The organism is Streptomyces sp. NPDC079167 (genome assembly GCF_040686735.1).
Classification (GTDB): Bacteria; Actinomycetota; Actinomycetes; order Streptomycetales; family Streptomycetaceae; genus Streptomyces.
Window position 1 is genome coordinate 285,989 of record NZ_JBFBLO010000002.1, and the last position, 56,782, is coordinate 342,770.

Sequence of the window (56,782 nt, forward strand, 5' to 3'; positions counted from 1 at the left end):
AGGGTCTCGACCCGCACGCCCGGTACGGCGCGCCGCAGCCCGGCCGTCACCCGCTCCGCGACCTCCACGGCCGTCAGCGAGCCCTTGAACTTGTCCGCCGCCACGAGCACGTGGGGGGTCTCCATCACTGCTCCGTCCGTCACCTTGTATCCCTTTGCTTTCGAACAGGCAGTCGCGCCGCCCCGACCTTATCCGGAGCACCCCTGATCTGCCCATGGCTGTCCGAAACCGTGTGACCGGCCCTGCGGCGCCGTCAGTCCAGGCAGAACTCGTTGCCCTCCGGGTCGGCCATCACGATGAAGCCGGCGCTCATCGGAGGAGCGGGCTCGTCGCGGCGTACCCGTGTCGCTCCCAGTGCGACGAGCCGTTCGCACTCGGCCTCCAGCGCCGCCATCCGCTCCTCTCCCTGGAGTCCGGGGGCCGCTCGGACGTCGAGGTGGACACGGTTCTTGGCGGTCTTGCCCTCCGGGACCTGCTGGAAGAACACGCGCGGGCCGTGTCCCTCGGGGTCCTCGATCGCCGATCTCGAATTGCGCTGCTCCTCCGGCACGCCGATCCCCGCGAGGAAGTCGTCCCACGCTGCCAGCGGGTCGGCGCCCTCCGGCAGGTCGACACCGGGCGGGCCGGGGTGGACGTAGCGCAGTGCGTCGCGCCAGAAGGACGACAGCGCTCGCGGGTCGTGGGCGTCGAAGGTGACCTGGAAGTGGCGGCTCATCGGCTTGCTCCGTTCGTGGCGTGATGCGTGGGGAGGCAGAGGTCGCACGGCCGGCAGAGCTCGGACAGGTGGTGGATCAGCTCGCGGTGGATGTGCGGCACCGGCGACCGGTCGAGGGCCTCTGCGTCCATGGGACCACCCTGGCACCCGTTCAGGACAGGACCGGTCCGCCTTCCCCGGCAGGGTGGGCCGTACGTGGCGGACGGTGACGAGCGGAGCACGACGGAGCGGGTGTGGAGCCCCGAGCCGTGCCCCGCGGAAATACCGTCGCAGGTGCCGGGAGCCGTCCGTAGGCTCGGGCCATGACTCTCGTCGCGATCCTCAGCGGCGCCGGCGTCTCCACGGACTCCGGCATCCCCGACTACCGCGGGCCGCAGGGCCTCTGGCGGAAGGACCCGGAGGCGGAGAAGCTCGTCACGTACGACTTCTACATGTCCGATCCGGACATCCGGCGCCGCTCCTGGCAGATGCGCCGCACGAGCGCGGCCCGGGGCGCCGAGCCGAACGACGCCCATCGTGCGGTGGCCGCGCTCGAACGGTCGGGCACCCCGGTCCGGGTGATCACCCAGAACATCGACGGACTGCACCAGCGGGCGGGGCTGTCCGCCCGCAAGGTCGTCGAACTCCACGGCACGGCGCACGAGGTGGTCTGCACCCGGTGCCACGCCCGGTCGGCCATGGCGGACGCGCTGGCCCGGGTCGAGGCCGGCGAGGCGGACCCGCCGTGCACGGTCTGCGGCGGGATCCTGAAGCCGGCGACGGTGATGTTCGGCGAGCGCCTGGATCCGCAGGTGCTGGCCGACGCCATGGCGATCACCAAGGCCAGCCAGGTGTTCATCGCCGTGGGTACGACGCTCCAGGTACAGCCCGCGGCGTCGCTGGCGGGGATCGCGGTGGAGCACGGGGCCCGGCTCGTCGTGGTGAACGCCGAGCCGACCCCGTACGACGACTTGGCCGACGAGACCGTACGCGAACCGATCGGGACGGCCCTGCCGGCGCTGCTGGAGCGTCTCTCCTCGGGGAGCGACGCCCTCTGACCACGGACGGCGGGCGCCCGGCAGGCGCTCAGTCGTCCAGGCCGGCCCGGATCCGGCGGGAAGGGCTGAAGGCGTACAGCTCCAGGATCTCCGGGGCGTCCGCGAGGCCGGGCCCGCCCTCCGCCGCCCAGGCGGCGATGTCGGCGACGGCGTGCGGATCGTTGACCAGCCCCAGCCAGACGGGGCGGCCGCCCGCTCGGCGGCCCTCGGCCGAAGGCTGTACGACGATGACGTTGCCGTGCTCGCAGGCGTCCAGGCACTCCACCGCTCGCACGGTCGCGGCCCCGCCCGCGGACTGCCGCAGTTGCGCGAGCTGCCCGGCGTGGTCCACTCCCGGGATCTTCCCGGTGCCGCAGCAGCAGCCCCGGCAGACGCTCACCGTGGGCCGGGACGGGCCGGGTGCGGCGGCCTTGTGCGGTCGGCGGCTCATGCGGGTGCGCTCCCGGGGGCTGTACGGCTGATGACCGTAGGACTCTACCGAGCCGCTCCCCCGCAGGTCCGGTGAGGTAGTGTTGACGGCTGCGAAGGGGAGTAGCCCTGCAAACCGGTCGTCGACACACTGGAGCCTCCGGGTTCCCGGTGGCCGGGTTCGTGGATTCCCACGGACGGGCGAGACCTTCGGTCAGGTATGACACGTCCGCGCCCTGCGGGCGTTGCCGTCATGCCGGGCCGAGTGGTCCTCCGAAAAGCCCCTGCGGCGCTTCGCGGAAGTCCCGGAGCCCGGCTCTCACAGAAGGCCACCCGGAATGCATCTCGACCCCCTGGCGATCCTCACCGCCTTCGGGCTGATCTTCCTCGCGGAGCTCCCCGACAAGACGATGTTCGCCTCGCTGGCCATGGGCACGCGTATGCGCCCGCTCTACGTCTGGTTCGGTACGTCGTCCGCGTTCATCGTGCACGTCGCCATCGCGGTCGGGGCGGGCGGGCTGATCGGCCTGCTGCCCGACTGGATCGTCAAGGTGGTCTCGGCCGCCCTCTTCGCCTTCGGCGCCTTCATGCTGCTGCGCAGCGGTGGCGGGGACGACGACGAGGACGGGGAGATCAAGACCGTCACCGGATTCTGGCCGGTCTACTCGACCGCCTTCATGGCGGTCTTCATCAGCGAGTGGGGCGATCTGACCCAGATCACCACCGCGAACCTGGCCGCGAGCAACGGCGCCTGGTCCACGGCCGTCGGGGCGGCCGTCGCCCTGATGTCGGTGTCGGCGCTGGCGCTGCTGGCCGGGCGGTTCATCGCCAAGCGGGTGCCGCTGAAGACGGTGCAGCGCATCGGCGGGGTGTGCATGCTCGGTCTGGCGATCTGGTCGGTCGTCGAAATCTTCACGGGCTGAGCGCGCACCGTGACGGGCTGAGCGGAGTGGCCGGGCCCCCGGCCGCCCCGCTCAGAACAGGGCAGGCACCTCGCACGCGCTCCCCCGCTCGAAGGCGAGCAGCCGCTGCTTGCGGTCCAGCCCGCCGCCGTACCCCGTCAGGCTCCCGGAGGCTCCGATGACGCGGTGGCAGGGCACGATGATCCCGACCGGGTTCCTGCCGTTGGCGAGGCCCACCGCGCGGGATGCTCCGGGCTTGCCGAGCCGGTCGGCCAGTTCTCCGTAGGAGCGGGTCTCGCCGTACGGGATGCGTACGAGCTCGGACCACACTCCGCGCTGGAAGTCGGTGCCGTGCAGGTGCAGCGGGAGGTCGAACTCCTTCAGCTCGCCCGCGAAGTAGGCGTGCAGCTGGCGGACCGTCTCACCGAAGGGCCGGGCGTCGGGTGCGCCGAAGGTCTCCTCCGGCGGCCGGTGCCGCTGTCCGGTCATGTAGAGACCGGACAGCACGCCGTCGGTCGCGACCAGGGTGAGCGCCCCGTACGGGCTGTCGACGACCGTGTGCTGCCTGGTCGCCGTGGGTGTGGTGGTCATGGTCGTCCTCAGCTGGGCAGGTGGTTGACGGGGTGGTCGTCGACGGTCCACAGATACTGCACCGCGTACGCCCGCCAGGGGCGCCACCGCGTGGCGGACGCGGTGAGGGCGGCGGGGGTGGCCGGGAGTCCGAGCTGTCCTGCGGCCCTGCGGATCCCGAGGTCGGTGGGGAGGAAGGCGTCCGGGTCCCCGAGGGCCCGCATGGCGATGACCTCGACCGTCCAGGGGCCGAAACCCGGCAGTGCGCCCAGTTCCGCGCGGGCCCTCTCCCAGTCGGTCCCCTCGCCCAGCTTCAGGGACCCGTCGGCGAGGGAGGCCACGAGGGTGGTGAGTGTGGCGCGGCGGCTGCGCGGCAGGGCGAGCGTCTCGGGGTCGAGCCCGGACAGCGCCTCGGCCGTCGGGAAGAGGTGGGTCAGGCCGCCTTCGGGATCCTCCACCGGGGTCCCGTGGGCGCGGACCAGACGGGCGGCGTGGGTGCGGGCGGCGGCGGTGGAGACCTGCTGGCCGAGCACCGCGCGTACGGCGAACTCCGCCGCGTCGACGGTGCGCGGCACCCGGCGCCCCGGGGCCGCGTCGACCAGCGGGGCGAGCAGCGGATCCGAGCGGAGCCGGTCGTCCACGGCGACCGGGTCGGCGTCCAGGTCGAGGAGTCTGCGGCAGCGGCTGATGGCCTGGGTGAGGTCGCGGGGGTCGGTGAGGGAGAGCCGGCAGTCGATGTGGCCGGGCCGCGGGGACAGCGCCACGATGCCGTGCCCGTGCGGCAGGGTGAGCGTGCGGCGGTAGGCGCCGTCGCGCCATTCCTCGACGCCGGGGACTGCGGTGGCGGCGAGATGCCCGAAGAGGTTGCTGGGGTTGAGCGGGGCGCGGTACGGGAGCCGGAGCGCTATCGACCCCGGAACGACGGGCTTACGGGCCCCGCGTTCCGCCCGGGAGCGCAGCTCGCCCGGGGCGAGCGCGAAGACCTCCCGCACGGTGTCGTTGAACGTACGGATCGATGAGAACCCCGCCGCGAACGCGACCTCGGCCATGGGGAGCCCGGTCGTCTCGATGAGGACCCGGGCGGTCTGGGCGCGCTGGGACCTGGCCAGCGCGAGCGGGCCCGCGCCGACCTCGGCGAGGAGCTGGCGCTCGACCTGCCGGGCGGAGTAACCGAGCCGGGCGGCCAGTCCCTGGACGCCCTCCCGGTCGACGACGCCGTCCTGGATGAGCCGCATGGCCCGGGCGACGGAGTCGGCGCGGGCGTTCCACTCCGGGGAGCCGGGGCTGGTGTCGGGCCGGCACCGCTTGCAGGCGCGGAACCCGGCCTGCTGGCACGCGGCGGCGCTGGGGTAGAAGGTCATGTTCCGGGCCTTCGGTGCCACGACCGGACAGCTGGGCCGGCAGTAGATCCGGGTGGTCAGGACCGCTGTGAAGAACCAGCCGTCGAAGCGGGCGTCCTTCGACTGTACGGCCCTCACGCAGCGCTCGGTGTCGGTGTGCATGGTCCAAGCATCGGGCACGGGAGGGCCGGCCGGCTGGCGGAAATCCGACATCGATGTCGCGCGGCGATCCGACACGGCTGCACGGCCGCCGACGGCTCGCCTATCCGGTTCTTGTTCAGATTCATGAATTCTGATCACGTACACATCTATTGACGTGACCACGACACGCACTTACGGTCCAGGAAAGCGCTTGCCCCCCACCCAGTGTGGCCCCGGCAGCCCGCCCTGTTCAGCGGAACGAACAGATGGGCTGCCGAACCAACCCGACCTGGAGACGATCGATGCAGAAGAAGAAGCCCGTCATCGCGTGTATCAGCCTGCTGGCCGGATCGGCCCTCGCGCTGTCCGGCACCATGGCGCAGGCCGCTCCCGCCCCCCGCACGGCCGCCGCGACCGGAACGGCCGGTGCCTCCGCCGCGCCGGCAGCCGACGCCCTGTACGTGGCGCCCGAGGGCAACGACGACGCGGCGGGCACGGAGTCGGACCCGACGACGCTCTCGTCGGCGATCAGCCGCGTCAGCCCCGGCGGGACGATCTACCTGCGCGGCGGGACGTACGAGTACTCGGAGACGGTCACCATCCCGCCGGGCAACGACGGCACGTCCGGTGCCCGCACGACGCTCGCCGCCTACCCGGACGAGACCCCTGTCCTCAACTTCGCGGCCATGAGCGAGGACCCGGCCAACCGCGGGCTCGCCGTGAACGGCGCGTACTGGCACATCGACGGCATCATCGTCGAGCACGCCGGAGACAACGGGATCTTCGTGGGCGGCAGCGACAACGTCATCGAGCATGTGGTGACGCGCTTCAATCACGACTCGGGACTGCAGATCTCCCGGATCGCCTCCGACACCCCCGACGACGAGTGGCCCGCCGACAACCTCATCCTGAGCTCGGAGTCGCACGACAACGCGGACTCCGACGGTGAGGACGCCGACGGCTTCGCGTCGAAGCTCACCTCGGGCCCCGGGAACGTCTTCCGCCACACCGTGTCCCACAACAACATCGACGACGGCTGGGACCTCTACACCAAGTCCGAGACGGGCCCCATCGGCCCGGTGACCATCGAGGACTCCCTCTCCTACGACAACGGGACGCTGTCCGACGGGACCGTCAACTCCGACGGCGACCGCAACGGCTACAAGCTCGGCGGTGACGGCATCGAGGTGGACCACATCGTCCGGCGCAACATCGCCTACAACAACGGCCACCACGGATTCACCTACAACAGCAACCCAGGCTCCATGACGGTGTCGGGCAACGTCAGTATCGACAACGCCGAGCGCAACTTCTCGTTCGACAAGGGCACTTCGGTGTTCCGCGACAACGTCTCCTGCCGCGGTGACGACGGCTCCAACGACAAGACGGTGGGCGACGCGGACAGCTCCAACCAGTTCTGGACCGGCTCGAACGGCTCGTCCTGCTCGGCTTACTCCGGTGCGATGGACTGGTCGTTCGCCTCGGACGGCTCCCTTGTCGTGACCTTCGGCGGCAAGAAGGTGACGCCGTAGCCGCGGTTACCGACTCCTCCGCCGGTCCGTCCGATCCGGACGGGCCGGCGGAGACCGCCGCGGCCGAACGGACGGTGCGCGAGGACAGGTGGGGCACGTCCGGGCCTCAGGTCATGCTGCCGCGGCACACCGTTCCTGGGGCCGGGGTGCGGCCCGTGCGGAGGTATCGGTCGACCGTCTCCATGACGCAGCGGTTCTGCGGGTACGTACCGTGTCCCTCCTCCTCGGCCGTCAGGAGCACGCCGACACCATCACCCAGGGCGCGGGCCATGTGGCGGGCGCCGGGGTACGGGGTGGTCGGGTCGCCGGTGCCGCCGACCACCAGGACGGGGGCCGCGCCGTCGGCGTTCACCTGGGGCGTGGCCCGCTCACCGTCGAACGGCCAGTCGTAACAGAGGTAGACACCGGTGGACCAGGCCGCGCCGAAGACGGGTGAGGCGGCCCTGACGCGGGCCTCGTCCCTGTCGAGGCGTTCGAAGCCGGGGCGCAGGTTGGAGTCCGCGCAGGTGACAGCGATCTGGGCGGCGCGGCTGCTGTCGCTCGGGGGCGCCGCGCGGCCGGCGGAGCCGAGGTCGTCCGCGCCCTTGCTCAGCGGCCGGCCGTCATTGTGGTCGATCAGCGCGGTGAGGGCCTTGGCGAGCGGCGGCCAGCCGTCCGTGCCGAGGTCGAGATGGTCGCTGACGGTGTGCGCGAGGTCGTCGGCGTCGAGGTTCCTTCCGCCGCCGGCCGGGGCGGGCTTCCTCTCCAGGCGGTCGGCCAGACGCGCCATGCGTCGCGCGGCCTCCTCGGGCCCGTCCCCGGTCGGGCAGTGGCGGATACGGGCCGCGCAGTGCTCGGCGAACCGGTCGAACGCCGCCTGGACCGCCTTGACCTGCGACACCTGCTCCTCGCTGAGGTCCTCGGTCGGATCGACGGACGCTTCGAGGACGAGCCGTCCGACGTGTGACGGGTACAGGTGGGCGTAGACCGCACCGAGCGCCGTTCCGTACGAGACGCCGAAGTAGTGCAGCCGCTCGTCGCCGAGGAGGTAGCGCATCAGGTCGAGGTCGCGCGCGGTGTGCGAGGTGCCGACGTACGGGAGGAGCGCCCCGGAGTGCTCCGCGCATGCCTCGGTTCCGTCGAAAGCGGTGTCGTCCGCGGTCTTCCCGCAGCGCACGGGGATGGTCGCGCCAACTCCGCGCGGGTCGAAGGAGACCAGGTCGTAGCGGTCGAGGAGCGGCTCGTACTGGTTGAGGCGGGCGGGCAGTCCGCTCACGCCGGACACGCCGGGGCCGCCGAAGTTGAGGACGAGCGAGCCGATGCGCCGGGCGTTCGGTCCCGTGGCCTTGCGACGGATCAGGGCGACGTCGATCGTGCTGCTTTCCGGTTTCCGGTAGTCGAGGGGGGCCTTCATGACGGCACAGTCGTAGCCGGTGCGCGCGGTGGGCGGCGAGGTGCAGCGGGACCAGTGGAGCTGCTGGCCGGTGGTGAGCGCGTCGGGCAGACCGGTGGGCGGGTTGTTCGCGGTGAACTCCGTACGCGGTTCCGCGCTCCGGCCGGGAGCGTCGCGCTGGAGCCAGGCGCCGACGGCCCCGATCGCGGCGAGGACGACCACTACAAGGACGCGCGCACCGACCGACAGGCCCGGTCCGCGGCTTCGTATCGCGTGTGCGTCACTCATCGAGAACCCGCGCTCCCACCCCTGGACGCCCACCCCGTGCCCGCGTGCCCGTACCCGTGATCGCCCGATCGTCGAATGAGTGCAGGGTACAAGCCGCCTCCGACAGCCGTGCCGGGCTACCCGGCCGAGCGGCTGCCGGTCGTTCCGGGCCGGGCGCCGCGGCCGGCTCCCGGTGGTGGTCCCGCAGGCGGCCGAAGGGCTGATGGACTCACCCCATGACGACTCTGCTGCCCCGTATCCTTCGAGCACTTGAGCAGTTCCACGCGGCTCGTCCCTGGGACCACAACGCCCATTACCACCGGTGGATCCTGCGCCGGCTCCCCGGACGGTTCGACAGAGCGCTGGACGTCGGATCGGGCAGCGGTGACCTCTCGCGGCTCCTGGCCTCACGGGCCGGAGCGGTGCACGGTATCGACGTCGATCCCACGATCGTCGACCGCGCGCGCGAGCTCACCGACCCCGCCCAGGTGACCTTCACTGTCAAAGACGCCTCGAAGGAGGTGCCGCCGGGTCCCTACGACGTCATCACATGTGTCGCCGCCATCCACCACATGCCGTTCGGCGACGCCCTCACCTGCTTCCGTCAGGAGCTGGCGCCCGGCGGAACGCTGGTCGTCGTCGGCGTGTACCGCCCGCAGTCCCGGAGCGATTACCTGATCGACGCCGTGGCCGTTCCGGCGAACGTCCTCATGGCCTGGATCAAGAACAAGGGCCGCAAGGTGCCGCGGCCGGCCTCGATGACCGCCCCGGCCCGGCCGGCGACCATGACCTTTGCGGACATCGTCCGCGACGCTCACCGGGCGCTCCCCGGTGCACGGCTTCACCGACGGCTGTTCTGGCGCTACACGCTGGTCTGGCACCACCACCAGTAGGCCGGTCCCGTCCTGGCCCGGGCCGAAGGCACCACGCCGGGAGAAATATCCGCCCCCACAGCCTTCCGCCACCACGTTTAGTACCGTCCTTGCCATGACGACTGCCATGACCAGGACGGTCGATGACGTGAACGCCGGAAGCCTGCTGCGGGGCTGGCGCAAGCTGCGAGGCATCAGCCAACTCGAACTGGCCCTCAGAGCCGACAGCTCCGCACGCCATATCAGCTTCATCGAGACCGGCCGGTCCACGCCGAGCCGGCCCATGGTGTTGCGTCTCGCCGAGCACCTCGACGTTCCCGTACGGGACCGCAACGCGCTGCTCGTGGCGGCGGGTTACGCCCCCTCGTACCCGGAGACAGCGCTCACCGAGCCTGCGATGACGACGCTGCGCGCCGGGCTCGACCAGCTGCTGACCGCCTACGAGCCCTTTCCCGCCCTGGTGATGGACGGGATGTACGACGTGGTGGCCGCGAACACGGGCGTACGGCTGCTCCTCGACGGAGTGGCCGGTCACCTCTTGCGGCCGCCCATGAACGCCATGCGGCTGACGCTGCACCCGCAGGGTCTCGCCCCACGGATCCTCAACCTGGGCGAATGGCGTGGCCATCTCCTGGAGCGGATGGAGCGGCAGGCCGCGCTGCGTTCCTCCGAAGCGCTGCGCGACCTGTACGAGGAGGTGGCCGCCTATCCGGCCCCGGCGGGCGACGCGCCTGCCGGGCCGGACGAACGGGGTCCGGCGGCCCACCCGTACGCCCTGCCCCTCCGGATCGAGTCGGGCGGCCGGGTGCTGTCCTTCATCTCGACTGCGACGACCTTCAACACACCGATGGACGTGACCGTCGCCGAGTTGGCGGTCGAGACGTTCCTGCCCGCGGACACGGAGACCGCCGCTGCCCTCCAGGCGGCCGGCTGAGGGAGAGGTCAGGCACCCGGCAGTCGGTCCAGGAAGCCCGCGACGCTGCTGATGCGGCCGTCGTCGGCGAGCGTGATCACGTCGAAGCCGGCGGCGGGAGCCGACCCGTCGGCGGTGGAGACCAGGTCCCATGTGAAGCGCACCAGGTTGTGGTGGGCATCGGGGGTGCCGGTGAGCTGGAACTCGAAGCCGGGGAACTGCTGGTGGGCGCCCGTGATCGCCGCAGCGATCCCCTCACGCCCCTTCGCCTCACCCAACGGGTCGGTGTAGGTGCCGTCCTCGGTGAACGCGGCGGCGACCGCCTCGGCCAGGTCCTCGGGGTCGGCAGCGTTCCAGGCGGTGAAGTAGCGCGCGACGGCGTCCTCGTGGATGGTCACAGCGGTGTCCTCTCGTCTCTGCGGGTGCGCCGGACGGCGGCTCTCCGGTCGGTGTGCCGCCCTTCCTTGTGCTCAGCAGCCTGTCGCACTCGTCGCAGGGGGTCGATTACCGCCGAGGTAATCCCGGGCGGCTTCGAGCCGCCGGGCTTCCCGTACCCGGCTGTACCCGCCCGTCACCATGCGCCGACGGTGGTGGCGTCACGGCGTGATCACCCGGCGGCGGCGGGGGCACCCTGACTCACGCCGCCCGCAGCCGACGCCACACCACCTTCGCCGCGTGGTGACCCGACATGCCGTGCACACCGGGGCCGGGCGGGGTGGCCGAAGAGCAGAGGAAGACCGCGGGGTGCGCGGTGGCGTACGGCACGCGGGCGAGCTTGGGGCGGATCACCGTCTGCAGCCCGGCGAACGCTCCGGTGGCGATGTCGCCGCCGACGTAGTTGGCGTTGCGCGCGGCGAGGCGGGGCGGTCCGGCGACGGCGCGGGCCAGGACCAGATCACGGAACCCCGGGGCGAACCGCTCCAGTTGACGCTCGATGACCTCGGTGGCATCACCCTCCCAGCCGGACGGGACATGCCCGTACACCCAGAAGACGTGGCGGCCTTCGGGGGCGCGGGACGGGTCGACGATGCTGGGCTGTGCGGTGATCAGGAAGGGGACGTCCGGGTCGCGGCCGGCGACGGCGGCGCGCAGGGCGGCGTCGATCTCGGCGGCGGAGGGGCCGACATGGACCGTGCCGGCGCGCCGGGCCTCCTCCGCCGTCCACGGCACCGGACCCGACAGCGCGTAGTCGATCTTGAAGCAGGAGGGCCCGTAGCGGTAGTGGTCGTAGGCGCCGCCGAGTCCGGCGATCCGGGCGAGCGCGATCGGTGAGGTGTCGAAGACATAGGCGCGGGCGGGCGGGAGTTCGTCGAGGCGTCTGACCTCGATGCCCGTACGGATGGTGCCGCCCTGTTCGCGCAGATAGGCGGCGAGGGCGTCCGAGATGGCTTGCGAGCCGCCGCGCGGCACCGGCCAGCCGTTCTCGTGCGCCGCGAGCGCGAAGAGCAGTGCGATCGCGCCGGTCGCGAAGCCGCTGAGCGGCGCGATGGCATGCCCCGCGAGGCCCGCGATCAGACCGCGCGCCTTCTCCCCCTTGAAGCGCCGGGAGAGCAGCGTGGCCGGCTGGACGGCGTCCAGCCCGAAGCGTGCCCAGCGGTACGGGTCCCGGGGCAGGCCGTCCCACGGGGTGCGCAGGAAGTCCGCGGCGAGAGCGTCCCAGTGGCCGGTGAAGGGCGCGACCAGCCTGCGGTAGGCGCCCGCGTCCTCCGGCCCCAGCGACATGGCCGTCTCCCCGACGGACCCGGTGAGCACGGCGGCGGAACCGTCCGGGAACGGGTGGGCGAGCGAGAGCGGCGCCTGCAGCCATTCGAGGCCGTGCCGGGCGAGCGGCATCGACGTGAAGGCGGGGGAGCCGATGCCCAGCGGGTGCACGGCGGAACAGGGGTCGTGACGGAAACCGGGAAGGGTCAGCTCCTCGGTACGGGCACCGCCCCCGACGGTCTCCCCGGCCTCGAACACCTCCACGGCGAAGCCTCGGCGGGCCAGCTCGACAGCGGCTGTCAGTCCGTTCGGACCCGCCCCCACGACGACGGCATCCAGCATCGATGGCACCTTCGGACTCCTTCGTCAGCCGACGGCCGGAGAACCCAGGATATTCATGTACGCCGACAGCCGGGTTCCGGGTAGCCTCCCGTCCGATGAGCAACGCTGACCTGTCCTTTCCGGCCGTCGCCGCGATGGCGTCCCGACTCGTCCAGGTGTCCGGTGTCGAGGCCGTCGCCCTGGGCGGAAGCCGCGCCCGTGGCACCCATCGTCCCGACTCCGACTGGGATCTGGGCGTCTACTACCGGGGCGCCCCGGATCTGGGCGCCCTCACCGCGCTGGCGTCCGAGGTCCAGGGGGCGCCGGCCGAGGTGGCGGGCCCCGGCGGGTGGGGCCCCTGGGTGAACGGCGGGGCGTGGCTGACGGTGGACGGTGTCGCCGTCGACTGGATCCTGCGCGACCTGGACCGGGTGGAGTCGGTGTGGTCGGAGTGCGGGGCGGGCCGCTTCGAGGTGGGGATCCAGCCGGGCCATCCACTGGGCTTCTGGTCCCCGTGTTACGTGGGTGAGGTCGCCCTCGGCCGGGTGCTGACCGACCCGGGCGGCGGGCTGACTTGCCTTCAGGAGGCGACTCGCTCCTACCCCGAGCCGCTGCGCCGTGCGTTGACCGGTGCGGCGTGGGAGGCGGAGTTCTCCGTGGCCTCCGCCCGCAAGTCGGCCCCGTCCGGGGACACCCTGCATGTCGCCCTCTGCCTGTCGAAGGCCTTCGGGATCCTCGCCCAGGCTCTGCACGCCCACCACCGCAGCTGGTGCCTCAACGAGAAGGGGGCGCTCGCCTCCGCCGCCGCGCTGCCGGACACCCCCGCGGACTTCACGGACCGGGTGTCGGCCGCTCTGCGCGGTCTGGACGCGCCGGCGGTGGAGACCGCGGCCGGCGTCGTACGGGATGTTCGCGCTGTCCTGGACGGCAACTCCCCGGCCGGTGGTGGTGTCCAGGCGGTCGCGGGCGGGTGAACTATCGGTGGCGCGCCCATGCAACCGTTCGAGGGTCGTGAGCGTCTTCGGTTGCGGTAAGTGATTGTGCCGGAGACGGCATTTTCCCATCGCACGCCCATGACGAGGGAACCTCCATGACCTATCCCCCCACCGGCCGCCGTCCTTCGCGCGCCGTGGTCGGTGTACTCGCCGCCGCCGCGCTGACCGGACTCGCCTCCCTGCCCTCCGTCGCCGTCGCCGTCGCCGCGGAGCCGGACCTCGGGATCGGGCCACTGGCGCCGATCACGGGTGCGCAGCCCGGCAGCGGCGTCGACGTGCCGTTCTCGGTCCTGAACAAGGGCACCGAGGAGGTCGCGAAGACCTGGGTGACCTACTCCGTCACGTCGGGTCTCGGCACGGCCGACTCCTACGGCAACTGCCTCTACTCGACACAGTCGTCGGTCGACGAGGAGCCTGAGAAGACCCTCGCGGTGTGCGCGATCGAGCAGCCGCTGAAGCCGGGCGTCGTCTACGTGCCTGAGCAGCCTGTCGGGCTGAAGGCGCTGGACAACGCGCTGTACGACAACGTCCGCATGACCGTCGAGGCCACGGAACCCGGGGCGGGCGACGGCGGCGGGACGGACCCCGTGCCGGGCACGGGCGCTCCGCTGAAGCTGGTCGAGAAGGCGCCGGCGACCGACGCAGACCGGGCGAGCCACAGCGAGGACTCCGCGACCGCCGAGGTCACCGCGGTCAACACCGCCGACTTCGCGCTGACCGGCGCCCGGCTCGAGGGCAAGGTCGGCGACGAGGTCACCGCGTCGGTGAAGTTCCTCAACAAGGGCCCGGCCTGGGTCTACCGCGAGCCGGGCCAGGGCGCCGCGACCGTCGACGTCCGGATCCCCTCGGGGACCTCGGTCGTGAAGGCGCACGACTACTGCAGCCCGGTCACCGAGACCCACTACACCTGCGGCACCTCGCAGTCGTGGGTGGACGAGGAGGGTGGCGAGACCTACCCGTTCGTCCTCCGGATCGACAAGGCCGTCGAGGGCGCGGCCGGGAAGGTCTCCCTCACCGGGGCGGACAGGCCCTTCGACACGAACGCGGCCAACGACACCGCGGAGATCGTGATCGATGCCGCCGCCACCACGGCCGGCGGTGCGGCAACGGGCGGGGCCACGACGGGCGGTTCCTCGGCCGAAGGCTCTTCGTCCGCCGGCTCCTCGTCCGCCGGCTCCTCGTCCTCCGGCGGCACGGACACCTCCGGCGGTACGGACACCTCCGGCGGTTCCACGGCCGGTGGCTCCACCGCCGGGGGCTCCGCCCCGAAGACGATGTCGGCCGGCAACCTGGCGGCGACCGGCTCGGACTCCACCGGGCCCATGGTGGCCGCGGCGGCCACGGCGCTGATCGCGGGCGGCGGCATCTTCTACGCCGTCCGGCGGCGTGCGGCTGCCGGCAACTAGCGCGACGACGAGTACTGCGGCTGTGGCCGGTGCGGGACTCCCGTACCGGCCACAGCCTTCAGACCTGTCCGCCGGACCGGAGCGCCTGGAGGACCTTCTCCGCGGTCCCCCGGTCCCTGGCCGCGGTGAACGGCAGGTCGTTCCCGCCGGTGATCCGGTAAGGGGCGCCGGAGAGCGTCGACTGCACGCCGCCGGCCTCGGTGACCAGGAGCAGCCCTGCCGCGTGGTCCCACGGGAACTCCCAGTTGAACGCCACCGCGTCCTGCGCGCCACAGGCGACCGCGAGGTACTCCAGCCCGGCCGATCCGCACGCGCGGGCGTCGATGCCGTCGGTCCGCAGGCCGAGCAGAGCGCGCTTCTGGGCGTCGGAGGTGTAGTCGGGGTGGGACATGGCCACCTTGAGCACCGCGCCCGGGGCCGGTGAACCACTCCGCAGAGCGGTGCCGTTGAGCGTGGCGCCGTGGCCGCGTACGGCGACGGCCATCTCGTCGAGGACGGGGGCGTACGTCCATGAGGCGTACACCTCACCGTGCCGGGCGAGCGCCACCAAGGTGCAGAAGCCGGGTTCGCCGTGGACGAACTGGCGGGTGCCGTCGACCGGGTCGACGATCCACACGGGTGCGTCGCCGCCGAGGGCGTCCAGGACCGCGGGGTCGGCGTGGACGGCCTCCTCGCCGACGACGAGCGAGCCGGGCAGCAGCCGGGTCAGGGACGCGGCGAGGTGCTCCTCGGCGAGCCGGTCGGCGGCGGTGACCAGGTCGTGGGGACCGCTCTTCTCGACGATCTCGTGTGCGGCCAGCTGCCGGTAGCGCGGCATGATCTCGGCGGCGGCCGCTGCGCGGACCGCCGCCTCCACCTCGGCCGTCGGCCCGGCGTGCCCGGCGTTCCCGTACAGAAAGTCATCGATCATGACTCCAGCTAAGCACGGTCCGCCGGGGGCACCCCGGGCAGGTGGTCAGCGGCCGACCGCGTAGCCCTGCATCCCGCGGGGGTTGGCGGCGGCGGACAGGATGCCGGTCTCGGGGTCCCTGGCGACCGCGCACATCCGGCCCTCGGACCACGCGTCGCCCACCGTGACGTCGTGACCGCGCCGGCGCAGCTCGCCGACGACCTCCGGGTCCATGCCCTCCTCGACGGTGACGCTGCCCGGTCGCATGCCGCGCGGGAAGAAGGAGCCGGGGAAGCTGTCGTTGTGCCAGTTGGGAGCGTCGATGGCGCCCTGGAGGTCGAGGCCGCCACGGACCCGGTCCCGCAGCGCCACGGCGAGGAAGAAGTGCAGCTGCCACTGGTCCTGCTGGTCACCGCCGGGGGTGCCGAACGCCATGACGGGGACTCCGTCGCGCAGGGCGAGGGACGGGGTCAGGGTGGTGCGGGGGCGGCGGCCGGGGGTCAGCGTGTTCGGCAGGCCCTCGTCGAGCCAGGCCATCTGCAGCCGGGTGCCGAGCGGAAAGCCGAGCTCGGGCACGACCGGGTTGGACTGGAGCCAGCCACCGCTGGGTGTGGCGGCGACCATGTTCCCCCAGCGGTCGACGATGTCGAGGTGGCAGGTGTCGCCGCGGGTCGCGCCGTCCTTGGTCACCGTAGGCTCGCCCACGCGGTCCGCGGTGGCCGTCGGCTCCCCCGCGCCCTCCTTGGCGACCGTCGGCTCGCCCGCCCCTGCCGCCGGGATGCCCATGGCGTCGAAGCCGGACTCGCCGGAGGCGACGGCGAGGGCGTGCCCGCTGAGGACCGGGGTGCGGCCCTCGGGGCTGCCGGGGCGCAGCTCCAGGGAGGCGGTGTCCTCGACCAGCGCCCGGCGCTCGTCGTTGTACGCCTTCGAGAGCAGCGCGTCGAGCGGTACGCCGGTGGCGTCGCCGTACCAGGCCTCGCGGTCGGCCATCGCGAGCTTGCAGCCCTCGATCAGCAGATGGACGTAGTCGGCCGAGCCGTAGGCGGGGAGCTCTGCCGGGAGGAGGGCGAGTTGCTGGAGGAAGGCGGGGCCCTGGCTCCAGCCCGCCGCCTTGGCCAGCGTCCAGCCGTTCCAGTCGTACGTGACGGGCGCCTCGTACGTCGCGGACCAGTCCGCCAGGTCGGCGGCGGTCAGGGTGCCGGTGTGGCGGGTCCCGCTGGTGTCCATGGTGGGTACGGCGGCCTGGCGGACCAGCGCCTCGGCGATGAAGCCGGTGCGCCAGATGTCACGGGCGGCGTCGATCTGCGCGACGCGGTCCGCGCCGCCCTTCTCCTCGGCCTCCGCTGTCAGGCGGCGCCAGGTGGCGGCGAGGGCGGGGTTGCGGAACAGCTTGCCGGGCTCGGGCGCCTTCCCGCCGGGGAGGTAGACCTCGGCCGAGGTCGGCCACTCGGTCTCGAAGAGCTCGCGGACGGTCTCCACCGTCTGGCCGACGCGCTCCACGGGGGCGTGGCCGTCGTCGGCGTATCCGATCGCGTAGCGCAGGACCTCGGCGAGGGTCTTCGTACCGTGGTCGCGCAGCAGCAGCATCCAGGCGTCGAAGGCACCCGGTACGGCGGCGGCGAGCGGGCCGGTGCCGGGGACCAGGTCGAGGCCGAGCGAACGGTAGTGCGCGGCCGACGCGCCGGCCGGGGCGGGGCCCTGTCCGCAGAGCACCCGCACCTCGCCGTCCTCCGGCGCGATGATCATCGGGACTTCGCCGGCCGGTCCGTTGAGGTGCGGCTCTACGACGTGCAGGACGAATCCGGCGGCGACGGCGGCGTCGTAGGCGTTGCCGCCGTCCTCCAGGACGGCCATCGCGGACTGCGAGGCGAGCCAGTGGGTGGAGGACACCATGCCGAAGGTGCCCTGGAGGGTGGGGCGGGTGGTGAACACGGGTGGGGCTCCTTGCTGCGGCGTGCGGAGTTCGGTGGTGCTTCGCGGATCGTACGTACGGGAGGCGGTGCCCCGGCAGGGGAGGTCAGGCAGCCGCGTCCGGAGCGGTGCCGTCGTCGGTCACCAGATGGCAGGAGACCTGCCGGCCGCCGGGGATCTCGCGCAGGGCGGGCACCTCGGTGCGGCACCGGTCGACGGCGAGAGGACAGCGGGTGTGGAAACGGCAGCCCGGCGGAGGATCGAGGGGGCTGGGCAGCTCGCCGTGCAGCACGATGCGTTCGCGGGACCGCTGCTCGACCGGGTCGGGCACCGGCGCCGCGGAGAGCAGTGCCTGGGTATAGGGGTGCTTCGGTGCGGCGAACAGCTCGGTGGTGGGCGCCTGTTCCACGATCTGCCCGAGGTACATCACGGCGATCCGGTCGGCGAGGAACTCGACGGCGGCCAGGTCGTGGGTGATGAACAGACAGCCGAAGCCGCGGTCCCGCTGGAGGTCGGCGAGAAGATTGAGCACCGACGCCTGCACCGAGACGTCGAGGGCGGACGTCGGCTCGTCGGCGACGACCAGGTCGGGGTCGCAGGACAGGGCGCGCGCGATGGAGATGCGCTGGCGCTGGCCGCCGGACAGTTCGTGGGGGTGCCGGTCGGCGTGCTCGGGGCGCAGCCCGACCTGGCCGAGCAGCTGCTCGACCCGTTCCCGTACGGCCGCTCCACGGGCGCGGCGGTGCAGTCGGACGGGCTCGGCGATGATCTGGCCGACGGTCATCCGGGGGTCCAGGGAGGACGAGGGGTCCTGGAAGACCAGGTGGAAGTCCTTGCGCAGGGGGCGCAGGGCGCGGCGGGAGAGGTGGCTGATGTCGGTGCCGTTGATGTGGACGGTGCCGGCGGTGGGTTCGTCGAGGCGTACGGCGCACCTTCCGACAGTCGACTTGCCGCTGCCCGACTCGCCGACAAGGCCGACGACCTCGCCGCGGCCGATGGTGATCGAGACACCGTCGACGGCCCGGACGGTGCCGCCGCCCGAGGCGCCGAAGTGGCGTTCCATGCCGCTGATCTCCAGCACCGGGGGGTGCGGTGCGTCCGTTTCGCCCTCGCGCGGGGCGGGAACGGTCTGCGCGGTGGTCACTTTCCGGCCTCCTTGGGTTCGGTGCCGGTCGCGGGCACGGCCTCGGCATCGGTCTTCGCGTACGGGTGCCAGCAGGCGGCCCGGTGCGGCGCGTCCGCTCCGGCCTCGGGGTCGATGGCACGGAAGCCGGGGCGGCTGCCCGTGCAGGTGTCGTCGGCGCGGGAGCAGCGCGGCGCGAAGGTGCAGGCGTCGGGCTGGCTGTCCAGGCTCGGGACCAGGCCGGGAATCTCGGGCAGCCGCCGTTTGCCCTCGCCGCCCGGCCGGAGCACGGCGCCGAGCAGACCACGGGTGTACGGGTGCCGGCCCGAGGCGAACAGGTCGTGGACCGGGGCCTGTTCGACGGCTCGTCCGGCGTACATCACGAGCACCCGGTCGGCGGCGTCGGCGACGACCCCGAGGTCGTGGGTGACCAGGACGATGGCAGTGCCGAGGCGCTCGCGCAGCGACTGGAGGACTTCGAGGATGCCGGCCTGCACGGTGACGTCCAGGGCGGTCGTCGGTTCGTCGGCTATGAGGACGGCCGGGTCGCAGGCCACGGCGATGGCGATCATGACGCGCTGGCGCATGCCGCCGGAGAGCTGGTGCGGGTACTCGTCGATCCGGCGTACCGGCGCGGGTATGCCGACGAGTTCGAGGAGTTCGACGGCGCGGGCCTTGGCCTCCTTGCGGCTCATCCCCTGGTGCCGGCGGAGCACCTCGCCGATCTGCCGGCCGATGGTGAGGACCGGGTTCAGCGAGGTCATCGGCTCCTGGAAGATCATCGCGATGTCCTTGCCGCGGACCGCCTGGAGCTCCTTCTCCGACGCGCCGACCAGTTCGCGGCCGCCGAGCCTGATCGAGCCGCCGATACGGGCGGTCGGCGGCAGCAGCCCCATGGCCGCCATCGAGGTGACGGACTTGCCGCAGCCCGACTCCCCCACCACGGCGAGGACCTCGCCGGGTGCCAGGTCGTAGGAGACCCCGTCGACGGCGTGCACGGTGCGGGTGTCGGAGTGGAAGGAGACCGACAGGTCGCGCACGCTCAGTGCGGGTTCGGCCGCCGTTTTCGGCGCGGGGTCGAGAACGGTCTCGGTCATCGGGTCGCTCCTCGGGGGTCCAGGACGTCACGCAGCCCGTCGCCGAGCAGGTTGAAGGCCAGCGTCGCCGCGACGATCGCGAGGCCGGGGAAGACGGCCAGCCAGGGGGCGGGCGCCAGGAAGGACTGGGCGCCCGAGAGCATCACTCCCAGCGAGGGGTCCGGGGGCTGGACGCCGAGGCCGAGGAAGCTCAGCAGCGCCTCACCGATGATCGCGGCGGGGATGCCCACGGTCGCCTGGACGATCAGGGCGGAGGTGGCGTTGGGGAGGATGTGCCGGAAGAGGACGGTGCCGTCGCCGCCCCCGTTGGCGACGGCCGCGGCGACGTAGTCGACGTGCTTGAGCCGCAGGGTCTCCGCCCGGGTGATCCGGATGACGGCGGGAATCTGCGAGATGCCGATGGCGATGGTCGCGTTGGTGAGGGACGGGCCGAGGATCGCGGCGAGTCCGACGGCGAGCACCAGGAAGGGGAACGCCAGCATGGTGTCGGTGAGACGGGACACCGCGGTGTCCGCGAACCGGCCGTAGTACCCGGCGAGCAGTCCCAGCGGTACGCCGACGAGGAAGGCCAGCACGACGGCGACGAGGCCCACCTGCATGGACGCACGCGCGCCGTGGACGATGCGGGAGAGCTGGTCGCGGCCGAGGTCGTCCGTGCCGAGCCAGTGCGAGGCGCTGGGCTGGGCCAGGACGTTCCCGAAGTCGGGCTGCGAGGGGTCGTACGGGGCGATGAGCGGGGCGAACAGGGCGGCCAGGACGAAGACGGCGGCGATGACCGCTCCGGTGAGCGCGAGCCGGTTCCGGCGCAGGGCGCGCAGCTTGCCGCCGCCGGACTTCCGCCGGCCCGCCTCGGGCGGGGTGGGGAGCACTGTGGTCGCGGTGGTCACCGGGCACCTCCGAGCCGGATGCGCGGGTCGATGACCGAATAGACCACGTCGACCAGCAGGTTGATGAGGATGTACGCGGCGGAGGTGCAGAGCACCACGGCCTGGAGAGTCGCGTAGTCGCGGGTGAAGACCGCGTCGATGGTGAGCTTGCCGAAGCCGGGGAGGACGAAGATCTGCTCGGTGACGACGGCGCCGGAGATCAGGTGGCCGAGCTGGAGGCCGAGCACGGTCACGACGGTGACGAGCGAGTTGCGCAGCGCGTGACCGCCGATGACGGAGCCCCGGGACAGGCCCTTGGCCCGGGCGGTCCTGACGTAGTCGGCGGAGAGCGAGTCGAGCATCGCGGCCCGGGTCTGGCGCATCACGACGGCGGCGAGGCCGGAGCCGAGGACGATCGCGGGGAGCACCATGCGGCGCAGGTTGTCGACGGGGTCGGTGCCGAAGGGTACGTAACCGGAGGCGGCGAACACCGGGACGGCGATGGCGAATCCGAGGACGAGCACGATGCCCAGCCAGAAGGTCGGGATGGAGAGGCCGATCAGCGCGATGGCGTTGGCGATCCACTCCTCCGGCTTCCCGCGCCGGACGGCGGCGACCACTCCGGCCCCGATGCCGACCACGATCGCCAGCAGCAGGGAGAGCGCGGCCAGTTCCAGTGTGACGGGCAGGGCCTGCCCGATCGCGTCGGCGACGGGGAGGCCGGTGCGCGAGGAGGTGCCGAGGTCGCCGGTCAGGGCGTGGCCGATGAACCGTCCGTACTGGATGACGACGTTGTCGTTCAGGCCGTAGCTCTCGCGGATGGCGGCGAGTGCCTCGGGGCTGCGTTCCTCACCGGCGAGCGCGAGCGCCGGGTCGCCGGGCAGGGCCCGGATGCCGGCGAAGACGACGACGCTGACGAGGAAGAGCGTGATGAGGGACTGACGCAGGCGCGTCAGCAGGTACTTCGTCATCGGGTGTACCCCGCATTCTTGACCCGGACCAGTCCGTCGCCGTAGACGTGGATGCCCGCGATGTCCTTGCCGGCGACGACGTAGTTCTTCTGCCGGTAGAGGTAGATCAGGGCGTGGGCATCCTGCACGCGCCGGGTGAGCTCGTCGTAGATCTCGGTGCGCCGTGCGGGGTCCGCGACACTGCGGCCCTCGGCGATCAGCTTGTCGATCTCGGGGTCGCCGAGACCGTAGGCGTTCATGGCGCCCGCCGTCTTGAGGAAGTTGGAGACGTTGCCGTCCGGGTCGAGCCGGCCGGACCAGCCGCTGGTGAAGACGTCGTAGTCGCCGGCATCGGTCTCCGCGAGCATGGTGGCGTACTCGGTGGGACGCAGCGACAGTTCGAAGCCCGCCTCCTTGACCATGGCCTGGAGCACCTGTCCGACGCGCCCCTGCTCAGGGGTGGTGGACGTCTTCAGCTCGATCTTCACCGGGGTCTTCACCCCGGCCTCCTTCAGCAGCTTCTTCGCCCGGTCGACGTCACGCCGGGGGCAGTCCTCCGGGGCGACGCCCGGGGCGATGGCCGACTGCGGGGAGATGGGGCCGCAGGCCGGTTCGTACATGCCCTGGAAGACGACCTTGTTGAGCAGGTCGCGGTCGATGGCCAGCTCGAAGGCCTCGCGGACCCGGACGTCACGGGCGATCGGGGTGTCGATCTTCCCGGGCTTCTGCCCGAGGCCCTTCACGTTGCCGACGTTGAGGCCGATGCCCTGGTAACCGAGCGAGGGCGAGTTGAACAGCTGGAGCTTCGGCTCGGTCAGGGCGCTCTGTACGTCGACGGGGGCCATCTGGTCCCCGACCTGGAGATCGCCGGAGCGCAGGTTGGCGAGCCTGACGTTGCCGTCCGGTATCGGCTTGTAGACCACGCCGTCGAGGTGCACCCGGTCGGCGTCGTAGTAGTTCGGGTCCTTCCTCAGCACGATCCGGTCGCCGCCGACACGCTCGACGAAACGGAAGGGTCCGACGCAGGAGGGGTGGTTGGTGAAGTTCTTGCCGTACTTCTCGAGTGCGGTGGGTGACATCACCATCCCGGCCCGGTCGGCGAGCACGCCGGTGAGCGGGACGTAGGGGTGGTCGAGCGTCAGGCGGACCGTGAGCCGCCCGGTGGCCTCCACCTTGCTGACCGGTGCGAGTTCGGTGGCGCGCGCGGATCCGGGGAGATCGCGGTGGCGCCGCAGCGAGGTGACGACCGCGTCGGCGTCCAGCCGGGTGCCGTCGCTGAATTCCACCCCGGGGCGCACCTGGATGGTGACCGTACGGCCGTCCGCCGAGGTGGTGGGGAGCGACGAGGCCAGCTGCGGCACGACGGTGCCGTCCTCGTCGATGTCGTAGAGCTTCTCGCACATGCTCGCGAAGACCGTGCGGCCTACGAGGGTCTGCGCGAGGGTGGGGTCCAGCTTGTCCGGGTCGGAGTTGAGAGCGACGGTGAGTGTCCCGCCGTCGCGTACGGACCGGTCATCGGTCATGCGCACACCACCGACTTCGGTCGCCGAGGACTGCAACGACGCGCAGCCCGAGGTGAGGGACACCAACGCAACCGCCACCAGGGCAACCGCTTTTCGGCGCACGGGGGCCTACCTCCCGCCAGGGGTTGATCAAGGAATATCGCCGACCGTATTTCGCATACAGTCCGCAAGGCAAGACCTCGGCTCACATGGCGGACGGGTTTTACCTGACGATCGGATAACGGAGCACCGGCGGCGTCGCCGGCACGAGCGTTCACCTGCGGGTCCCGGGGCCGAGGCGACGCGGATGTGACCTCCGGTTCGTATACGGATGCCCGGAACCTGCCGCTCCGCACCCGACGGCCTCGGCGGTGGCGCGCGGAGGCGTCCGTCATGACTGCTAGACCGGGCGCCACCGCGCGTTGCGGCACCTCCTGGCCCTCGTTGCCGCAGCCTCATTACCGATGGTCACTCGCGGGGAAGACAACGAGCCTCGCGAACGCTGACGTCAGAGGCGGTTCAACACATCGGAGGCCCGGCAATGCACGGCGAATACAAGGTTCCCGGCGGCAAACTCGTGGTGGTCGACCTGAGGAATCAGGACGGCGTCCTGCGGGACGTACGAGTCGCGGGCGATTTCTTCCTGGAGCCCGACGAGGCGATCACCGCGATCGACGAGGCGCTGGAAGGCGCCCCCGCCGACACCGACGCCGCGGGCCTGGCCGCCCGCGTCGAAGCGATGCTGCCCGAGGGCACCGTCATGTACGGGATCACCGCCGAAGGCGTCGCGGTGGCGGTGCGGCGCGCACTGGCCCAGGCCACCGACTGGACCGACTACGACTGGCAGCTCATCCACGAGGGGCCGCAGTCCCCCGCGCTGCACATGGCCCTCGACGAGGTACTCACCGCCGAGGTCGCCGCCGGGCGCCGCCCCCCGACGCTGCGCGTCTGGGAGTGGGGCGCCCCGGCCGTCATCATCGGCAGCTTCCAGTCCCTCCGCAACGAGGTCGACGCCGAGGGTGCGGCGCGCCACGGGGTGACGGTCGTGCGCCGCGTCTCGGGTGGCGGAGCCATGTTCGTGGAGGCCGGGAACACCATCACGTACTCCCTCTCGGTCCCTTCGTCCCTGGTCTCCGGTCTCTCGTTCGCCGACTCCTACGCCTATCTCGACGAATGGGTTCTCGACGCGCTCGGCGACATGGGGATCAAGGCGTGGTACCAGCCCCTCAACGACATCGCGACGGACGTCGGCAAGATCGCCGGAGCCGCACAGAAGCGCATGGTCGGACCCGACGGCGGGCCGGGTGCGGTCCTCCACCACGTCACCATGTCGTACGACATCGACGCCGACAAGATGCTCGACGTCCTGCGTATCGGCAAGGAGAAGATGTCCGACAAGGGCACCAAGTCGGCCAAGAAGCGGGTCGACCCGCTGCGCCGGCAGACCGGCCTGCCCCGGGAGGCGGTCATCGACCGTATGGTGCGGTCCTTCCGAGACCGCTACGGACTCGCGGCCGGCGGTGTCACCCGTGAGGAGCTGGCGCGGGCGGAGGAGCTGGCCGCCACGAAGTTCAGCAGCGCGGAGTGGACGGCGCGGGTGCCGTAGGCGCCGGCCGCGGCCCCCAGAGCCACCAGCGGCAGGGCTGTCAGGGGAGACGTCGTACCGGCCTCGGTCGACGCCGCGTACAGCACGGTCAGCACGAGGACGGTGTCGAAGGCCCAGGCGGCGTGGCCACCGCGCGCGCCGCGCGCACGAACGCCCCGGCGGGCGGAGTGCCTGCCGGGGCGGTCGTACGGGCGGTTGCGCGCCCGGAGAGGGGCGCGCGGGGGGACTCAGCCCAGGGTCGCGATGGCCTTGTTGAAGGTGGCCGACGGACGCATGACGGCCTCCGCCTTCGCGGGGTCGGGCTGGTAGTAGCCGCCGATGTCGGCCGGCTTGCCCTGGACGGCGGCCAGCTCGCCGATGATGGTCTGCTCCTGCTCGGCCAGCGTCTTGGCGAGCGGCCCGAACGCCTCGGCGAGCGCGGCGTCGTCGGTCTGCTTCGCCAGCTCCTGGGCCCAGTAGAGCGCCAGGTAGAAGTGGCTGCCGCGGTTGTCGATGCCACCGATCTTGCGGCTCGGGGACTTGTCCTCGTTGAGGAAGGTGCCCGTGGCCCGGTCCAGGGTCTCGGCGAGCACCTTGGCGCGCGCGTTGTCCGTGGTGGTGGCGAGGTGCTCGAAGCTGACCGCGAGCGCGAGGAACTCACCCAGGCTGTCCCAGCGCAGGTAGTCCTCCTTGACCAGCTGCTGGACGTGCTTGGGCGCGGAGCCGCCGGCGCCCGTCTCGAACAGTCCGCCGCCGTTCATGAGCGGGACGACGGAGAGCATCTTCGCGCTGGTGCCCAGCTCGAGGATGGGGAACAGGTCGGTGAGGTAGTCACGCAGCACGTTGCCGGTGACCGAGATGGTGTCCTCGCCGCGGCGGATGCGCTCCAGGGAGAAGGCCGTGGCCTCCTCCGGCGTCCTGATGGAGATGTCCAGGCCGTCGGTGTCGTGGTCGGCGAGGTAGGTGTTGACCTTGGCGATGAGGTTGGCGTCGTGCGCACGGCCCTCGTCGAGCCAGAACACGGCCGGGTTGCCGGTCGCGCGGGCGCGTGTGACAGCGAGCTTGACCCAGTCCTGGATCGGCAGGTCCTTGGTCTGGCACATCCGGAAGATGTCACCGGCCCCGACCGCCTGCTCCAGCACGACGTCGCCCTTGCCGTCGACGACCCGCACCGTGCCGGTGGTGGGGACCTCGAAGGTCTTGTCGTGGCTGCCGTACTCCTCGGCCTTCTGCGCCATCAGACCGACGTTGGGTACGGAACCCATGGTCGACGGGTCGAAGGCGCCGTTGGCGCGGCAGTCGTCGATGACGACCTGGTAGACGCCCGCGTAGCTGCTGTCGGGCAGGACCGCGATGGTGTCGGCCTCGTTGCCGTCCGGGCCCCACATGTGGCCGGACGTACGGATCATGGCGGGCATGGACGCGTCGACGATGACGTCGCTCGGCACGTGGAGGTTGGTGATGCCCTTGTCGGAGTCGACCATCGCCAGGGCCGGGCCCTCGGCGAGCTCGGCCTCGAAGGACGCCTTGATCTCGGCGCCGATGTGCGGCACGGAGTCGAGGCCCTTGAGGATGCCGCCGAGGCCGTCGTTCGGGGTCAGGCCGGCCGCCGCGAGCGCGTCGCCGTACTTGGCGAAGGTGTTCGGGAAGAAGGCGCGGACCACGTGACCGAAGATGATCGGGTCGGAGACCTTCATCATCGTGGCCTTGAGGTGCACGGAGAAGAGGACGTTCTCGGCCTTGGCGCGCGCGACCTGTGCGGTGAAGAACTCACGCAGCGCGGCGACGCGCATGACGGCCGCGTCCACGACCTCGCCCGCGAGGACCGGGACGGACTCGCGCAGCACCGTGGTGGTGCCGTCGTCGCCCGCGAGCTCGATGCGCAGCGAGCCGGCCTCGGAGATGACGACGGACTTCTCCGTCGAGCGGAAATCGTCGACGCCCATGGTGGCGACGTTGGTCTTCGAGTCGGCGGTCCAGGCGCCCATGCGGTGCGGGTGCGCCTTGGCGTAGTTCTTGACCGACGCGGGGGCACGGCGGTCGGAGTTGCCCTCGCGCAGGACGGGGTTCACCGCACTGCCCTTGACCTTGTCGTACCGGGCGCGGACGTCCTTGTCCTCGTCGGTCTGCGGGTCGTCCGGGTAGTCCGGAAGCGCGTAGCCCTGCTCCTGGAGCTCTGCGATCGCGGCCTTCAGCTGCGGGATCGAGGCCGAGATGTTGGGCAGCTTGATGATGTTCGCGCCGGGAGTCCTGGCCAGCTCACCGAGCTCGGCGAGCGCGTCATCGATACGCTGATCGGCCTTGAGACGCTCCGGGAAGCCGGCGATGATCCGCCCCGCCAGGGAGATGTCGCGGCGCTCCACCGTGACACCCGCGGTCGAGGCGTACGCCTCGATGACCGGCAGGAACGAGTACGTCGCCAGGGCAGGGGCCTCGTCGGTGTGCGTATAGATGATGGTCGAGTCAGTCACCGGGTGCTCCGCTCCACGTCTGCAACATTGCTTGACATCAAGATATCTCGTGACCGGCCCCCTCTCCACAGTGGCCCGCGCCCATTCCGGCGGAACCGGTCACTCCTGTCCGTGCGTGCGGTTCCGGTGGCCGCCGTCCCGGCCCTGCCGGACTCCGGAGGGCGTCCCGCTGCGGGCGCGCGCGGGTGGTCAGCGCCCGCCGGCCGCTCCGGGTGCCTCCGGGGCCGGCGGCCGGTGCTCGTACCAGCGCCGGTCGGCCTCCAGCTGCGCGGCGAGCGAGATGAGCCGGGGTTCGCTGCGGGAGGGGCCGAGGAGCTGGGCACCGAGGGGCAGGCCGTCGCGGGTGAAGCCGGCCGGGACGTTGACCCCGGGCCAGCCGAGGACGTTCCAGGGCCAGGCGTAGGGGCAGGCCGAGGTCATCGCGAGGTCGGTGCGCCAGGCGCTGAGCCGGTCGAACGCACCGACCCGTGGCGGCGGGGCGGCGGTGGTCGGGGTGAGCAGCACGTCGTAACCGTGACCGCCCCTGGCCGTGTCGAAGAAGGCGCCGATCCTGGCGTGCTGGCGTACCTCACGGGCGCGGGCCGCCCGCACGATCCGGCCGCCGAGACGGGTCCCGGTGCGCAGGGCGCTGAGGGTGCGCGGGTCCAGGAGGGTGGGCTCGGGGTGCAGCGCGGCGAGCTCGGCGATGCCGGCGGTGGCCCTGGGAACGAAGGAGAGGCCGATGAGCCCGTAGCGGGGATGGGCCTCCTCGACGTGGTGGCCGAGCCGGGCGAGGGTCTCGGCGAGGGCGGTGACGGCGCGCAGGACCTCCGGGTGGGGCGCGTTGCGGGTGAGCGTGAGCGGAGGCCGCAGCGAGAGGCCGATGCGCAGCCTGCCCGGGTCGCGGCGGGCGGCCGCGGAGGCGTCGACGGCGGGCGGGCGGTGCGGGTCCCGGGGGTGCGGTCCCGCCGCGGCGTCCAGGAGGAGGGCGGCGTCCGCGACGGTACGGGCGAGGGGACCGTTGACCGTGAGGCCCTGGAAGGCGTCGCTCCGGGGGTGGACGGAGACCCGGCCGCGCTGGGGCTTGATGCCGACGAGGTGGGTCCAGGCGGCGGGGATACGGATGGAGCCCGCGCCGTCCGAGCCCAGTGCGGCGGGGACGAGCCCGGCGGCCACGGCCGCCGCGGAGCCGCCCGAGGAGCCTCCGGGCGTGTGCGCGGTGCTCCAGGGGTTACGGGTGACGCCGAAGGCGGCCCCTTCGGTGAACGCCCACTGGCCCAGTTCGCAGGAGTTGGTCTTGCCGACGACGACGGCCCCGGCGGCCCTGAGCCTGCGGACCGCCTCGCTGTCGGCGGTGGCGGGCGGCAGCGCGCCGTCGCAGCCGAAGTAGGTGGGCATCCCGGCGACGTCGGTGTCGTCCTTGACGGCGACGGGCACCCCTAGCAGCGGAAGCCGCTCCCCCGCCTCGAGCCGCCGGTCCGCCTCGGCGGCCTCGGCGAGCGCGGCCTCCGTGCGTACCTGCCGGAAGGCGTTCAGGGTGTGACGGCTCGCCTCGATGCGGGCGAGCGCCGCGGCGACCAGCCCGGCCGAGGTCGTCCGGCCCTCGGCCAGCTCCCGGGCGCTGTCGACGAGTCCGGGCCCCAAGGGCGGCTCCGCCGGCCTGCTCGGTCCGGTCCGCTCCGTGGGGTCTGCTGAGGACATCGCCGTCGCCTCCTCGCGTCCGCCGGAGCACCGGCCCCGGTGTCTGCCCGGAGTCCGCCCGAGCGGTCTACCGGAGAGTAACGAGGCGGCGAACTCCTCTCAAGCACGCCGCACACGGGTCGGGATCCAGGACCCCGTCTCCCGGGCGTACGAAAGACGGGGCCCGGTGTCCGGGTGCTACGGGCGCACGTGGATCTCGCCGATGCCCGAGCCGAGGCCCGCGCAGTGTGCGGTCGACTGCCCGGACTCGCCAGGCCGCAGCGTGACGCGCTCACCGTCCACGTCGGGCGACCAGCCGCAGACCAGGTGCACCCAGAAGACCTGCGTGGCCGAACCGTTGTTCCGGCAGAGCGCGAAACCGGTGTAGTCGTCGATCGCGTGCTTGCCGGTGTCGCACGACAGACCCGGCGGGATGGCGGCAGCGGGTGCGACAGCCACCGCGGCGGTGGCCGGCACGGCGAGCGCGACGGTCAGACCGGTGACGGCAGCACCCCGCGCCAGCGTGCGGACGACGTTCCCCTTGAACAGCTTCTTCATGTCTCCCCTTGATTCCGGTCGAGTTCCGGTGATCTTCGGGGCAGTGCTCCCCCACGGTCCGTAGCCGAAAACAGCGCCGAACCTCACCCTCCGTACACCGGGCCGCCCGCGCACGCAGCCGTGCGCGGGCGTGCGCTCACCGGTTGAGGTGAAACGCCGTCATATGTGCCCTGACCAGGCGGATTCCGGAGGGCGCGAGCGTGACAGGACGGCGCATCGGCCTGCCGTCCGGAGCCTGCGCAACAGGTCGCGGATGGCCGCCGCCTCGGGTGGCCGGCTCGGGCTGTTCAGGCTGGGTGTACGGGTGACCCCGACCCGGCGGGTCCGGTCCGTCACCGACGCCGATCTGCGGGCCGTCGCGGAGCAGGTCGTCGCCCGCGTCGTCCGTGCCAGGAGCGGCAGGCGACGACGGCCCGCGAGCTGCTGTGCGCCGCCCGGCCCGCCATGCACCCGACCGTGCGCGGGCGTACGCTCGCGAGGTGGGGTGAATCCCGCTCGTAAGGGCCCTGGACAGGGAGTTTCCGAGGAGGCGCCGTGACAGGACAGCGCATCGCCACCCGCGCTGCGGCCTGTGCGGCCGTGGCCGTGTTCGCCGTCGCCGGCACCACTGCGGCCCAGGCGGACGACGACATCGAAGCTCTCCCCGCCGAGCAGATCGCCGACCGCTCGCGTGAGGCCTTGCTGGACGTCAGCTCCGTGCATCTGCGTGCGCGGGGCGACCTCGGGGAGGGGCGCCCACCGATGACGGTGAACCTCAGTGTGGACCGGAACGGCAACTGCGCGGGCGGTGTGGATCTCGGTGAGGGCAAGGGCTCCGTCGAGATCGTCAAACGGGCCGACTCGGTCTGGCTGAAGCCGGACGCGGACTTCTGGGAGAACCAGGTCCCCGTGGGCGGCTCGGCCTTCGAGGCCGTTCTCGCCGGAAGGTACATGAAGGGCTCGGCCTCGGACTCCAGGCTGCGGCCCGTCGTGGAGGCGTGCGATCTGGACACCTTCCGCGAGCTGGTCTCCGACAACGCGGGCAACGACGTCGGGACGTTCGCCAAGGGGGAGGTGACGACGGTCGACGGCGTACGGACCGTGCCGGTCACCAGGACACTGCACGGACAGAAGCTGACGGCGTACGTCGACACCGGTGGCGAGCACTACCCCGTGCGGATCACCGTGCTGGGCGACGGGGCGGACGCGGCCGTGGACTTCTCCGGCTTCGACGAGCCGGTGCCCACGGCCACTCCGTCCGCGGAGGACACCGTGGATGTCAGCGCCGTGCTGGGCAGGGCCCCGGCGCAGTCCTGACTCCCCCGGCCCGGCCGGTCACCCGGCCTTCCCCTTGCGCAGCAGTTCGTCCAGGACCCGCTGAGCCCGGTGCCCGTCGTCGAAACCCGCCAGGGCCTGCGCACGCCCGAGGCCGGCGACGGCCGCCGTCCAGTGGTGGAGCTGGGTCACGAAGGAATCGGCCCAGCCGTGGATCTCGCCGGGCGGGTCCTCCAGGCCGGGGGTGCCGAGGATCTTCACCGGCTCCCACTCGACACCTGTGCGCACGTCGAGGACAGGACCGTCCTGCGAGTTGTACCGGAGTTCGCCCCGGGTGCCGGTGGCGGAGACGCGGAAGCCGACGTCCTCCGGCAGGGAGGACTTCGACGCGGTCAGGGTGAAGTGCGGCCCGCCGGTCAGCCGGCCGCTCACGAAGGCGTGGTCGTCCACGCACACCTTGCGCCCCTCCTTCGCGGCCACCTTCGTCCGCAGCCCGGCCTCGCAGGATCCGGTGTCGACCTCGCTGCCGAAGAGGTGGTGCAGCAGGTCGATGAGATGCACGCCCAGGTCACCGAGCGCACCGCTGGTGAAGCGCTCGGCGGCATTGTCCCGCCAGGTGAACGTCTTGCGCGTCAGCGCACTGCCACGTCTGAACGCCAGATCGACGTGGAGCACACGGCCCAGTACGCCCTCGTCGATCTGCCGGCGGATCTCCCGCACCACGCCCAGGCAGCGGTAGTTGAAACCCACGCAGCAGACCACGGGTGCGCCGGCCGCGCGTTCCCGCATGGCGAGGGTCTCCTCGACGGAGACGGCCATCGGCTTCTCACACAGCACGTGACACCCACGGTCGACGGCCTCGCAGGCGTACGAGGCGTGTGTGCGGTTGGGGGATGCCACGACGACCGCGTCGACGGCTTCGTAGAACGCGTCCGGGGAGGTGAAGGCGGGTACGCCCAGACCGTCGGCGACCACCGCCGCCCTGGGGCCGTCCACGTCGTAGAAGCCGGCCAGCGTGGCGCCCTCGACGGCCAGGACCGCCTGTGCGTGCGTCCGGCCGATCCCTCCGGCCCCCATGATTCCCACCCGCATCGGTCCACGTACTCCTTCGGTCGCTGTGGCAGTGGTCGTCACCGTCCGGCTCGCAGTCCTGTGCGCAGCGTGGTGAGGACGGCGTCCGCATGACACCGGTCGGACACGCGTGGATGGCGGCCTCGGGCCTCTTCCGTGCAGTTGCCGACCAGGACTCCGTGGCCCACGGCGGCCAGCATCTCCAGGTCGTTGCCGCTGTCGCCGAAGGCGAACGCGTCCGCCGGGTCGAGGGCGTACTTGCGGCAGACGTACCGGACGACCTGTCTCTTGCCGCACATGAGGGGCAGGAGATCGATGTCGTAGCTGTCCGCCGGGTCCCCGGCCGCCGGATTGCACCGGCTCACGCCGGCCCCGAGTGCGGCACGCGCCGCCGCCTCCCGGACGGCGGCCAGGTTGCGGGCGTCGGTCCCGGGGTCACGGGAGCGGTAGTAGTAGCTCTTCACCAGACTGTCCGGGGCACGGCCGGGCTGCGGTTCCAGGCCGACCCCGGCTTCCGCCAGTTCCCGTACGACGTTCCCGGCGCCGCGTCCGAGGCTCTCGGCGTCCGGCAGCAGCCGCGTCCAGCCGGGGTCCGGGCGGAGCTCTCCCGCGTCCGACATCAGCAGCTCGGTGCCCAGCGAGCAGGCGACGAAGTGCGGCAGCGTACGCAGCCCGTACGCGCGTGCCTTGCTCAGCACGGAGGACAGTGAACTGCCCGTCACCCAGCCGAACAGCAGCCCGTGCCGTACGCCCGCCTCCAGGAGGTAGTCCTCCAGGGCTTCCCGGTGAAGCCTCTCCCGCTCGGTCGGGAAGTGCGCCAGATAGGTCTCGTCGAAGTCGGAGAAGGCCACGGCCCGCACCGGACGGGGCAGCGGCAGCGGCAGCGGCAGCGGCAGCGGCAGCACAGCCGTCTCAGACTCCGGTGGCATGGACAGCCGCATGCAGTTCCTCGATCACTCTGTCCTGTTCGGTGACGGACAGTCCGTTGTGGAGCGGAAGGTGGAACACGGTCGCGTTCAGCTTCTCGGTGCGGGGCAGGACGACGCCTCCGAAGAGTTTCTCGTGCAGCGGCGTCCGGTGCCGGTGGGCGAGCACGGGGTAGTAGACGTCCGTCTCGATGCCGCTCTCCCGCAGGCGGACGCGGAGTGCGTCCCGGGCCGCTTCCCCCGCCGGCACCCGCACCGGGAAGAGATGCCAGGAGTGGTCGTCGGTGAAGGCGGGCAGCTCCAGCTGTCCGGCCGTGCCGAGTTCCGCCAGGGCCTCGACGTAGCGGTGGGCGAGGAAGGCCCGGCGGTAGTTGTTCAGGGTGAGCCCGGGCACCAGCCCGGTCGCCACGGTCGCGGTCGAGTTGTCGATCTTGGCGTTGAGGCCCCAGAGATCGGTCTTGACGTTCTTCTCGCCGGGGGCGAATCCGTGGTAGGCGAGGCTCTCCATGCGTGCGTGGAGTTCGCTGTCGCCGGTGAGGACGGCGCCGGCCTTTCCGGTCAGCCCGAAGTTCTTGTACGGGTTGAAGCTCAGAACGGTCGCGTCCGCGTACCGGCCGACGCCTGAGACCCCGATGGCCTGACAGGCGTCCTCCACCACACGCAGCCCGTGTTCCCGGGCGACCCGCCGCACACCGGGGGCGTCGGCGAGCCGGCCGTACAGGTGCACGGGCAGGACCGCCCGGGTCCTGGGGGTGATGGCTGCCTCGATCAGCGTGGGATCCAGGCAGTGGCGTCCGGGGTCCACATCGACGAGGACCGGGACGGCACCGCACGCGAACACCGCGTTCTCGGTGGCGGCGAAACTGTTGGCAGGCATGATCACCTCGTCGTCCGGCCCCACTCCGACCGCGCGCAGGGCGATGACGAGGGCGTCGGTGCCGCTGCTCGTGGCGACGGCGTGGGGCAGCCCGACGAACTCGGCGAGGGCGTGCTCGAAGCGGGCCACGGCGGGCCCGCTCGTCAGTTCACCCGATGCCACCGCCCGGGCGAAGCACTCGACGGCGATCCGTTGCTCCGCCGGTGTCAGCAGACGCTCCCGGGGCAGGAACGGCACCGCAGGCCGGCCCGGTCCGCCGGCCGGTGGTTCCGGTGCGAAGACGGAGTCCGCCGTGGAGGGAAGCAGGCGCGGGCTCCGCGTCCTGAGGAGCTCGGCCAGGTCGCGGTTGGCCACGGCCGAGTCCGGGTCGCGGGCCGGGATCCCGCCGCTCCGCAGATCCAGCACCAGACGGTGGATGCCGGCACTGTCTCCGGTGAACCTCTTCGCCGTGGGGGCCGGGGGACGAACCGTCATGGCGCTCACGCCTCTCCCGCGAGGTGGGCGAGCGCGGGGCACCCGAAGGTCTTCGCCGCTCGCTCCAGCACGCGCGCGCCGGGCCTCTTGAAGTACAGCAGTTCCCGCCCGGTGCGCAGCGTCTGCACGGCGAGCGGCAGATCCCTGTCCTCCGTCAGGTCGACCACGATCAGGTCGGCGTCCGCACCGGCGTCCGCGATCCTCTTCCCGGCTCCCGGGAGGCCGCTGTCGTCGACCACCAGCACCTCGTACGGCTCCCCGAGGGGAAGCCGGCCGGCGAGTGCCCGGCAGGCGAACTCGAGGCGGAGATACGCGTCGAACCAGCTCGGTCCGTCGTCGCGCGCGGGGTCGAAGTACGCGTCGAGGATCCACTGGAGCCGGACCTCGGGCTCCGGGTGCTTCGCCGTGAAGTAGGCGAAGTTCTCCCGCCAGTCGGCGTGGCGCTCGCGCTGGGACTCCGGGTGGTGCTGGTGGTGGACGCGGGCGAACGGTGTGTGGACGAAGGTGAGGCCGTGGCGGTGGAGGCGGTAGCCCAGCTCGACGTCCTCGAAGCTCCATTTCCTGATGTTCACGTCGAACGCGCCGACGGCCAGCAGGTGTTCCTTGCGTACCGAGACGTTGCAGCCGTAGAGGAAGTGCCAGGCGGTCGCCAGGTTGCCGAGGTTCTCCGAGAGCAGGTCCGTGACCTCCGCCCGCTCGTCCGGCGCGGCGGGCTCCGGGAGGGCCTCCGGGTCGACGGCGGACCGCAGCCGTTCGAGGTCCACCGCGCCGGGGGCCAGGTAGTCACGGAACCCGATGGCCACGATCCCGGGGCGGTCACGGTGGCACCGTATGTGCTCCTGGAGGAAGAGCGGGTCGATGATCTGGTCGCCGTCCGCGAAGACGATCAGATCCCCGTCCGCCGCCTGGATCCCGGCGTTCCGGGCCGCCGAACGGCAGGATTCCGCGGTGCGCGGAAGATGGAGACGGCGCACCGGGTAGGTGAGGGGAAGCGCGTCGACCATGTCCCCTGTGCCATCGGTCGACCCGTCGTCGACCAGTACCACCTCGAATGCGTCGGACGGGTCGAGGCGCTGGTGGTTCAGCGAGATCAGACAGGGGGCGAGAAGTTCCTTGGAGTTGTAGGTCGGAACGACCAGGCTTGCTTTCACACTGAGCTCCCGAGAATTCGTTGTTCAGCCCTGCTCACGACGTGTCGCCGCGTCAGGACCCGGACACAGGCACCTGTTCCGGCTGGTCGAGAACGCGATGGGCCCGCTCCGGTGCGGACAGATAGCGCCAACGGGCGCTGAGCAGCAGGGCGCGGAGGTTCTCGTCCACGGCCATGGCGATCATCACGCCGAGGATCGCCAGCCCGAGCGGCAGGGAGAGCAGGTAGGCCAGGGGGACGAAGACACCCCACAGGACGACGATCCCGACCACCGCCGGATAGGTGACATGACCGACGGCGCGCAGAGTGCTCGCCGTGGTCATGATCAGAGCGGAGCCGGGCAGATAGAGCAGACCGCACCACAGCAGCAGTTTCCCGGTGTCGGTCACCTGCGGATCACTGGTGAACAGGCCCATGATCCAGCCGCTGCTGAGCGCCGTGACCAGTGCCAGGGCGAGAGCGATCCCGGAACCTGCCAGCCGGGCTCCGCGGGCGCGTCGTCGGATCGCGTCGAGGTCGCCCGCGCCGGCGAGATACCCGAGGGAGATCTGCAGTCCCTGGGAGAGCGCGGACGGGAACATCCCGATCATGTTGGTGATGCTCAGGGTGTACGTCCGGGCGACGAGTTCGTCGGTACCCACGACCGCGATGATCCTGGTGGTGGCTATCTGCGCCGCTTGCCAGAAGGCCGGCTCCAGCATGGTGGGCAGCGTGAAGGCCGCCAGCAGCGCACAGTGCGCGCGCAGGTCCCGCCGGTCCGCCGGGCGCCTGAATCTGATCCCGATCCGGAAGAACACCAGCCGGACGCTGTAGAGCAGGCCGGCGGCGGTGGCCAGCACGGTGGAGAGGGCTACGCCCCGAACGCCCAGACGCGGCCCGGAGTCCGACAGCACCAGGACGTAGATCAGCGCGATGTTGACGATGTTGGCGAGGGCGCTGGCGAACATGGCCTGAAGCGTGAACCCGTTCGCCGCCATGACCCCGCCGAACATCGCCATGACCGAATGCAGGAGGGCCCCCGCGGCGACGACTTCCAGGAAGACCGTCCCGTACGGGAGCAGTCGCCCGTCGAGCCCCATCAGACGAGCGGCGTCCCCGGCGAAGACGTAGACCACGACTCCGGCGACGAGGCCCAGGACGATGTGCAGCAGCAGGGCGACGAAGTAGTACTCCTGGACCTTCGTGCCCCCGCCCCGGCCGAGCGAGCGTGCGTACACGAGGCTGCCGCCCTGCCCCATGAAGGAGAACATCATCAGGACGAACGTCACCAAGGTGGTGACGGATCCCACCGCGCCCGCGGCGTCGTCGGATATACGGCCCAGAGCCCATACGTCGACGATCCCCATGAAGTACGTACAGGTCAGCTGAAGAAAGATCGGCCAGCTGAGGGAGAACACCCCCATGCCACCCTTCTGCGGCGCGGACATTTCCTCCCCGTTCCCCTTGCGGCCTGCCGGGCCGTACGGCCCGTTCGCGATACCGGACACTGCCGAGACGTGGGGCATGAGAATCCATGAGATGCCGATCCCCCGTTCGAGCAGCGTGATGCTAACCGCACCGTCACCCCCCGGAAATGCGGAACGACCGGATCCGGAGATCGGTTCGAGCCACGGGGAGCAGCCTGCCGAGCCGTCGGCGAGAGGGGAATCGGCGACAGCACGTGACGCCGCGGCAGGGATCACCGGTCGCCGTCGCCATGGCTGAGGCAAATGCGCCCGCCCGTCCATGACGGAAGGTGACACGCGCCCCTCGGTCAGGCGTGGCCGGACCCGTGCGGCTGCCGTGGTCCGGTACGGCCGCGCACGGCATCCGTGAGCGGCGACAGCCAAGAACTCGCCAAGAACCGCTCCCCTACGGTCCCTCCCATGATCCAGCCGAACGACGCGGGACGGTGAGACATGGCGGACACCCAGGATCCCCAGGTCCGCGGCTCCCGCCCGGCCAGACTCCTCCAACGGGCGTTCACGGCCGTGCTGCTCGTGGGCATGGCCGTAGCGGTGACACTGTTCGTGCGTGGCCAGGACTGGTCCGTCCTCGCCACCGAGATGCGCGACCGGCCGCCGGGGTCCTTCGTGGTGCTGGTCGGGCTGGCGATGCTCGCCAACGCCGTCGCCGTACTCGCTGCCCTGCTCGCCTGGTGGTCGATGCTGTCAGCGGTCAGCGCCGACATCACGCCCCCGGCCGAGGGCGGTGGAGTCACCAAAGTGGGTGCGGCCCGGATCTTCTTCGTCGGCCAGTTCGCCAAATACGTGCCGGGCAAGGTCTTCGGGCTGGTCCTGAGCGTGAAGATGGGCCGGGCGATGGGTGTGCCGACCGCCCGGATGACCACGGCGTGGCTGCTGACGCTGGTGATCGGGCTCCTCACCGCGGCCTCGGCCGGGCTGGTGGCGGGGCCCCAGGTGCTCGGTGGCTCGGAGGCATGGCTGGCGGCCGCGTCGGCGGTGCCTCTGGCCGTGCTCCTGCTGCGCCCCCGGCTGGTGAACGATGCCGCCGTCCTGGCGGCACGGCTGCGTCGGCGCCCGCCGCCCGCGGTGACGGTGCCGGGGCGGGTCATTCGCCGCAACGTGGTGATCCAGCTCCTCTCCTGGCTGTTCGGCGGGATGCAGCTGTGGTTCCTGGCGATCATGCTGGGTGCCCCGCCGCTCCGTTCGCTGCCGGTGTGCGTCGGCGCGTTCGCGCTCGGAGCGGCCGCCGGTGTCTTCGCGGTCTTCACGCCCGACGGGCTCGGCGTGCGCGAGGTGATCCTGCTGAGCGCGCTCGGCGCGGTCCTTCCGCTGCCGGCGGCGGGTGTGGTCGCCGTCCTCAGCCGGCTCGTCGTCGCCCTGAGCGAACTCGTCACCGGTGCGCTGGGGCTGGCCGTGACCGAGATACTCCGGCGGCGAGCGGCCTCCCCCTCCGCGCATACGTCCGGGCGGCCCGAAGGCGGCGACAAGCTTCGGCCAAGCGCCGCGCGCCTAGGGTCACCACCGTTGCATCCCCAGTTGTTGACGACCGACAAGATGAATTCGGAGGAATGATGGCTGAGGCGCCGCTGGTTTCGGTGATAATCCCGAATTACAACTACGCCCGGACGCTCGGGGCGTGCATTGAAGCCGCACAGGGCCAGACGTACCCCGCGATCGAGATCATCGTGGCGGACGACTGCAGCACCGACGACTCCGTCGCCATTGCGCGTCGGCTGGGCGTGACGGTTCTGGAGAGCCCGGTGAACCGTGGTGTCTCCACCGTCCGCAACCTCGGGGCGGAAGCCGCTCGTGGTGAGGTGCTCTTCTTCGTCGACTCCGATGTCGCCCTGGCACCCGACGCGGTGGCGAAAGCAGTTGATTTCCTTCTCGCGGACAATTCCCTCGGCGCCGTCTGCGGCATGTATCAGGCCGAATCGATGTTCCCGGACAGCATCGTCAAGAAATACCGGGCGATCCAGCAGTACGTCTGGTTCAACGAGGTGGACGGTTTGATCCCGGGCCTGCACTCGGCCCTCTTCGCGATCCGGACCGCCGTCTTCCGCGAGATCGGACCCTTCAACGACAAGTTGCGCTGGACCGAGGAGCAGGACTACGGATTCCGGCTCAACGCCCGCTACGACGTGTGGGCGACAGGGTCCGTCCGCGGCCGTCACGACCACGACGGCACTCTGGGGGTCATGCTGACGAAGGTGTTCCAGCGCACCCGGATCGGCGCCCCCAACTGGGTACGCCTTCGCTCCCTGCCCGGCGGCGCCGGGACGAGTTACCGCGCTCTGGGCAGCGGGTTCGTGCTGGCCGCGGCCCTCAGCCTCCTCGGCGTGCCGTTCTTCGGGCCGTTGGCCCTCGTCGCGACGGCTCTCGCTCTCGCTGTGGGCATTCTGCTCGACTGGCGGACGTACGCGTACGCCTATCGGCACCATGGAGTCCTGTTCGGGCTCCAGTTCACGGTGCTCCACCTCCTGGTGACGCTCACGTCCGCGCTCGCCGCCGGTATCGGAATCCTGCAAGGACTGCTGTTCCCCCGCTCGGTGCGCCGGCTCTACGGCGTGAACACCCCTGCCTGACCATCTCCGAAGCTGAGGCATGCATGACATTCACCATCGACAGTTCCGCCGCAGACGTCCTGGCCGGCGTCGACCTGCACGGGAAGCTGGCCGTGGTCACCGGGGGCTACTCCGGCCTGGGCCTGGCCACGACCCGGGCGCTGGCGGGCGCCGGCGCGCATGTCGTCGTCCCGGCCCGTCGCCCGGAGGTGGCGCAGAAGGCGCTCGTCGACGTGGACGCGGAGGTCGACGAACTGGACCTCGCCGACCTGGGGAGCGTGGCCGGCTTCACGGACCGCTTCCTCGGTTCCGGTCGCAGCATCGACATCGTCATCGCCGGCGCCGGTGTCATGGCTCTCCCCGAGACCCGTGTCGGGCCGGGCTGGGAGGGGCACTTCGCCGTCAATCACCTCGGGCACTACGCCCTGGTCAACCGGCTCGTTCCGGCGATCGGCGAGGGCGGGAGGGTGGTCGTCGTCTCCTCGGGCGTCAGCCCGACCGGAACCGTCCAGTGGGACGACGTGCACTTCGAGCACGGTTACGACAAGTGGGCGGCGTATGCCCAGTCGAAGCTCGCCAACGCGTTGTTCGCGGCCCGGTTCGACCTGCTGGGCCGCGCCCGGGGGGTGCACGGCTACTCCGTGAATCCGGGATACATCCTCACTCCGCTGCAGCGGCACCTAACCCATGAGGAGATGGTCGGCTCGGGCTGGATCGACGACGCCGGGAATCCGCTGCTCCCCGAGTTCCGGTCGCCCGAGCAGGGCGCCGCCACCCAGGTGTGGGCGGCGACCTCTCCGGAACTCGCCGACGCGGGAGGTTCCTACTGCCTGCACTGCGCGGTGGCCCGTCCGTTCGACGAGCCGGCGGACCAGGAGCAGGCCGCACGTCTGTGGGCCCTCTCGGCCGAGCTGACCGGAGTGGACGCATTCGCTGCCGGGGACAGCCCTTCCTGAGTCAGTAATCGTCCGGGCCCCGTTATTTCCCGGCGACAGCATGCGGTGTCCTCAGGGGCGGTCTCGACGAGGCCGCCCCTCAGGCGTGCGATTCCGCAGCCGGAACCGACCGCGGTGACTTCCGCATTCGACGCGATCACCACGGAATGATCAGTTCTGCCGATCAATAATCGATGCCGGCATTCCGCTTGTCCGGACCGGCCGCGCGCACGAACGGTAAATGATCGGGCCGGTATCCGAATGCATGGGTCACAGGGGTCCACATAGCGGGGCAAGACCGGTGGGCCGCCCCGGCAGTTTCCAAAAGCCCTTTCTGCGCGACGGACCACCGGCTACCTTTGAGACAAAATTCGGCGCATGGAACACCTGTGCCCTATGAGGTCGAACTCCAGTGCCCACCGACTGAGATGAACGACCGACAGGAAGGAGAATCCGGCCATGGACCAGAGCCTCGGGCACCACCGCACCGCGGTTTGCCCGTCCGGTGGTGTCGCACCGAACCCCATGTTGTCGCGCCGCCCTGAGGGCAGGGCGGGCGACCTCGATTCCCTGGAGCTGACGTGACTGGATCCGGACACCCGCTCGTGTCGGTGATCGTGCCCTGCTACAACAGCACGAAGACCGTCGCGCTCTGTCTCGAGTCCGTGCTGGAGCAGACGTACCCGCACGTCGAACTGATCGTCGTGGACGACTGCAGCTCCGACGGGACCGCAGCGATCGCCGGCACCTACGCGTGCACGGTCGTCCGGCTGGCCGAGAACTCCGGGGCGGGGATCGCGCGGAACCGCGGAATCGCCGCCGCCCGCGGTGATGTCCTGTTCTTCCTCGACTCCGACGTCGCGCTGGCCCCGGACGCCGTGGCCAACGCGGTCCGCAGCCTTGAGGAGAACCCCACGTGTGCCGCGGTGTGGGGCATCTACGGCGACCGGCCACTCGTGGACGACAGCGTCGTGGAGCAGGTGCAGGTCCTGCACGGCCACTACCGCCAGATCCAGCCCCGCCCCGTGCTCACGGGGCACTTCGCGGTCGGGGCGATCCGCCGCCGGGTCGTCGACGAGCTCGGCGGGTTCGACGAGCGGCTCACCGGACAGTGGGCCAACGAGGACCACGAGTACGGCCTGCGGATCTCCGGGCGGTTCCCGGTGGCACGAGCGCTCGACGTCGTCGGCTACCACGACGACGACGACCGGATGTCGACGGTGCTGCGCAAGCGCTTCGGCCGGGCCGTTTCCCTGGTGCCCCTGATCCTCCTGCAACGCGACCTCAAGCCCGAGCGTGAGGCCCTGCACCGGCCGCCGGAGATCTTCGCGATCACCCTCACCGCGGCGACAGCGCCGCTGCCGCTCCTCGCTCCGGCGCTCGCGGTCCTGCCGGTCGCCGGCCTCGCCTGGTTCCTCTGGGTGAACCACCCGCTGCTGGGTTACGTCCGGCGTGCCGCCGGCTGGCGCATGGTGCTGGTGACGACGGCGCTGAACTACTGCTACGGGCTCGCGGTTTCGGCGGGCGGCCTGACCGGGGCACTGCGCTACCTTGTCGACCCGGGGTTCCGGCGGCGGTACCGCACCGGCCTCGCGGCCACATGACTCCGACCCTTCTGAACACTGACGGCATGGTGCAGCATCGAGCGGGAGCGCTCCCACTGCGATCTCACCGAAAGACGGGGGACTATGAGAATCAGATTGCTCGGCCCGATGGAAGTGGAAGTGGCCGGCCGGCCACTGGACGTAGGACCGCATCAACGGCGCCTGGTGCTGGCGGCGTTGGCGGTCGACGCAGGCAGCCCGGTGTCGATCGACGCCCTGATCCGGCGGGTCTGGGGCCAGGACACACCCGACGCGCCGCGCAGCGCCCTCTACGCCCATATCGCCCGGCTCCGTGACTTCCTGACCAGGGCCTCCGCGTCCGAGGACGCGACAGCCGAGCCGGTGTCCCTCGTCAAGGGGGCACAGGGATACGTGCTGCGCATCGATCCGCAGAATGTCGATTTACACCGCATCGGCACCCTCGCCGAGGACGCACGCGCCGCACACGGAGAGGAGCGCCTCCTCGCCCTGCGGGAGGCGATGAACCTCTGGCGCGGCAAGCCTCTGGTGAATCTGACGGGGTACTGGGCCGGCACGATACGCCGGAACGCCGAATCACATTTCGTCGGCATCGCGAGCGCCTGGGCATCCGATGAGCTGCGGCTGGGCAACACCCAGGCCGTCGCCGACCGGCTGGCCAAGGTCCTGGACTCGTATCCACTGGCCGAACCGCTGGCGGACCTCTACATGCGCGCCCTGTGCGCGCTCGGCCGCACCTCGGAGGCTCTGCAGCACTACGCCACCGTGCGTGAACAGATCGCCGAGCAGCTGGGACACGAACCCGGCGCGCCCCTGCGTGGCCTGCACATGGCCATGCTCCGCGGCGAACTCCAGCCCCACCACCGCGGCACCGGCACCGGCACCGGCTCCGCACCGCTGCCCCGGCAACTGCCGATGAACGTCGCGCACTTCGTGGGCAGGACCGAGGAGCTGGCCTGGATCGAGAACGCACTCGCCACACCGAGGCCACAGGCCGCGACGCCGCTGGTGAGCATCCACGGAGCCGCCGGAGTCGGTAAGTCGGCCCTCGCGATCCATGCCGCGCATCAGCTCGCCCACCGCTACCCCGAGGGCCAGATGTACGTGGAGCTCGGCGGGAGCAGCAGCGGAGCGCCACCGCTCAGCCCGTCGGAGGCCCTGGCCCGCATGTTCCGTACGCTCGGCACCGAGCCGCCGCCACCGGCCGTGCAGGCGGACGAGGCGTCCGCCCTGCTCCGCTCCCTGGTTGCCGGGCGAAGGATGCTGGTCGTCCTCGACAACGCCTCCGACTCCGAGCAGATAAGGCCGTTGCTGTTGAACGGGGCCGGCTTCGGAGTGATCGTGACGAGCAGGCAGCCGCTGTCCGCCCTGGGCGGCGTCGGCCAACTGCCCCTGAGGCCCATGGAGGTGGACGAAGCTCTCGCTCTCCTCGGTCGGCTGACCGGCATGGACCGGGTGGCTGCCGAGCCGGCCGCGGCCGTGGCGATCGTGAAGCTGTGCCAGTGCCTGCCGCTCGCCGTGACCACTGCGGCGGCGCGTCTGGCCTCCCGCCCGAGCTGGCCCCTGGCCGAGCTGCACTCCCGCCTCGCCGACGAGGCCCGTCGCCTCGACAACCTCGAGATCGAAGGCATGGGGGTGCGGGCCAGCCTGTCCGGCTCGTACCAGCGTCTCTCCGACAACGCCGATCCCGCCATGCGGGCGGCCGCGGCAGCCTTCAAACTGCTCAGCGGCTTCAGCAAGCCGGTGGTCAGTCTCTCGGACGCCGCGCGGCTGCTCTCGGAGTCCAGCGCACGCGCGGAACTGTGCCTGGAGCGGCTTGTCGACGCCCAGCTCCTGGAGAGTGTCTCCCCGGGCCGCTACCAGATGAACGATCTCCTGCGGCTGTTCGCCCAGGAGTGCTGACAGCGTCTCTGACGCAGACCTCGGGGAAGCGGAACGACAAGGACGTCGTCACCGCTCCCCCGGGGCCGGGCCGTCTGCCGGCGGCACCTTCCTCACAAGTCGCGGGGCATTTCCTGCTCGACGTAAGCGCGGAGCCAGTCCCTGAATCCGGGCCCCAGATCCTCACGCTCGCAGGCCAGGCGGACGATGGCGCGCAGGTAGTCGCCGCGGTCGCCGGTGTCGTAGCGGCGACCGCGGAAGACGACACCGTGTACGGGACCACCCAGGGACGGGTCGGCGGCCATGGCATGCAGGGCGTCGGTGAGCTGGACCTCGTCGCCGCGGCCGGGCGAGGTCTTGCGCAGCACCTCGAAGATGCCCGGGTCCAGCACGTAGCGCCCGATGATGGCGAGGTTGCTGGGGGCTTCCCCGGGCTCGGGCTTCTCCACCAGGCCGCTGACGGTGACGAGGTCGCCGTCGCCGTCCTCGTGCGGAGCGGCCGCCGCGCAGCCGTAGAGGTGGAGCTGGGAGCGCTCGACCTCCATCAGCGCGACGACGCTGCCGCCGTGGCGTTCCCGCACCTCGATCATGCGGCTGAGCAGCGGGTCGCGCGGATCCGTCATGTCGTCACCGAGGAGCACCGCGAAGGGCTGCTCGCCGACGTGCTCCTCGGCGCACAGCACCGCGTGGCCGAGCCCTCTGGGGTCCCCCTGGCGGACGTAGTGGATGGTGGCCAGCTCGCTCGATGCCTGCACCTGGTCGAGCCGGGTGATGTCACCCTTGCGGCGCAGGGCCTCCTCCAGCTCGTGGTTGCGGTCGAAGTGGTCCTCGAGGGGCCGCTTGTTCCGCCCGGTCACCATGAGGATGTCCGAGAGGCCCGCCGTGACGGCCTCCTCTATGACGTACTGGATCGCCGGTTTGTCGACGATCGGCAGCATCTCCTTGGGAGTGGCCTTGGTGGCGGGCAGGAAGCGGGTGCCGAGGCCGGCTGCCGGAACGACCGCCTTGGTGATCCGGGTTCCCCGCGCGGACGATGTGCTCATGCCTGCACCTCCTTCAGGACGGCGGCGTACCGGTCCAGGCAGCTGTCGAGGCCGAACAGGTTCCTGGCGCGCTCGGCCCCCTCCTCCCGCGCCGCCGCGTCCCAGCTCAGTGTGGCCAGGAGGGCCTCGCGCAGGGCCGCCGGATCACGCGGAGGGACGACCGCTCCCATGCCGGTGGCGGTCACGGGGTAGCGTCCGCCCGGCAGATCGGTCGTGACCGAGGGCACCGCGCACATCATCGCCTCGGCCTGGGCGATGCCGAACGACTCCGCGACCGAGGGCAGCGCGAAGACGTCGATCGACGCGTAGAAGTCGGCGATCTCCTGTCCCCGCAACAGCCCCAGGATGCTGATGCGCGGGTCACGCCCGGCGGCCCGGCGGATCTCGTCGATGACGCTGCCTCCTGCCACGGTCAGGTAGTCACCGCCGATGAGCAGCCGGGCGTCGGGGTCCTCGATCGCGCCGAACGCGGCGAGGAGATAGGGCAGTCCCTTGTCGGGCACGATGCGGCCGAGGAATCCGATGTGCGGCCCCGGCGTCTGCCGGTACGCGGGTGACCCGCCCCTCCGGTCCAGGCAGGGGGCCGCGATCGCGTGTCGCCTCGTGTCACGCAGCGTCGGCCACATCCGGGAGTGCTCGGCCTGGTCGTCGCTGTTGACGACGACCGCCGCGGAACGGCGCAGTGTGATCCCGGACGAGACCCTCACCGCTGCCGTCGCCGCACGGGCCACGAGGCCGGGCGGGAGCCAGAGGTCGATGTGGTAGGTCGAGACGACGGGGACCTTCGGCCGCAGCCCGGTGATGAGTCCGGCCTCGAGCATGGGCAGGTGCAGGTGCAGCACGCGGGACCGTCCGCTCACACGACGTACCGTGCGGGCGAACGAGGGGCTGACCAGACCTCGGCCGATCGAGGCGATGACCGGACACCGGTAGACGTCCACGCCTTGGAGCCGTTCACGCAACGGCAGTGCCGGATCGTGCCGGGTGGCCACGACGGCCACCTTCCAGCCGCGGGCCACCAGGCCCTCGGCGACGATCCGGGCGGCCTCGGTCAGGCCGCTCACGTAGGGCGCGTAGTAGTTGACCGCGATGCAGACGTCATAGGTCACAGGGAGCTCGCCAGGTAGGTCGAGGCCAGGACCGTGGTCCACAGGCCGAGGTTGAGCCGCATCTGCCGGTCGCGCAGAAGGTCGTCGACCGGGTCGCCGCCGGAACGTTCGACCATGAGCATCTGCAGATAGCGGGTGACGTGAAACGCGGCGAACGGGAAGGTGAGAGCGGCTCCCACCTTCCCGAAGGGCGGCCTCAGCTGCCACATCGTGGCCAGGTAGCACATCAGGGCCGCCACGAGGTTCAGGACGACCACGTGATCGAGGAACGGCACCGAGTACGCCGACAGGGCCGGTCTGTGTCTCTCCCCGGCCACCTTCAGGCCGGCCAGTTCGTGACGGCGCTTTCCCAGCGACAGTGCCACGGACGCGCAGTACACGCAGATGAGCAGAAGTGGCTGGACGGCCAGACCGGCGGCGACGGCTCCGGCCAGTACCCGCAGGACGAAGCCGGCGGCCACCACCGAGACGTCGACGAGTGGCTGGTGCTTGAGGGCCAGGGTGTACCAGATGTTCATGAGGACGTAGCCCCCGAGGATCAGCGCCACCAGCGGCGGGACCGCCACGAGCAGCCCGGCCGTGAGGAGCAGCAGCGCGACCAGCAGGGCCACCGCCCCCCGGAACCCCACCTCCCCGCTCGCGATCGGCCGCAGCTTCTTGACCGGATGCAGGCGGTCGGCCTCACTGTCGCGGAGGTCGTTCAGGACGTACACGGTGGAGGACGCGGTGAGGAAGGCCAGCAGGGTGAGGGCGATCGCGGCGACGTGCGGCAGCACCACCGACGGTGCTGTCAGCGGGGCAACCAGCACGAGGACGCCCTTGGTCCAGTGACGCGGCCGTAAGAGCGCCACGTACGCCCTTACCACTCCTGTCCGCCCGGCAGCGATCGGTCCATCCACAACGTCGAGCGCGAGCCTGTCAGGACCTACGAGGTGATCCATGAACGTCTCCCCTATCGTGACGGTCGATCAGAACAATGCTTTGGCGAGCCGCAGGGCGCCCTGCCGCCACGGGTCGCGGTGTGTCCGGCCGCCGGCGCTCCGCCGCGCCCGGCCCGAGCTCCGCCACCAGTCGTACGTCCTGAGCAGCGACTGCCTGTTGCTGACCGCGGGAGTGAAGCCCAGCTGCTCACGTGCCTTGTCTATGGACACGTAGGAGTCACGGGTCAGCTTGTGCACCAGGCGCCCGTACACCGGGGAGAGCCGCAGAGCGGCGAGGGTCCGCAGCGTCACGACGGCCGGTCCGACCGGGACGGTGACCACCCGGCGCCCGTGGCCCGCGGCGTCGAGGACCGCCTGGAAGTCGTCGCGGAGCGAGGTGAATTCGGCGGCGGCGATGTTGAAGGTGTCGTTCACAGCGCTGTCCGGCCCCTCGCACACGTGCCGGATCGCCTCGCAGAGGTCGTCGACGTCCAGCATCTGCGCGGCGGCGTGGCCGCCTCCCATCAGCGGGAAGTTACGCCCCTCGTCCGCCCATTCGAACAACATCGCGAACAGCCCCAGCCGCTCCGGTCCGAGGAACGTCTTGGGCCGCAGTACCGGGGCGCAGAGGCCCTGCTCCCGGGCCTCCAGCACGACGGATTCGGCGGCGACTTTGGCGCCGGAGTACGGGTCCACCGGCTCGCAGGGATAGTCCTCGGGAGTGGGGCAGTGGCGGGGCAGTCCGTAGACGGCGGTCGACGATATGTGGACGAACCGCTGGGCACCGACGCGCCGGGCGGCCGCCACCGCCGAAGCAGTGCCGTCCACGTCGACCGACCTGATCTCGCCGGCGCGGTGACTCGGCAGGGCGGCCGCCGAATGGACGATCACGTCGGCGCCCCGGAAGGCTCTGACCAGTGCCTCGGTGTCGCGGACATCGGCGTGCACGAACGCGGCTCGGTCACCGGTGCGTGGCGCGAGGGGGCGGATGTCGACGCCCTTCCATTCGACCCCGGGCCAGGGCCGGGCAAGGAGAGCGGTCCCGAGCATCCCGGCCGCACCGGTGACGACAATGTTCATCTCACATCCCTTTCGTCAGGCACGGGGCACACCCGGAGGCCGGTGGAGGAGCGGCATCCGGTCTGCGGGACACCGAGGGGGCGGCACGTCGCCGGGACGCCCGGGCGATCTCGCCGGGCCCGGATCCGGATCCTTGCCGACGGGTGATTGCGCCGGTCTTGGTGGTCACCCCAAGGTCGGGACAAGGTCGCGGTGCGAGTATCTGCAGGCGTGCAGCCCAGGGGCTGCCCCGTAATCCGGCCAGGGATTACGGGACAGCCTTCAGCCACCCGGGAGAAGTGGGAGTCCGTGAGCGAGACCGCGAACCTCGAACCATCCGTCTCCGAGCAGGGCCGGCCGGAGGACGCGACACGGGCCGGCCGCCGTCCCGGACGTTGGCGCGTGCGCCTCGCCGTGTTCGCGTGCCTGTCGTGGACGGTCTTCGTCGTACTGCACCGGCTTCTCAGCAACGAGTTCTACTGGTGGGGCCCCTTCGACGTCGCCCCGCCGCTGGTCTTCGCCCTCGTCCCGCTGGTGCTGATCGGCGTGGCCCAGCTGGCCGGGCCCGTACGGTGGCGCCTCACCGCCGCTCCGGTGCTCGCCCTGGTGCTGGGGATCGGTGGCTCCGGACTCAATTTCGGCACCCTCTGGTACACACCGCCGCCGGCGCCCTCCGACGCGGTCGAGGTCGTCACCTGGAACACCCAGTACTGGGACCAGGACCTCCAGCCCGGAGGGCCGCGCAGCACCGACGAGTTCTACGACTTCCTTCGCGGCCTGGAGGCCGATGTCTACATGTTGCAGGAGTACGCGCATGTGGACATGACCCGGACACACTGGGCGCAGGCTCGTTCCGTCGACCAGGCGGAGCGGCTGCGTAAGGAGTTCCCCGGGTACGAGGTCGTGATCGAGGGGCGTAACGTCACCCTGTCCCGGCTGCCGGTCGTCGGTCACCGCTGGCTGGACACGACCAGGTGGATGCCCAAGGACCTCAGGCCCGTCCCGGCGGCGCTGCGGGACCGCCCGCTGTTCTACTCGTCGCAGACGCTGCGCACCGACATCCGGGTGAACGGCAGCACCGTATCCTTCTACAACTCGCACCTGTTCCAGCCACCGCAGCGGCTGATGCGTCTCCAGAACGGCCCCGAGGGCTCGATGTTCGAGGTCGACCGGCTCAACTTCGAGATGCGGCGCGCCAGTTACCAGGCACTACAATCGGATGTCGCGGACAATTCCAACCGGGTCGTTCTGGGGGGCGATCTGAACACATCGCCCGCCATGGGAATCAAGTCGATGATCCCGGACCGGCTCGTCGACCAGTCGCACGCGCTCTCATCGCTCTACCCGGTCTCCTGGCCGGCCGGGAAGCGCGCCTGGCGGCTCGACTGGCTCTTCACGACCCCCGATGTCGCCGTGTCGCGCTACGACCTGCTCGATCCGCACGGCCTCTCCGATCACAGCGTCCAGCGCGTCACTCTCTGGCCTCGCTGAGGAGGGTGCGCGGCAGGGGTCAGCCGGACAGCGCGGGGATGACCGTGGAGCCGTAGGCGTCGATGGTCGCCTCACGCGCGTCGTGCATGTCGTAGACGGCGAACTGGTCGACGCCGAGATCGCGCAGGACCTGGAGCTTCTCGATGTGGGCCTCGGCGGGTCCCAGGAGGCAGAACCGGTCCACGATCTCGTCGGGCACGAAGGCCGTGTCCGGGTTCCCGGTGCGGCCGTGATGGCTGTAGTCGTATCCGGAGCGTCCGGCGATGTACGCCGTGAGGGCCTCGGGCACGAGGCCGGAGTGCTCCCCGTACCGGTTGACGAGGTCGGCCACGTGGTTGCCGACCATGCCGCCGAACCAGCGGCACTGCTCGCGCGCGTGGTCCAGGTCCTCGCTCACGTAGGCGGGTGCGGCGACGCAGATCGTGACGGAGTCCGGGTCGCGGCCGGCCGAGGCGGCCGCGTCGCGTACGGCCTTGACCATCCATTCGGTGAGGTAGGGATCGGCCAGCTGGAGGATGAAGCCGTCGGCCTTCTCCCCGGCCAGCGCGAGCGCCTTGGGGCCGTACGCCCCCATCCAGACGGGCAGTCTCCCGTCCTTCACCCAGGGGATCCGGACCGGCTGCCCGTCGACGGTGGCCTCGCGCCCCTCGGCGAGGTCCCGGATCACCTCGATGGCCTCGCCCAGCCGGGCCAGCGTGTTCGGCCTGCGGCCGGCCACCCGCATCGCGGAGTCGCCGCGGCCGATGCCGCAGACGGTGCGGTTGCCGTACATCTCGTTGAGCGTGGCGAAGGTGGAGGCGGTCACCTCCCAGGCGCGCGTCCCCGGGTTCGTCACCATCGGCCCGACGATCAACCGCTCGGTGTGCTCCAGGATCCGGCTGTGGATGACGAAGGGCTCCTGCCAGAGCACCGTCGAGTCGAAGGTCCAGCCGTAGCGGAACCCGTTCCGCTCCGCGCGGCGCATGAGTCCGACGACGGCCGAGGCGGGCGGATCGGTCTGGAGGACGAGTCCGAAGTCCATGGCGGATACTCCTGGTCCGGTGCCGAACAGGCGCGGGGATGTGGAGGCCGGGACCGGCTGCGCCCGGGGGTCCTCCGAGCCACGGTCCTCAGGTGTCCCGGGGCACGCCGGAGCGGCTCCGCGGGCGCGTCCGAGAGCGACGTGCTCCGGTAGAGCTTTCCACATCGGGCCGCGTCGAACCGCGTACGACGACGACCGCTCAGGCGAGTCGCGGCGCGAGGGCCGGCTCCTGGGCGTACTCCTCGGTGAGGAACCGCATGGTCTGGTCGATGAAGACCCGCATCTCGCGTGTGAGGGTCTTGCCCCGGCGCCACGCGAGCTGGGTGTACACCGTGAAGGGGATCGCCCAGGGCAGGGAGACCAGGGACCCGGCCCCCAGGGCGTCGGCGACCGTGGCCGTGGGGAGAAGGCTGACGCCGAGTCCGGCGGACACCCCTCGCTTGATGGACTCGATCGTGCCGAACTCCAGGAAGGGCAGCGACTCGCCGGTGCCGTCGTTGAGTTCCGCCTCGAAGAGTTCCCGGTACGCGCAGCCCGCTTCGGCGGAGAGGACCTGCACGCCGCGGAGGGCCTCGGTGGTCACCTTCTCCGCCTGCGCCAGGGGGTGCCCCGGAGAGGCGACGAGGGTGAGGGGCTCCGAACCGAGGACCTCCGTCTGGACGCCCGGGTGCCGGGTCTCGGCCTCCATGAGGAAGCCCAGGTCGAACAGGCCCTGACGCAGGGCATGGCAGGTCTCGGCGCAGAGGCTGGGGCGAAGGACGATCTGGAGGGCGGGGTGGCGGTGGTGGAAGAACTCCAGCAGCATCGGCATGCGGTAGGAGGTGATGCTCTCCATGGAGCCGACGGTGAGCGCGCCCGTGGGTTCGTCGGAGCCCAGGGCGGCGCCCCGCGCCTCACCGGCGAGCGTGAGCATCTGCTCGGCGTAGGGCAGGAGCCGCCGCCCGGCGTCGGTGAGCTCGATCCGGCCGCCGAGCCGGTCGAAAAGGCTCACCTCGAGCGATTCCTCGAGACTCTTGATGTGGGCGGTCAGGCTCGATTGTGCATACTTCAGTTCAGCCGCCGCACGAGTGAAACTGAGCAGCGTCCCCACCTTGTGAAACGTCGCCAACTGCCGAATATCCATGTCCCCTCCGAGGTCCGGTTTTCGCCGAACGTGGCGAACACAAGAAAAGCAGCCCATGGGAGGGGCGGGCCAGAACAATCAGCTGTCTCATCGAGGACAGACGCCGTCAGGAAACGGTCACGCTTTCGTCGCCCTGATCCAGCCCTTGTTTCGCGATCAGGATCCCCGCCTGGAAGCGACTCGTCGCTCCCACCTCCCCCATGATTCCGGAGATATGACGGCGGCATGTGCGCGTGGACATTCCCAGCCGGCGGGCGATCACTTCGTCCTTGAGACCCATGGCCATCAGACGGACGACGGATATCCGCAGGTCCTCGGCGTGGTGGTACTCGGAGGTCCCACCGATGTCGAAGGTCTGGCTCCCCTGCCAGACGGACTCGAAGGAGCGGTACAGATAGGCGACGATCGTGGGGTCGGTGACGAGCGCCGCACCGGGGGGCTCCTTGCCCGTACGTTCCTTGGGGATGAAGGCGACCTTGCGGTCGTAGATGATGAGCCGCTCGGACAGTTCCTCGGCGGTGCGGACCTCGGCGCCCGCTTCGCATATCTGGCGCACGTAGGCGCGGGTGGCGAGGCTGGCCTGTGCGGTGTGCTGGTAGAGGGTCCGGATGCGGATGCCGCGCTCCCGCATCTCCAGGGTCTGCAGGAGATCCTGGTCGAGCAGCTCCGCGCTGCGGCCCCCACCGGGCTGGAGGGTGATGCGTTCGTCGGTACACCGTCTTCGTGCCAGATCGATCTCGCGTCTGACGTCCTCGAAGTCGTCGAGGACGCGGATCGGCACGTCCTCGGCCACGGGCTGGGCCCGCGCGCGGTACATCGAGGACAGCACCCGCAACTGCTGGTGGATGCTGGAGATCTCCCGGCGGCGCTGCGCGATCGACAGCTCCAGCGGCGTGACCAGCTCCGCCTCGGCGATCTCGGGGTCGAGCGCCACGACCGCCCGGCCGCCCCCCGCCGAGGCCAGCAGCCTCATGTCCTGCAGGGTCTTGCGTGCCTGGGTGACCAGGCGGACGTCGACGCCGAGATGGCCGGCGACGTCCTCGTCCCCGAACGAACCGGTCCGCAACGCGAACTCATAAGTCGCGACGGCCACTTCGTCCAACTCGTGATGCTCGTCCATCGGCCACCAGCCCCCATCGAATGCCCGATATGTCGCTATCCACTTGCTGCCGCTCCATCATAGGACACCCCGCGGCACTCGAACTGGATCTCCGGAACTGGCAGATTTCCAGTGCGGCCCGAACGGCGCCGCAAACGAATGAGACTCACTGGGGGGCACAACATGAAGGCTCGTACTTTCCTGACTCAGGGCATCGCCGCGACCGCACTGGCAATCGGAATCTTTCACTCCGTCGAGATGACGTCCCCGAGCACCGGAACGGACGGAACGTCCGGCCGGGTAATCGTCGCCGACGACAAGTGGGACGTCGCCCCGCCCGTGCCGCCGACCGGTTCCACGGCTTCTTCCGTCACCTTCTCTTCCCTTTCCTGAATCCGCGCTGAAATACCAAGGAGCAAGCGTGTTCCAGAGGAAACTTTCCGCGACCGTTCATGAAACACCGCGCAGCGATTCCGGAACGCTGCACTGGCCGCGCCGGACCCCGTAGCGCCCGCGGCACCCGGGGGGGTGCGGGACGGGTACGGAAGGTGCGAGTCAGAAGTGCACGCGGCGGTCCTCGGGGGTCACCCGGTAACGGATGTCCCAGAGGCTCCGCCGCACATAGGTCCGCTGCAGCCACCGGTCCGAGCCGTCGTGGCGGGCCTCGAAGGGCGAACGGGCGTGGATGCCCTTGCGGTTGTTGATGAGCAGGGCCTGGCCCGGCTCCAGCCGCACGGCGTGCGCCACCCCCCGGGCGGCCTCCTGCAGGTGCTCGAAGGCGGCCTCGGCCTCCCGGTCGAGGGCGCGCACACCGTTCGCCGACACGGCGATCTCCGGGTACGGCCCGGTGCCGCTGATCAAGGGCACCGGGTCGGACAGGACCTCCGCGCCTCCCGCGGCGCCACGGGTGTAACTCCCCGGCGCGTTGAGCCGGAAGAGCGGACGGCGCAGCACCTCCAGGGCGTCGCCGTCCAGCCGGCGGCAGAGGTCGCGGGCATCCGCGTAATAGGTGACCGCCGCACCCGAGGGGTCGCCCCGCAGGCAGTTGAGTACGAGGAAGTCCGGGTTGGCGACGTCGTAACGGCCCGTGGCGTCATAGGTGATGTCGCTGTGGAAGTTCAGGAAGACCGCCGAGCTCTGGTTGGTCTGCGTCCGGGCGCCGCCGGCGACCGGAACGACGTCGTGGACCAGGCGGCCGCCCTTCTCGGTGAGCACGCCGAGCGCCTCGCCGAGCAGGCCGGTCAGACCCAGCAGCACGCCCTCGCTGACGAATCCGCTCTTGCCCCGTCCCGGTCCGCCGTCGAGCGGTGTGGGTCCCGTCTCGGCGTCGACGGGGAGGTTGCGCACCAGCGCGACGCCCGGGGTGTCGATGTGCCGGCCGAAGTCCAGGACGGCGCGCAGGAGCCCGAGGGGCAATCCCGCGAAGATCTGGTGGCAGCGCGCCGTCGTCTCGTCGATGTCGTGCCCGGGATCGGGCAGGCCGGCCAGCTCCCGGCCGATCGACTCGCGTACGGCATCGGGCAGCGCCAGATCCGTGAAGGTCATGGTGGACTCACTCATGTCGCTCGTACCCCCGCTCGAATTCCGGCCCGCGGGGCCGGGTGGTCCAGGCCGTCGTGCAACTGCTGGGCCAGGCGCAGCGCTTCGGCGCTTCCGTCGGCCACGTGCGTGGTGACCCTGCTCCCCCGCATCTCGGCCACGGGCACTCCCGCCATCCGCCCGGGCACCACCCCGTGCCGGAGCTGGACCCCCTCCGTGTCGACGTATCCGCCGACGACCGCCACCGACGGACGGCGGTTGAGGCGTACGGCGTCGAGCCCTTCGAGGTGGAAGGCGTGGTGCGCGGCGTCCGCGCGGGCCTCGTCGGGGTAGTCCAGCACCACGGACCGCTGGTTGAGGACCACGGCCGCCGCCTGGGTGCCCGCCCCGCTGATCGTCGTACCGGCTGTGTAGGGGGCACGGTTGAAGCGCAGGACGATCTCGATCCGGTGCCGCAGCGCCAGCTGTACGGCGCGGCGGTGCAGCACCTTCGCCCCGTACAGCGACATCAGGGCCGCCATGTTGTACGAGACCTCCCGGAGCCTCCTGGCCCCGGTGATCAGATGGGGGTCGGAGGTGTAGATCCCGTCGACGTCGGAGTGGATCTCGCACGAGCGGCTTCCGACGGCGCGGGCGACCGCCAGCGCCGACAGGTCGGAGCTGTTCTTGCCCAGCCAGGTCGGGCGCCCCTCGGCGTCCACCGCCTGACCGCCGGGCACCACCACCACCTCGTACTCCGACAGCGCCCGGCGCAGCGGGCCGGGATCGATCCTGGTCACCCGGGCCCAGAGGAAGGAGGCGCCGGTGGTCAGCCCCAGCTGGTGTCCGGCGAGGACCGTGGCGCTGCGTCCCCTGCGGTGCAGGGCGGCTGCCAGCAGATGGGCGCTGACCAGGTCGGCCGTGGTCAGCAGGCCGGCGGCGGTGTCCGGTCCTGGGCGGTCGTTGACCTCGTGGAGCCGGTCGCGCAGCCCTTCGGTCTCCCCCTGCATCGCACTCACCACGACGGCCGTGGGCCGGCCCTCGCGGCGGATGCGCTCGTCGAGTCCGTCGGCGAGCTCGTGGTAGGAGTCGGGGGTGCGGAAGGTGGAGCCGCCGAACTTCAGTACCACCGGCGTGTTCACCGCTCTCCTCCCGACAGGAAGCCGCGGCCGAGGGCGTATTCGGCGATCTGGACCGCGTTGAGGGCCGCGCCCACGCGCAGGTTGTCGGAGACGAGCCACAGCCAGAAGCCGCGCGGGTTCTCCGGCGACACCCGCACCCGGCCGACGTGCACATGATCGGGGTGGCCGGCGTTGAGCGGGGTGGGGAACGCCGAGCGGTTCTCGGCGTCGTGCACGGTGACCTCGGTCTGGCGGCCGAGCAGCCCGACCAGCTCGCGGCGGTCCACCGGCTCGTCCGTCTCCACCCAGACCGCTTCGGAGTGGGAGTTGACGACCGGGACGCGGACGCAGGTCGCGGTGACCTGGAGACCGGGCAGACCGAGGATCTTCCGGGACTCCTGGACCATCTTCTGCTCCTCCAGCGTGGATCCGCTGTCCTGGAGCTCGTCGATGAAGGGGACGACGTTGAACGCGAGCGGCGGGCTGAACCGCTCGGACGGCAGGTCGGCGTCCGGATCGCGCAGGGCCACCTCGGAGCCTTCCAGCAGTTCCTCTATGCCCTGGTGCCCCTGCCCCGACGCCGCCTGGTAGGTGCTGACGACGACCTGCCTGATCCCCCAGCGCCGCTCCACCGGCTGCAGCACCCGGACCAGGGGGATGGTGGAACAGTTGGGGTTGGCGATGACACCGCTCGCCGGAGGCCGGTCCAGGACGGCGTGGTTGACCTGGGGCACGACGAGGGGGGTCTCGGGGTCCATCCGGTAGGCACGGGTGTTGTCGATGACCAGGGCGCCCTTGGCCACGGCGGCCGGCACCCAGGCTCTGCTGACGGACGTCCCGGCGGAGAAGAAGACGATGTCGACGAGGCCGAAGTCGAACTCCTCCAGGGGGAGCACCTCGTGCGGCCGTCCGCCGACCGGGATCCGGCGGCCGACGCTGCGGACCGAGGCGACCAGGTACAACTCGCGGTAACGCAGACCTCGTTCCTCGAGAAGCTCGATGAGGGTGCTGCCCACGGCTCCGGTGGCACCGATGACGGCGATGCGAGGGGCGGCGGGGTCGGTGACGAGAGTCATGAGACTTCTCCGTTCTGGGCGAGGGGCGGGTCAGTGGAGGGGCACGGGATAGTGCAGCCCGCCCGATGTCCACAGGTGGTTGAGTCCACGCGGCACGTCGAGACCGGAGGCGGCGCCGAGGTTGCGCTCGTAGACGTCGGCGTAGGTGCCGACCGCGGACAGGACTCGGTCGGCCCATCGTTCGTCGAGACCGGCCGCGGGGCCGTGGGGTCCCGCGTGCCGGGCGGCCGCTGCGGGGCTCTCGTACTCGGCGGCCAGCAGCAGTTGCAGCACCCAGCGGACCAGGCGGAACCACTGCGGGTCGGTCTCGTGGACGGCGGCGGCCATCGGCTCCCGGGAGATGGAGACCGGCAGGATGCGGTGGTCCCGTGGCCGTGGCAGCCGGGATCTGGCACCGGCGAGCGCCGTACGGTCCAGGACGTAGGCCGCGCAGTCGCCGTCGGCGTACGCGGCGAGGGCGTCGGCCGGGTCGTCGAAGGGGACGGCCTCGACCTCCAGCCCGCGCGGGCCGTACCAGGCGTCCAGGTTGGACGTGGTGGTGCAGCCCTTGTGGACGGCCAGACGCCGGCCGGCGAGGTCCTCGGGTCCGGTGACGTCCGCGTCCGCCGGGACGAGGAACCCCTCGCCGTCGTAGCAGGTGACCCCGGCGAAGAGCACCCGGCGGGTGGCCTCCCGGCCCATGGTCCAGGTCAGGTTGCACGTCGTCAGGTCGGCGTGCCCCGTTTCGAGCGCCGTCAGCCGGTCGCCGGCCGTGACGGGGCGCCAGTCGACGGCCTCGGGGTCGCCGAGGGCCGCCGCCGCGACGGCGCGTGCGATGTCGGTGTCGAGTCCCGTCCAGCGCCCCTCCGGCGTGCGTCGCGAGAGTCCGTGGATGCCCTGCGAGACGGCCGCCCGAAGGGCTCCCCGCGCGCGGGCGGCACGCAGCGTGGCCGTCGCGGT

General features: G+C 71.1%; 50 protein-coding genes (2 of these 50 cut by a window edge). 15 read left to right on the forward strand and 35 right to left on the reverse strand.

The window, feature by feature from the left end:
* From AB0P41_RS05480 to AB0P41_RS05490, 3 genes are all read right to left on the reverse strand, one after another.
* Positions 1–125, reverse strand: the 5' portion of a protein-coding gene (locus AB0P41_RS05480; RefSeq protein WP_365930258.1) for a glycerate kinase. The gene continues 991 nt to the left of window position 1, outside the view; the window shows 125 of its 1,116 coding nt (coding positions 1–125); it begins with the start codon at positions 123–125; its stop codon lies off the left edge, out of view.
* Between the two features lie 128 nt (positions 126–253).
* A complete protein-coding gene (locus AB0P41_RS05485; protein ID WP_365930259.1) occupies positions 254–715 on the reverse strand; it encodes a VOC family protein in 462 nt (153 codons plus the stop codon).
* Complete coding sequence (locus AB0P41_RS05490; RefSeq protein ID WP_356715728.1) at positions 712–846, reverse strand: hypothetical protein; 135 nt, start codon at positions 844–846, stop codon at positions 712–714. The genes AB0P41_RS05485 and AB0P41_RS05490 overlap by 4 nt, the downstream gene beginning before the upstream one ends.
* A 171-nt stretch (positions 847–1,017) precedes the next feature.
* Between AB0P41_RS05490 and AB0P41_RS05495 the strand changes: the two genes are divergently transcribed.
* Entirely contained in the window at positions 1,018–1,752 is a 735-nt protein-coding gene (locus AB0P41_RS05495; protein ID WP_356715729.1) for an NAD-dependent protein deacylase, read from the forward strand.
* A gap of 28 nt (positions 1,753–1,780) precedes the next feature.
* Here the strand turns inward: AB0P41_RS05495 and AB0P41_RS05500 are convergent, their stop codons facing one another.
* Complete coding sequence (locus AB0P41_RS05500; protein WP_356715731.1) at positions 1,781–2,182, reverse strand: (2Fe-2S) ferredoxin domain-containing protein; 402 nt, start codon at positions 2,180–2,182, stop codon at positions 1,781–1,783.
* Between the two features lie 316 nt (positions 2,183–2,498).
* Here AB0P41_RS05500 and AB0P41_RS05505 point away from each other — a divergent pair, with 316 nt between their 5' ends.
* On the forward strand, positions 2,499–3,083 hold the full coding sequence (locus AB0P41_RS05505) for a TMEM165/GDT1 family protein (RefSeq protein ID WP_356715733.1): 585 nt from the start codon (positions 2,499–2,501) through the stop codon (positions 3,081–3,083).
* 51 nt (positions 3,084–3,134) lie between these two features.
* Here AB0P41_RS05505 and AB0P41_RS05510 read toward each other — a convergent pair whose 3' ends face one another.
* The gene (locus AB0P41_RS05510) at positions 3,135–3,653 is read right to left on the reverse strand and encodes a methylated-DNA--[protein]-cysteine S-methyltransferase (RefSeq protein ID WP_365930262.1); all 519 of its coding nucleotides are present in this window, start codon (positions 3,651–3,653) and stop codon (positions 3,135–3,137) included.
* 8 nt (positions 3,654–3,661) lie between these two features.
* The gene (locus AB0P41_RS05515; protein ID WP_365930264.1) at positions 3,662–5,134 is read right to left on the reverse strand and encodes an AlkA N-terminal domain-containing protein; all 1,473 of its coding nucleotides are present in this window, start codon (positions 5,132–5,134) and stop codon (positions 3,662–3,664) included.
* A 281-nt stretch (positions 5,135–5,415) separates the two neighbouring features.
* Here AB0P41_RS05515 and AB0P41_RS05520 point away from each other — a divergent pair, with 281 nt between their 5' ends.
* A complete protein-coding gene (locus AB0P41_RS05520) occupies positions 5,416–6,645 on the forward strand; it encodes a right-handed parallel beta-helix repeat-containing protein (RefSeq protein ID WP_365930266.1) in 1,230 nt (409 codons plus the stop codon).
* Between the two features lie 106 nt (positions 6,646–6,751).
* On the opposite strand, the gene AB0P41_RS05525 is transcribed toward AB0P41_RS05520, so the two are convergent.
* A complete protein-coding gene (locus AB0P41_RS05525; protein ID WP_356715741.1) occupies positions 6,752–8,305 on the reverse strand; it encodes an alpha/beta hydrolase in 1,554 nt (517 codons plus the stop codon).
* Positions 8,306–8,520: 215 nt separating this feature from the next.
* Here AB0P41_RS05525 and AB0P41_RS05530 point away from each other — a divergent pair, with 215 nt between their 5' ends.
* Together AB0P41_RS05530 and AB0P41_RS05535 are read left to right on the forward strand one after the other, a co-directional pair.
* A complete protein-coding gene (locus AB0P41_RS05530; protein WP_365930268.1) occupies positions 8,521–9,177 on the forward strand; it encodes a class I SAM-dependent methyltransferase in 657 nt (218 codons plus the stop codon).
* A gap of 106 nt (positions 9,178–9,283) precedes the next feature.
* Positions 9,284–10,090 carry a helix-turn-helix transcriptional regulator gene (locus AB0P41_RS05535; RefSeq protein WP_365930740.1) on the forward strand — a complete coding sequence of 269 codons (807 nt, stop codon included), beginning with the start codon at positions 9,284–9,286 and terminating at the stop codon, positions 10,088–10,090.
* Positions 10,091–10,098: 8 nt separating this feature from the next.
* Here AB0P41_RS05535 and AB0P41_RS05540 read toward each other — a convergent pair whose 3' ends face one another.
* Positions 10,099–10,467: a nuclear transport factor 2 family protein gene (locus tag AB0P41_RS05540; protein WP_356715745.1), complete on the reverse strand. Its 369-nt coding sequence runs from the start codon at positions 10,465–10,467 to the stop codon at positions 10,099–10,101.
* Positions 10,468–10,705: 238 nt separating this feature from the next.
* On the reverse strand, positions 10,706–12,121 hold the full coding sequence (locus tag AB0P41_RS05545; protein ID WP_365930270.1) for an NAD(P)/FAD-dependent oxidoreductase: 1,416 nt from the start codon (positions 12,119–12,121) through the stop codon (positions 10,706–10,708).
* An 86-nt stretch (positions 12,122–12,207) separates the two neighbouring features.
* Here AB0P41_RS05545 and AB0P41_RS05550 point away from each other — a divergent pair, with 86 nt between their 5' ends.
* Entirely contained in the window at positions 12,208–13,065 is an 858-nt protein-coding gene (locus AB0P41_RS05550; RefSeq protein ID WP_365930272.1) for a nucleotidyltransferase domain-containing protein, read from the forward strand.
* Positions 13,066–13,181: 116 nt separating this feature from the next.
* A complete protein-coding gene (locus AB0P41_RS05555; RefSeq protein ID WP_365930273.1) occupies positions 13,182–14,492 on the forward strand; it encodes an LAETG motif-containing sortase-dependent surface protein in 1,311 nt (436 codons plus the stop codon).
* Positions 14,493–14,550: 58 nt separating this feature from the next.
* On the opposite strand, the gene AB0P41_RS05560 is transcribed toward AB0P41_RS05555, so the two are convergent.
* From AB0P41_RS05560 to AB0P41_RS05590, 7 genes are all read right to left on the reverse strand, one after another.
* Entirely contained in the window at positions 14,551–15,402 is an 852-nt protein-coding gene (locus AB0P41_RS05560) for an inositol monophosphatase (protein ID WP_356715752.1), read from the reverse strand.
* Between the two features lie 45 nt (positions 15,403–15,447).
* Positions 15,448–17,313: a gamma-glutamyltransferase gene (locus AB0P41_RS05565; protein ID WP_356715754.1), complete on the reverse strand. Its 1,866-nt coding sequence runs from the start codon at positions 17,311–17,313 to the stop codon at positions 15,448–15,450.
* A gap of 85 nt (positions 17,314–17,398) precedes the next feature.
* Complete coding sequence (locus AB0P41_RS05570; protein WP_356715836.1) at positions 17,399–18,355, reverse strand: oligopeptide/dipeptide ABC transporter ATP-binding protein; 957 nt, start codon at positions 18,353–18,355, stop codon at positions 17,399–17,401.
* A gap of 77 nt (positions 18,356–18,432) precedes the next feature.
* The gene (locus AB0P41_RS05575) at positions 18,433–19,512 is read right to left on the reverse strand and encodes an ABC transporter ATP-binding protein (protein ID WP_365930275.1); all 1,080 of its coding nucleotides are present in this window, start codon (positions 19,510–19,512) and stop codon (positions 18,433–18,435) included.
* On the reverse strand, positions 19,509–20,330 hold the full coding sequence (locus AB0P41_RS05580) for an ABC transporter permease (RefSeq protein ID WP_356715838.1): 822 nt from the start codon (positions 20,328–20,330) through the stop codon (positions 19,509–19,511). Before AB0P41_RS05580 ends, AB0P41_RS05575 begins: the two co-directional genes overlap by 4 nt.
* 65 nt (positions 20,331–20,395) lie before the next feature.
* Positions 20,396–21,349, reverse strand: a complete 954-nt coding sequence (locus tag AB0P41_RS05585; RefSeq protein ID WP_356715758.1) for an ABC transporter permease — start codon at positions 21,347–21,349, stop codon at positions 20,396–20,398.
* The gene (locus tag AB0P41_RS05590; protein ID WP_356715760.1) at positions 21,346–22,851 is read right to left on the reverse strand and encodes an ABC transporter substrate-binding protein; all 1,506 of its coding nucleotides are present in this window, start codon (positions 22,849–22,851) and stop codon (positions 21,346–21,348) included. Before AB0P41_RS05590 ends, AB0P41_RS05585 begins: the two co-directional genes overlap by 4 nt.
* 520 nt (positions 22,852–23,371) lie before the next feature.
* Between AB0P41_RS05590 and AB0P41_RS05595 the strand changes: the two genes are divergently transcribed.
* Positions 23,372–24,436, forward strand: coding sequence for a biotin/lipoate A/B protein ligase family protein (locus AB0P41_RS05595; protein WP_356715762.1), 1,065 nt, complete (start codon positions 23,372–23,374; stop codon positions 24,434–24,436).
* A gap of 227 nt (positions 24,437–24,663) precedes the next feature.
* On the opposite strand, the gene AB0P41_RS05600 is transcribed toward AB0P41_RS05595, so the two are convergent.
* From AB0P41_RS05600 to AB0P41_RS05610, 3 genes are all read right to left on the reverse strand, one after another.
* Positions 24,664–26,886 carry an NADP-dependent isocitrate dehydrogenase gene (locus AB0P41_RS05600; protein ID WP_356715764.1) on the reverse strand — a complete coding sequence of 741 codons (2,223 nt, stop codon included), beginning with the start codon at positions 26,884–26,886 and terminating at the stop codon, positions 24,664–24,666.
* A 189-nt stretch (positions 26,887–27,075) separates the two neighbouring features.
* On the reverse strand, positions 27,076–28,566 hold the full coding sequence (locus tag AB0P41_RS05605) for an amidase (RefSeq protein ID WP_365930278.1): 1,491 nt from the start codon (positions 28,564–28,566) through the stop codon (positions 27,076–27,078).
* Between the two features lie 177 nt (positions 28,567–28,743).
* Entirely contained in the window at positions 28,744–29,103 is a 360-nt protein-coding gene (locus tag AB0P41_RS05610; RefSeq protein WP_356715768.1) for a hypothetical protein, read from the reverse strand.
* A gap of 534 nt (positions 29,104–29,637) precedes the next feature.
* On the opposite strand from AB0P41_RS05610, the gene AB0P41_RS05615 reads away from it, so the two are divergent.
* Positions 29,638–30,399 (forward strand): hypothetical protein, encoded by a 762-nt coding sequence (locus tag AB0P41_RS05615; RefSeq protein WP_365930280.1) that lies wholly within the window; start codon positions 29,638–29,640, stop codon positions 30,397–30,399.
* Positions 30,400–30,417: 18 nt separating this feature from the next.
* On the opposite strand, the gene AB0P41_RS05620 is transcribed toward AB0P41_RS05615, so the two are convergent.
* Genes AB0P41_RS05620 through AB0P41_RS05640 form a run of 5 tightly spaced genes read right to left on the reverse strand, consistent with a single transcriptional unit; the run spans position 30,418 to position 36,282 of the window.
* Positions 30,418–31,449 (reverse strand): Gfo/Idh/MocA family oxidoreductase, encoded by a 1,032-nt coding sequence (locus AB0P41_RS05620; RefSeq protein ID WP_365930281.1) that lies wholly within the window; start codon positions 31,447–31,449, stop codon positions 30,418–30,420.
* A gap of 38 nt (positions 31,450–31,487) precedes the next feature.
* Positions 31,488–32,357, reverse strand: a complete 870-nt coding sequence (locus AB0P41_RS05625; RefSeq protein WP_365930283.1) for an HAD-IIB family hydrolase — start codon at positions 32,355–32,357, stop codon at positions 31,488–31,490.
* Positions 32,341–33,705, reverse strand: coding sequence for a DegT/DnrJ/EryC1/StrS family aminotransferase (locus AB0P41_RS05630; protein WP_365930285.1), 1,365 nt, complete (start codon positions 33,703–33,705; stop codon positions 32,341–32,343). The genes AB0P41_RS05625 and AB0P41_RS05630 overlap by 17 nt, the downstream gene beginning before the upstream one ends.
* A gap of 5 nt (positions 33,706–33,710) precedes the next feature.
* Positions 33,711–34,856: a glycosyltransferase gene (locus AB0P41_RS05635; RefSeq protein WP_365930287.1), complete on the reverse strand. Its 1,146-nt coding sequence runs from the start codon at positions 34,854–34,856 to the stop codon at positions 33,711–33,713.
* Positions 34,857–34,908: 52 nt separating this feature from the next.
* Positions 34,909–36,282 (reverse strand): MATE family efflux transporter, encoded by a 1,374-nt coding sequence (locus tag AB0P41_RS05640; RefSeq protein WP_365930289.1) that lies wholly within the window; start codon positions 36,280–36,282, stop codon positions 34,909–34,911.
* A 471-nt stretch (positions 36,283–36,753) separates the two neighbouring features.
* Between AB0P41_RS05640 and AB0P41_RS05645 the strand changes: the two genes are divergently transcribed.
* From AB0P41_RS05645 to AB0P41_RS05665, 5 genes are all read left to right on the forward strand, one after another.
* Positions 36,754–37,872 carry a hypothetical protein gene (locus AB0P41_RS05645; protein ID WP_365930290.1) on the forward strand — a complete coding sequence of 373 codons (1,119 nt, stop codon included), beginning with the start codon at positions 36,754–36,756 and terminating at the stop codon, positions 37,870–37,872.
* A gap of 23 nt (positions 37,873–37,895) precedes the next feature.
* Positions 37,896–38,885: a glycosyltransferase family A protein gene (locus AB0P41_RS05650; RefSeq protein ID WP_356715782.1), complete on the forward strand. Its 990-nt coding sequence runs from the start codon at positions 37,896–37,898 to the stop codon at positions 38,883–38,885.
* 23 nt (positions 38,886–38,908) lie between these two features.
* Entirely contained in the window at positions 38,909–39,820 is a 912-nt protein-coding gene (locus tag AB0P41_RS05655) for an oxidoreductase (RefSeq protein ID WP_365930292.1), read from the forward strand.
* Between the two features lie 560 nt (positions 39,821–40,380).
* Positions 40,381–41,403 carry a glycosyltransferase family 2 protein gene (locus AB0P41_RS05660; protein WP_356715785.1) on the forward strand — a complete coding sequence of 341 codons (1,023 nt, stop codon included), beginning with the start codon at positions 40,381–40,383 and terminating at the stop codon, positions 41,401–41,403.
* An 84-nt stretch (positions 41,404–41,487) separates the two neighbouring features.
* Positions 41,488–43,284, forward strand: a complete 1,797-nt coding sequence (locus tag AB0P41_RS05665) for a BTAD domain-containing putative transcriptional regulator (protein WP_356715786.1) — start codon at positions 41,488–41,490, stop codon at positions 43,282–43,284.
* Between the two features lie 92 nt (positions 43,285–43,376).
* On the opposite strand, the gene galU is transcribed toward AB0P41_RS05665, so the two are convergent.
* The 4 genes from galU to AB0P41_RS05685 all read right to left on the reverse strand — a co-directional run bounded on the left by galU (position 43,377) and on the right by AB0P41_RS05685 (position 47,415).
* Positions 43,377–44,306, reverse strand: a complete 930-nt coding sequence (galU, locus tag AB0P41_RS05670; RefSeq protein ID WP_356715787.1) for a UTP--glucose-1-phosphate uridylyltransferase GalU — start codon at positions 44,304–44,306, stop codon at positions 43,377–43,379.
* Positions 44,303–45,415, reverse strand: coding sequence for a glycosyltransferase family 4 protein (locus AB0P41_RS05675; protein WP_356715788.1), 1,113 nt, complete (start codon positions 45,413–45,415; stop codon positions 44,303–44,305). Before AB0P41_RS05675 ends, galU begins: the two co-directional genes overlap by 4 nt.
* Complete coding sequence (locus AB0P41_RS05680; protein ID WP_356715789.1) at positions 45,412–46,266, reverse strand: UbiA prenyltransferase family protein; 855 nt, start codon at positions 46,264–46,266, stop codon at positions 45,412–45,414. The genes AB0P41_RS05675 and AB0P41_RS05680 overlap by 4 nt, the downstream gene beginning before the upstream one ends.
* A 117-nt stretch (positions 46,267–46,383) precedes the next feature.
* Positions 46,384–47,415, reverse strand: a complete 1,032-nt coding sequence (locus tag AB0P41_RS05685) for an NAD-dependent epimerase/dehydratase family protein (RefSeq protein ID WP_365930295.1) — start codon at positions 47,413–47,415, stop codon at positions 46,384–46,386.
* A 288-nt stretch (positions 47,416–47,703) separates the two neighbouring features.
* Between AB0P41_RS05685 and AB0P41_RS05690 the strand changes: the two genes are divergently transcribed.
* Positions 47,704–48,885 carry an endonuclease/exonuclease/phosphatase family protein gene (locus AB0P41_RS05690; RefSeq protein WP_356715792.1) on the forward strand — a complete coding sequence of 394 codons (1,182 nt, stop codon included), beginning with the start codon at positions 47,704–47,706 and terminating at the stop codon, positions 48,883–48,885.
* 19 nt (positions 48,886–48,904) lie between these two features.
* Here AB0P41_RS05690 and AB0P41_RS05695 read toward each other — a convergent pair whose 3' ends face one another.
* The 7 genes from AB0P41_RS05695 to AB0P41_RS05725 all read right to left on the reverse strand — a co-directional run.
* Complete coding sequence (locus AB0P41_RS05695; RefSeq protein ID WP_356715793.1) at positions 48,905–49,906, reverse strand: TIGR03842 family LLM class F420-dependent oxidoreductase; 1,002 nt, start codon at positions 49,904–49,906, stop codon at positions 48,905–48,907.
* A gap of 199 nt (positions 49,907–50,105) precedes the next feature.
* Positions 50,106–51,086, reverse strand: a complete 981-nt coding sequence (locus tag AB0P41_RS05700) for a LysR family transcriptional regulator (protein WP_365930298.1) — start codon at positions 51,084–51,086, stop codon at positions 50,106–50,108.
* 49 nt (positions 51,087–51,135) lie between these two features.
* Positions 51,136–52,149, reverse strand: coding sequence for a hypothetical protein (locus AB0P41_RS05705; RefSeq protein WP_356715797.1), 1,014 nt, complete (start codon positions 52,147–52,149; stop codon positions 51,136–51,138).
* A 534-nt stretch (positions 52,150–52,683) separates the two neighbouring features.
* On the reverse strand, positions 52,684–53,688 hold the full coding sequence (locus AB0P41_RS05710) for a TauD/TfdA family dioxygenase (protein WP_365930300.1): 1,005 nt from the start codon (positions 53,686–53,688) through the stop codon (positions 52,684–52,686).
* Entirely contained in the window at positions 53,685–54,788 is a 1,104-nt protein-coding gene (locus AB0P41_RS05715) for an aspartate kinase (RefSeq protein WP_365930301.1), read from the reverse strand. The genes AB0P41_RS05710 and AB0P41_RS05715 overlap by 4 nt, the downstream gene beginning before the upstream one ends.
* Positions 54,785–55,843: an aspartate-semialdehyde dehydrogenase gene (locus AB0P41_RS05720; protein ID WP_356715803.1), complete on the reverse strand. Its 1,059-nt coding sequence runs from the start codon at positions 55,841–55,843 to the stop codon at positions 54,785–54,787. Before AB0P41_RS05720 ends, AB0P41_RS05715 begins: the two co-directional genes overlap by 4 nt.
* A 30-nt stretch (positions 55,844–55,873) precedes the next feature.
* A protein-coding gene (locus AB0P41_RS05725; RefSeq protein ID WP_356715805.1) for a transporter substrate-binding domain-containing protein crosses the window boundary here: on the reverse strand, positions 55,874–56,782 show its 3' portion. Its footprint extends 135 nt past the window's final position; the window shows 909 of its 1,044 coding nt (coding positions 136–1,044); its start codon lies off the right edge, out of view; its stop codon occupies positions 55,874–55,876.

Excerpts from the sequence above, each read along its gene's own strand:
- AB0P41_RS05485 (WP_365930259.1), bottom strand. The coding sequence starts at position 715 with ATGAGCCGCCACTTCCAGGTCACCTTCGACGCCCACGACCCGCGAGCG.
- AB0P41_RS05490 (WP_356715728.1), bottom strand. The coding sequence starts at position 846 with ATGGACGCAGAGGCCCTCGACCGGTCGCCGGTGCCGCACATCCACCGC.
- AB0P41_RS05495 (WP_356715729.1), top strand. The coding sequence starts at position 1,018 with ATGACTCTCGTCGCGATCCTCAGCGGCGCCGGCGTCTCCACGGACTCC.
- AB0P41_RS05500 (WP_356715731.1), bottom strand. The coding sequence starts at position 2,182 with ATGAGCCGCCGACCGCACAAGGCCGCCGCACCCGGCCCGTCCCGGCCC.
- AB0P41_RS05505 (WP_356715733.1), top strand. The coding sequence starts at position 2,499 with ATGCATCTCGACCCCCTGGCGATCCTCACCGCCTTCGGGCTGATCTTC.
- AB0P41_RS05510 (WP_365930262.1), bottom strand. The coding sequence starts at position 3,653 with ATGACCACCACACCCACGGCGACCAGGCAGCACACGGTCGTCGACAGC.
- AB0P41_RS05515 (WP_365930264.1), bottom strand. The coding sequence starts at position 5,134 with ATGCACACCGACACCGAGCGCTGCGTGAGGGCCGTACAGTCGAAGGAC.
- AB0P41_RS05520 (WP_365930266.1), top strand. The coding sequence starts at position 5,416 with ATGCAGAAGAAGAAGCCCGTCATCGCGTGTATCAGCCTGCTGGCCGGA.
- AB0P41_RS05525 (WP_356715741.1), bottom strand. The coding sequence starts at position 8,305 with ATGAGTGACGCACACGCGATACGAAGCCGCGGACCGGGCCTGTCGGTC.
- AB0P41_RS05530 (WP_365930268.1), top strand. The coding sequence starts at position 8,521 with ATGACGACTCTGCTGCCCCGTATCCTTCGAGCACTTGAGCAGTTCCAC.
- AB0P41_RS05535 (WP_365930740.1), top strand. The coding sequence starts at position 9,284 with ATGACCAGGACGGTCGATGACGTGAACGCCGGAAGCCTGCTGCGGGGC.
- AB0P41_RS05550 (WP_365930272.1), top strand. The coding sequence starts at position 12,208 with ATGAGCAACGCTGACCTGTCCTTTCCGGCCGTCGCCGCGATGGCGTCC.
- AB0P41_RS05555 (WP_365930273.1), top strand. The coding sequence starts at position 13,182 with ATGACCTATCCCCCCACCGGCCGCCGTCCTTCGCGCGCCGTGGTCGGT.
- AB0P41_RS05560 (WP_356715752.1), bottom strand. The coding sequence starts at position 15,402 with ATGATCGATGACTTTCTGTACGGGAACGCCGGGCACGCCGGGCCGACG.
- AB0P41_RS05570 (WP_356715836.1), bottom strand. The coding sequence starts at position 18,355 with ATGGAACGCCACTTCGGCGCCTCGGGCGGCGGCACCGTCCGGGCCGTC.
- AB0P41_RS05575 (WP_365930275.1), bottom strand. The coding sequence starts at position 19,512 with ATGACCGAGACCGTTCTCGACCCCGCGCCGAAAACGGCGGCCGAACCC.
- AB0P41_RS05585 (WP_356715758.1), bottom strand. The coding sequence starts at position 21,349 with ATGACGAAGTACCTGCTGACGCGCCTGCGTCAGTCCCTCATCACGCTC.
- AB0P41_RS05590 (WP_356715760.1), bottom strand. The coding sequence starts at position 22,851 with ATGACCGATGACCGGTCCGTACGCGACGGCGGGACACTCACCGTCGCT.
- AB0P41_RS05595 (WP_356715762.1), top strand. The coding sequence starts at position 23,372 with ATGCACGGCGAATACAAGGTTCCCGGCGGCAAACTCGTGGTGGTCGAC.
- AB0P41_RS05605 (WP_365930278.1), bottom strand. The coding sequence starts at position 28,566 with ATGTCCTCAGCAGACCCCACGGAGCGGACCGGACCGAGCAGGCCGGCG.
- AB0P41_RS05610 (WP_356715768.1), bottom strand. The coding sequence starts at position 29,103 with ATGAAGAAGCTGTTCAAGGGGAACGTCGTCCGCACGCTGGCGCGGGGT.
- AB0P41_RS05620 (WP_365930281.1), bottom strand. The coding sequence starts at position 31,449 with ATGCGGGTGGGAATCATGGGGGCCGGAGGGATCGGCCGGACGCACGCA.
- AB0P41_RS05625 (WP_365930283.1), bottom strand. The coding sequence starts at position 32,357 with ATGCCACCGGAGTCTGAGACGGCTGTGCTGCCGCTGCCGCTGCCGCTG.
- AB0P41_RS05630 (WP_365930285.1), bottom strand. The coding sequence starts at position 33,705 with ATGACGGTTCGTCCCCCGGCCCCCACGGCGAAGAGGTTCACCGGAGAC.
- AB0P41_RS05640 (WP_365930289.1), bottom strand. The coding sequence starts at position 36,282 with ATGTCCGCGCCGCAGAAGGGTGGCATGGGGGTGTTCTCCCTCAGCTGG.
- AB0P41_RS05645 (WP_365930290.1), top strand. The coding sequence starts at position 36,754 with ATGGCGGACACCCAGGATCCCCAGGTCCGCGGCTCCCGCCCGGCCAGA.
- AB0P41_RS05655 (WP_365930292.1), top strand. The coding sequence starts at position 38,909 with ATGACATTCACCATCGACAGTTCCGCCGCAGACGTCCTGGCCGGCGTC.
- AB0P41_RS05665 (WP_356715786.1), top strand. The coding sequence starts at position 41,488 with ATGAGAATCAGATTGCTCGGCCCGATGGAAGTGGAAGTGGCCGGCCGG.
- galU (WP_356715787.1), bottom strand. The coding sequence starts at position 44,306 with ATGAGCACATCGTCCGCGCGGGGAACCCGGATCACCAAGGCGGTCGTT.
- AB0P41_RS05685 (WP_365930295.1), bottom strand. The coding sequence starts at position 47,415 with ATGAACATTGTCGTCACCGGTGCGGCCGGGATGCTCGGGACCGCTCTC.
- AB0P41_RS05695 (WP_356715793.1), bottom strand. The coding sequence starts at position 49,906 with ATGGACTTCGGACTCGTCCTCCAGACCGATCCGCCCGCCTCGGCCGTC.
- AB0P41_RS05700 (WP_365930298.1), bottom strand. The coding sequence starts at position 51,086 with ATGGGCTGCTTTTCTTGTGTTCGCCACGTTCGGCGAAAACCGGACCTC.
- AB0P41_RS05705 (WP_356715797.1), bottom strand. The coding sequence starts at position 52,149 with ATGGACGAGCATCACGAGTTGGACGAAGTGGCCGTCGCGACTTATGAG.
- AB0P41_RS05710 (WP_365930300.1), bottom strand. The coding sequence starts at position 53,688 with ATGAGTGAGTCCACCATGACCTTCACGGATCTGGCGCTGCCCGATGCC.
- AB0P41_RS05720 (WP_356715803.1), bottom strand. The coding sequence starts at position 55,843 with ATGACTCTCGTCACCGACCCCGCCGCCCCTCGCATCGCCGTCATCGGT.